This window comes from Flavobacterium sp., assembly GCF_043760115.1.
In the GTDB taxonomy this organism is placed as follows: domain Bacteria; phylum Bacteroidota; class Bacteroidia; order Flavobacteriales; family Flavobacteriaceae; genus Flavobacterium.
Genome location: NZ_JAYUPK010000113.1, coordinates 1 through 43,508 on the forward strand (window position 1 = coordinate 1; position 43,508 = coordinate 43,508).

45 protein-coding genes and 2 pseudogenes are annotated in these 43,508 nt (G+C 30.2%); 29 read left to right on the forward strand and 18 right to left on the reverse strand.

The genetic code is table 11. The annotated features are described in order from the left end of the window. A partial coding sequence (gene dnaE, locus ACH2BC_RS09520; RefSeq protein ID WP_395053762.1) for a DNA polymerase III subunit alpha occupies positions 1-4,208 on the reverse strand: 4,208 nt, incomplete at its 3' end. Positions 4,209-4,579: 371 nt separating this feature from the next. Here dnaE and tyrS point away from each other — a divergent pair. Further along, the gene (gene tyrS, locus ACH2BC_RS09525) at positions 4,580-5,875 is read left to right on the forward strand and encodes a tyrosine--tRNA ligase (RefSeq protein ID WP_395053763.1); all 1,296 of its coding nucleotides are present in this window, start codon (positions 4,580-4,582) and stop codon (positions 5,873-5,875) included. 57 nt (positions 5,876-5,932) lie between these two features. Here tyrS and ACH2BC_RS09530 read toward each other — a convergent pair whose 3' ends face one another. From ACH2BC_RS09530 to ACH2BC_RS09560, 7 genes are all read right to left on the reverse strand, one after another. After that, positions 5,933-6,667, reverse strand: a complete 735-nt coding sequence (locus tag ACH2BC_RS09530; protein ID WP_395053764.1) for a hypothetical protein — start codon at positions 6,665-6,667, stop codon at positions 5,933-5,935. Between the two features lie 23 nt (positions 6,668-6,690). Further along, the gene (locus tag ACH2BC_RS09535; protein ID WP_395053765.1) at positions 6,691-7,668 is read right to left on the reverse strand and encodes an acyl transferase; all 978 of its coding nucleotides are present in this window, start codon (positions 7,666-7,668) and stop codon (positions 6,691-6,693) included. 120 nt (positions 7,669-7,788) lie between these two features. Beyond that, entirely contained in the window at positions 7,789-7,926 is a 138-nt protein-coding gene (locus ACH2BC_RS09540; RefSeq protein ID WP_395053766.1) for a hypothetical protein, read from the reverse strand. 214 nt (positions 7,927-8,140) lie between these two features. Beyond that, on the reverse strand, positions 8,141-10,042 hold the full coding sequence (locus ACH2BC_RS09545; RefSeq protein ID WP_395053767.1) for a T9SS type A sorting domain-containing protein: 1,902 nt from the start codon (positions 10,040-10,042) through the stop codon (positions 8,141-8,143). A 95-nt stretch (positions 10,043-10,137) separates the two neighbouring features. After that, positions 10,138-10,473, reverse strand: a complete 336-nt coding sequence (locus ACH2BC_RS09550; RefSeq protein WP_395053768.1) for a T9SS type A sorting domain-containing protein — start codon at positions 10,471-10,473, stop codon at positions 10,138-10,140. A 106-nt stretch (positions 10,474-10,579) separates the two neighbouring features. Beyond that, positions 10,580-11,776 (reverse strand): hypothetical protein, encoded by a 1,197-nt coding sequence (locus ACH2BC_RS09555; protein ID WP_395053769.1) that lies wholly within the window; start codon positions 11,774-11,776, stop codon positions 10,580-10,582. A gap of 140 nt (positions 11,777-11,916) precedes the next feature. Beyond that, positions 11,917-14,697, reverse strand: coding sequence for a TonB-dependent receptor domain-containing protein (locus ACH2BC_RS09560; protein ID WP_395053770.1), 2,781 nt, complete (start codon positions 14,695-14,697; stop codon positions 11,917-11,919). A 191-nt stretch (positions 14,698-14,888) separates the two neighbouring features. Between ACH2BC_RS09560 and ACH2BC_RS09565 the strand changes: the two genes are divergently transcribed. Further along, positions 14,889-15,572 (forward strand): response regulator transcription factor, encoded by a 684-nt coding sequence (locus ACH2BC_RS09565; protein ID WP_395053771.1) that lies wholly within the window; start codon positions 14,889-14,891, stop codon positions 15,570-15,572. Positions 15,573-15,657: 85 nt separating this feature from the next. Continuing rightward, complete coding sequence (locus ACH2BC_RS09570; protein WP_395053772.1) at positions 15,658-16,722, forward strand: sensor histidine kinase; 1,065 nt, start codon at positions 15,658-15,660, stop codon at positions 16,720-16,722. Here the strand turns inward: ACH2BC_RS09570 and ACH2BC_RS09575 are convergent. Further along, positions 16,682-17,728, reverse strand: coding sequence for a glycosyltransferase (locus ACH2BC_RS09575; RefSeq protein ID WP_395053773.1), 1,047 nt, complete (start codon positions 17,726-17,728; stop codon positions 16,682-16,684). The two genes, ACH2BC_RS09570 and ACH2BC_RS09575, sit on opposite strands and share 41 nt — an antisense overlap. A 220-nt stretch (positions 17,729-17,948) precedes the next feature. Here ACH2BC_RS09575 and trmB point away from each other — a divergent pair, with 220 nt between their 5' ends. From trmB to ACH2BC_RS09590, 3 genes are all read left to right on the forward strand, one after another. Continuing rightward, a complete protein-coding gene (gene trmB / locus ACH2BC_RS09580) occupies positions 17,949-18,623 on the forward strand; it encodes a tRNA (guanosine(46)-N7)-methyltransferase TrmB (protein ID WP_395053774.1) in 675 nt (224 codons plus the stop codon). A 94-nt stretch (positions 18,624-18,717) separates the two neighbouring features. Beyond that, complete coding sequence (locus ACH2BC_RS09585; RefSeq protein ID WP_395053775.1) at positions 18,718-19,356, forward strand: LysE family transporter; 639 nt, start codon at positions 18,718-18,720, stop codon at positions 19,354-19,356. Between the two features lie 18 nt (positions 19,357-19,374). Next, positions 19,375-19,710 (forward strand): MGMT family protein, encoded by a 336-nt coding sequence (locus ACH2BC_RS09590; protein WP_395053776.1) that lies wholly within the window; start codon positions 19,375-19,377, stop codon positions 19,708-19,710. Between the two features lie 14 nt (positions 19,711-19,724). Here ACH2BC_RS09590 and ACH2BC_RS09595 read toward each other — a convergent pair whose 3' ends face one another. Both ACH2BC_RS09595 and ACH2BC_RS09600 read right to left on the reverse strand, forming a co-directional pair. Then, positions 19,725-20,525: a hypothetical protein gene (locus tag ACH2BC_RS09595; protein ID WP_395053777.1), complete on the reverse strand. Its 801-nt coding sequence runs from the start codon at positions 20,523-20,525 to the stop codon at positions 19,725-19,727. After that, positions 20,518-21,108 (reverse strand): hypothetical protein, encoded by a 591-nt coding sequence (locus ACH2BC_RS09600; protein WP_395053778.1) that lies wholly within the window; start codon positions 21,106-21,108, stop codon positions 20,518-20,520. Before ACH2BC_RS09600 ends, ACH2BC_RS09595 begins: the two co-directional genes overlap by 8 nt. A gap of 185 nt (positions 21,109-21,293) precedes the next feature. On the opposite strand from ACH2BC_RS09600, the gene ACH2BC_RS09605 reads away from it, so the two are divergent. The 6 genes from ACH2BC_RS09605 (at position 21,294) to ACH2BC_RS09630 (ending at position 25,011) form a co-directional block, all read left to right on the forward strand. Continuing rightward, complete coding sequence (locus ACH2BC_RS09605; protein WP_395053806.1) at positions 21,294-22,427, forward strand: P-loop NTPase; 1,134 nt, start codon at positions 21,294-21,296, stop codon at positions 22,425-22,427. A 56-nt stretch (positions 22,428-22,483) separates the two neighbouring features. Then, positions 22,484-22,723 (forward strand): NifU family protein, encoded by a 240-nt coding sequence (locus tag ACH2BC_RS09610; RefSeq protein ID WP_395053779.1) that lies wholly within the window; start codon positions 22,484-22,486, stop codon positions 22,721-22,723. Positions 22,724-22,953: 230 nt separating this feature from the next. Then, complete coding sequence (locus tag ACH2BC_RS09615; RefSeq protein ID WP_395053780.1) at positions 22,954-24,006, forward strand: NAD(P)/FAD-dependent oxidoreductase; 1,053 nt, start codon at positions 22,954-22,956, stop codon at positions 24,004-24,006. A 29-nt stretch (positions 24,007-24,035) separates the two neighbouring features. After that, positions 24,036-24,242, forward strand: coding sequence for a hypothetical protein (locus ACH2BC_RS09620; RefSeq protein WP_395053781.1), 207 nt, complete (start codon positions 24,036-24,038; stop codon positions 24,240-24,242). Continuing rightward, entirely contained in the window at positions 24,226-24,681 is a 456-nt protein-coding gene (locus tag ACH2BC_RS09625) for a DUF6036 family nucleotidyltransferase (RefSeq protein ID WP_395053782.1), read from the forward strand. Before ACH2BC_RS09620 ends, ACH2BC_RS09625 begins: the two co-directional genes overlap by 17 nt. Further along, positions 24,682-25,011, forward strand: coding sequence for a ferredoxin (locus tag ACH2BC_RS09630; protein WP_395053783.1), 330 nt, complete (start codon positions 24,682-24,684; stop codon positions 25,009-25,011). It abuts the gene before it with no gap. Position 25,012: 1 nt separating this feature from the next. Here ACH2BC_RS09630 and ACH2BC_RS09635 read toward each other — a convergent pair whose 3' ends face one another. Further along, the gene (locus ACH2BC_RS09635; protein ID WP_395053784.1) at positions 25,013-25,912 is read right to left on the reverse strand and encodes a metallophosphoesterase; all 900 of its coding nucleotides are present in this window, start codon (positions 25,910-25,912) and stop codon (positions 25,013-25,015) included. 170 nt (positions 25,913-26,082) lie between these two features. Here ACH2BC_RS09635 and ACH2BC_RS09640 point away from each other — a divergent pair, with 170 nt between their 5' ends. The 5 genes from ACH2BC_RS09640 to ACH2BC_RS09660 are packed head-to-tail and all read left to right on the forward strand — an operon-like array spanning position 26,083 to position 30,913. After that, a complete protein-coding gene (locus tag ACH2BC_RS09640) occupies positions 26,083-28,413 on the forward strand; it encodes a CotH kinase family protein (RefSeq protein WP_395053785.1) in 2,331 nt (776 codons plus the stop codon). A 7-nt stretch (positions 28,414-28,420) separates the two neighbouring features. Continuing rightward, positions 28,421-28,801, forward strand: coding sequence for a hypothetical protein (locus tag ACH2BC_RS09645; RefSeq protein WP_395053786.1), 381 nt, complete (start codon positions 28,421-28,423; stop codon positions 28,799-28,801). A gap of 3 nt (positions 28,802-28,804) precedes the next feature. Next, positions 28,805-29,551: a polyphosphate polymerase domain-containing protein gene (locus tag ACH2BC_RS09650; RefSeq protein WP_395053787.1), complete on the forward strand. Its 747-nt coding sequence runs from the start codon at positions 28,805-28,807 to the stop codon at positions 29,549-29,551. A gap of 2 nt (positions 29,552-29,553) precedes the next feature. After that, on the forward strand, positions 29,554-30,192 hold the full coding sequence (locus ACH2BC_RS09655; RefSeq protein WP_395053788.1) for a DUF4956 domain-containing protein: 639 nt from the start codon (positions 29,554-29,556) through the stop codon (positions 30,190-30,192). Between the two features lies 1 nt (position 30,193). Further along, complete coding sequence (locus tag ACH2BC_RS09660; protein WP_395053789.1) at positions 30,194-30,913, forward strand: DUF2490 domain-containing protein; 720 nt, start codon at positions 30,194-30,196, stop codon at positions 30,911-30,913. A gap of 95 nt (positions 30,914-31,008) precedes the next feature. On the opposite strand, the gene ACH2BC_RS09665 is transcribed toward ACH2BC_RS09660, so the two are convergent. From ACH2BC_RS09665 to ACH2BC_RS09685, 5 genes and pseudogenes are all read right to left on the reverse strand, one after another. Next, on the reverse strand, positions 31,009-32,187 hold the full coding sequence (locus ACH2BC_RS09665) for an acyl-CoA dehydrogenase family protein (protein ID WP_395053790.1): 1,179 nt from the start codon (positions 32,185-32,187) through the stop codon (positions 31,009-31,011). Between the two features lie 248 nt (positions 32,188-32,435). Beyond that, positions 32,436-33,143 (reverse strand): tRNA1(Val) (adenine(37)-N6)-methyltransferase, encoded by a 708-nt coding sequence (locus tag ACH2BC_RS09670; protein ID WP_395053791.1) that lies wholly within the window; start codon positions 33,141-33,143, stop codon positions 32,436-32,438. A gap of 69 nt (positions 33,144-33,212) precedes the next feature. After that, positions 33,213-33,563 (reverse strand): four helix bundle protein, encoded by a 351-nt coding sequence (locus ACH2BC_RS09675; protein WP_395053792.1) that lies wholly within the window; start codon positions 33,561-33,563, stop codon positions 33,213-33,215. 139 nt (positions 33,564-33,702) lie between these two features. Continuing rightward, a complete protein-coding gene (rimM, locus tag ACH2BC_RS09680; protein ID WP_395053793.1) occupies positions 33,703-34,227 on the reverse strand; it encodes a ribosome maturation factor RimM in 525 nt (174 codons plus the stop codon). Positions 34,228-34,381: 154 nt separating this feature from the next. After that, positions 34,382-34,933 (reverse strand): annotated as a pseudogene (locus tag ACH2BC_RS09685) (30S ribosomal protein S16); the annotation flags it as partial. 176 nt (positions 34,934-35,109) lie between these two features. Here ACH2BC_RS09685 and ACH2BC_RS09690 point away from each other — a divergent pair. The 10 genes from ACH2BC_RS09690 to ACH2BC_RS09735 all read left to right on the forward strand — a co-directional run bounded on the left by ACH2BC_RS09690 (position 35,110) and on the right by ACH2BC_RS09735 (position 41,292). Further along, a complete protein-coding gene (locus ACH2BC_RS09690; protein ID WP_395053794.1) occupies positions 35,110-35,826 on the forward strand; it encodes a DUF6252 family protein in 717 nt (238 codons plus the stop codon). 106 nt (positions 35,827-35,932) lie between these two features. Beyond that, positions 35,933-36,325 carry an RNA recognition motif domain-containing protein gene (locus tag ACH2BC_RS09695; protein WP_395053795.1) on the forward strand — a complete coding sequence of 131 codons (393 nt, stop codon included), beginning with the start codon at positions 35,933-35,935 and terminating at the stop codon, positions 36,323-36,325. A 116-nt stretch (positions 36,326-36,441) separates the two neighbouring features. After that, positions 36,442-37,452: an NAD-dependent epimerase/dehydratase family protein gene (locus ACH2BC_RS09700; protein ID WP_395053796.1), complete on the forward strand. Its 1,011-nt coding sequence runs from the start codon at positions 36,442-36,444 to the stop codon at positions 37,450-37,452. A 93-nt stretch (positions 37,453-37,545) separates the two neighbouring features. Further along, complete coding sequence (locus ACH2BC_RS09705; RefSeq protein WP_395053797.1) at positions 37,546-38,421, forward strand: cell division protein FtsX; 876 nt, start codon at positions 37,546-37,548, stop codon at positions 38,419-38,421. A gap of 49 nt (positions 38,422-38,470) precedes the next feature. Then, the gene (locus ACH2BC_RS09710; RefSeq protein WP_395053798.1) at positions 38,471-38,710 is read left to right on the forward strand and encodes a DUF3098 domain-containing protein; all 240 of its coding nucleotides are present in this window, start codon (positions 38,471-38,473) and stop codon (positions 38,708-38,710) included. Between the two features lie 3 nt (positions 38,711-38,713). After that, positions 38,714-39,511: an undecaprenyl-diphosphate phosphatase gene (locus tag ACH2BC_RS09715; protein WP_395053799.1), complete on the forward strand. Its 798-nt coding sequence runs from the start codon at positions 38,714-38,716 to the stop codon at positions 39,509-39,511. Continuing rightward, positions 39,511-40,209, forward strand: a complete 699-nt coding sequence (truB, locus tag ACH2BC_RS09720) for a tRNA pseudouridine(55) synthase TruB (RefSeq protein WP_395053800.1) — start codon at positions 39,511-39,513, stop codon at positions 40,207-40,209. Before ACH2BC_RS09715 ends, truB begins: the two co-directional genes overlap by 1 nt. Further along, positions 40,206-40,766: a hypothetical protein gene (locus tag ACH2BC_RS09725; RefSeq protein WP_395053801.1), complete on the forward strand. Its 561-nt coding sequence runs from the start codon at positions 40,206-40,208 to the stop codon at positions 40,764-40,766. The genes truB and ACH2BC_RS09725 overlap by 4 nt, the downstream gene beginning before the upstream one ends. Positions 40,767-40,819: 53 nt before the next feature. Next, a complete protein-coding gene (locus ACH2BC_RS09730) occupies positions 40,820-40,984 on the forward strand; it encodes a hypothetical protein (protein ID WP_395053802.1) in 165 nt (54 codons plus the stop codon). Further along, positions 40,960-41,292 (forward strand): type II toxin-antitoxin system RelE/ParE family toxin, encoded by a 333-nt coding sequence (locus ACH2BC_RS09735; protein WP_395053803.1) that lies wholly within the window; start codon positions 40,960-40,962, stop codon positions 41,290-41,292. The genes ACH2BC_RS09730 and ACH2BC_RS09735 overlap by 25 nt, the downstream gene beginning before the upstream one ends. 1 nt (position 41,293) lies before the next feature. Here the strand turns inward: ACH2BC_RS09735 and ACH2BC_RS09740 are convergent, their stop codons facing one another. Further along, positions 41,294-41,887, reverse strand: coding sequence for a thioredoxin family protein (locus ACH2BC_RS09740; protein ID WP_395053804.1), 594 nt, complete (start codon positions 41,885-41,887; stop codon positions 41,294-41,296). 99 nt (positions 41,888-41,986) lie between these two features. On the opposite strand from ACH2BC_RS09740, the gene ACH2BC_RS09745 reads away from it, so the two are divergent. Beyond that, positions 41,987-42,766, forward strand: a complete 780-nt coding sequence (locus ACH2BC_RS09745; RefSeq protein ID WP_395053805.1) for a patatin-like phospholipase family protein — start codon at positions 41,987-41,989, stop codon at positions 42,764-42,766. Between the two features lie 238 nt (positions 42,767-43,004). Next, positions 43,005-43,508, forward strand: a pseudogene (locus tag ACH2BC_RS09750) (uridine monophosphate kinase); the annotation flags it as partial.

The window sequence follows — 43,508 nt, forward strand, 5'->3', positions numbered from 1 at the left end:
TGAATTAAATTCTGTTTTAAATCGTAAATATTCAACTGTATAGATAATTTTTTTGCAAATGTTGGTAACACATCAGCCAGTAATTTAGCATCTTGAAATGAAATTTGTGGTTCCGATTTTTTACCTGTTTCTCTATTTACCCAACCGTCTTTTACTCCAATTTTGAAATAAATAAATTGATTGTTAACCAAGAAATGTCTAAATTTTAAGTATTCTTCGTTAAAAATTCTAAAATCGTGGCTTTCATCGTAACCTTCTAAGGTGAACATTGCCCAATCTTTTCCGTTTTTTCCAGTTCTGTATTGCACATTGGTTACAATTCCGCCAAAGGTTAAACTCTTACCAATTAAATTTTCTAAACTTTTGAGCTGTATCAATTTTACATTACAAAACTGACTCATTTCATATTTATAATCGTCAAGCGGATGACCAGAAATATAAATTCCAACTACTTCTTTTTCTTTTGCTAATTTTTCCATTGTACTCCAATCGTCGCATGGTGGCACAACTGGTTCGGCAATTTGAACATCACTTGCTTCGCCAAATAAACTCACTTGCGATGAATTTTCATTTTCTTGAAATTTAGAACCATAACGAATAGCTTTCTCTAAAAATGTAATTCCTTCGCCTTCAATGTGAAAATATTGTGCTCTGTGTGTGTTTTCAAAACAGTCAAAACCACCAGCAAAAGCAAGACTCTCAAATGCTTTTTTATTGGCTGCACGTAAATCAATTTTTTTGGCTAAATCAAATATTGATTTGTATGGTGCGTCTTTTCTATTCTGAACAATTGTATCAACTGCATTTGCACCAACTCCTTTTACAGCGCCAATTCCAAAACGAACTGCGTTGTCATTGTTTACAGTGAATTTATAAAAAGATTCGTTTACATCTGGACCAAGAACTTTCAATCCCATTCGCTTGCATTCTTCCATAAAGAACGAAACTTGCTTAATGTCACTCATATTATTACTCAAAACCGCAGCCATATATTCTGCAGGATAATTCGCTTTTAAATACGCGGTTTGATAAGCAATCCAAGCGTAACATGTTGAATGCGATTTATTAAATGCATATTCTGCAAATGCTTCCCAATCTTTCCAAATTTTTTCTAGTTTATCTGCGCTGTGTCCTTTAGCTTCGGCTTGCGCGATGAATTTGGGTTTCATTTTATCCAAAACATCTTTTTGTTTTTTTCCCATTGCTTTACGCAAAACGTCAGCATCACCTTTAGAAAAATCGGCCAATTTTTGAGACAAAAGCATTACTTGCTCTTGGTAAACTGTAATTCCGTAAGTTTCTTTTAGCAATTCTTCACACGCATCTAAATCATAAGTAATGTCTTCTTCGCCATTTTTTCGTTTGATAAAACTTGGAATATAAGCAATTGGTCCAGGACGATAAAGTGCGTTCATGGCAATTAAATCTCCAAAAACTGTTGGTTTTAATTCCTTCATATACTTTTGCATTCCAGCACTTTCATACTGAAAAATTCCAACCGTTTCGCCACGTTGAAAAAGTTCATACGTTTTTACATCATCGATAGGAAATGCATCTGGATCAATATCTTTTCCAGTTCTATATTTTACAAGTTTAACTGTATCTTTAATTAAAGTTAGGGTTTTTAATCCCAAGAAATCCATTTTTAATAAGCCAGCACTTTCTACAACCGAGTTATCAAATTGGGTAACATACAAATCAGAATCTTTGGCAGTTGCCACCGGAACAAAATTAGTAATATCGCTTGGTGTAATTATAACTCCGCAAGCGTGAATTCCTGTATTTCTTAGATTACCTTCTAATATTTGTGCTTGCTGAATGGTTTCTCCACCCAAATCTTCACCTTTACCAAGTGCAATTAATTCTTTAACTTTAATAAAATCTTCTGGACGTAATGCTGCTTTTAATTTGGCATCGTCCATTGAAAATATTTTGGCAAGATTCAAGTTTAGCGGAATTAATTTGGCAATTTTATCGGCTTCAAATAAAGGTAAATCTAAAACTCTGGCTGTATCACGAACAGATGATTTTGCAGCCATTGTACCATAAGTAATAATTTGTGCCACTTGCTTGGAACCATATTTATTAATTACATAATCCATAACTTTGCTTCGTCCTTCATCGTCAAAATCGATATCAATATCTGGAAGGGAAACTCTATCTGGATTAAGAAATCTCTCAAAAAGTAAATTGTATAAAAGTGGATCAATATTAGTAATTCCGAGACAATAAGCCACAACAGAACCAGCAGCAGAACCACGACCTGGACCAACAGAAACTCCCATTTTTCTAGCTTCGGCAATGAAATCTTGCACAATTAAAAAATATCCTGGATAACCTGAATTTTGAATTGTTAGTAATTCAAAATCTATACGTTCTTGAATTTCTGGCGTAATTTCTGCATATCGTCTTTTTGCGCCTACGTACGTTAAATGATGTAAAAATTTATTTTCTCCTCGTTTTCCTCCATCAGATGCGTCTTCATGAACTATAAATTCAGTTGGTATTTCGAATATTGGAAGCAAAACTTCGCGAGCCAAATTAAAAATTTCTATTTTATCAACCACTTCTTGAATAGTGGCAATTGCTTCGGGCAAATCGTTGAAGAGTTGCTTCATTTCATCACTCGACTTGAAATAATATTCTTTATTGTCTAATCCAAATCGGTAACCTCGACCACGACCAATTGGTGTAGCTTGCTTTTCTCCATCGCGAACGCAAAGTAAAATATCATGTGCGTTTGCATCTTCTTTATTGATGTAAAAGATATTATTGGTGGCAACCAGTTTTACATTATGCTTTCTGGCCAAATCAATTAAAGTGGAATTTACACGATTTTCGTCTTCTTGATTGTGACGCATTAATTCGATGTATAAATCTTTACCAAATTGTTCTTTCCACCAAAGTAATGCTTCTTCGGCTTGATTTTCGCCCAGATTTAGAACCTTGTTTGGAATTTCGCCATACAAACTTCCAGAAAGTACAATGATGTCATCTTTATATTTTTGGATAATTTCTTTGTCGATTCTTGGAACATAATAAAAACCTTCAGTGTAAGCAATAGAAGACATTTTGGCTAAATTGTGATAGCCATTTTTGTTTTTGGCAAGTAAGACAATTTGATAACCATTGTCTTTTCTAGTTTTATCTTTATGATTATCGCAAACAAAAAATTCGCAACCAACAATTGGTTTTATTATAGTTTCTTCTGGGATTTCTCCTGCTTCAATGGCAATTTTATTTTTGGCTTCTGCCGATTTATTATGGTATAAAATATCTCTAACAAAATGAAAAACGCCCATCATATTGCCAATATCGGTCATTGCAACTGCTGGCATTTTATTTTTGATAGCAGCTTTTACCAAATCTTGAACAGAAATGGTAGATTGTAATACAGAAAACTGGGTGTGATTATGAAGATGAACAAACTGAGTATCAACAAGAATTTGCTTATTAGTAGATAATGTTTCTTTAGAAATAGATACATTTTCTTTATCGCCAAATTGCTGACGAATTTTGTCTGTTGCTTCTTTAAGATTGATGTGTTGCAATCCAATTAATTGAATTGACCTAGGATTTTTTAGCTGAAAATCTTCAAAGTATTCTTGTTCTACTTCAAGCTCTTGTTTGGTAAAAACTTCGGTACGAAGTAGTTCAAAAAAGCATCTTGTTGTTGCTTCTACATCGGCAGTTGCGTTGTGTGCTTCTGCAAATGGTTGATTGAAAAGATGTTGATGAAGTTCAGTTAATGTTGGTAATTTAAACCTTCCTCCTTTTCCGCCAGGTAATTTTAAAAGTGATGCTGTAACTTCGGTACACGTATCTAGAATTGGCATTGACGACATTGATGATTGAATTCCCATTCGGTAGAATTCGCAACCCATAATATTTACATCGAAACCTAAATTTTGACCAACAATAAATTTGGATTTAGACAATGCAAGATTGAATTTCTCTAAAACTTCTTGCAAAGGAATTCCATCTTTTTGGGCTAATTCGGTAGAAATTCCGTGAATTCTTTCGGCATCATACGGAATATTAAAACCTTGTGGTTGCACCAAATAGTCTTGATGTTCTATAAGATTTCCCATTTTGTCGTGCAGTTGCCAAGCTATTTGAATGCATCTTGGCCAATTGTCAGTATCTGAAATTGGTGCTGCCCATTTTTTGGGTAATCCTGTGGTTTCGGTATCGAATATTAAATACATAATGTAAAAGTTCCAAATTAAAAATTCCAAATTCCAAATGAAACCGCTAAAATATTGGGTTTTAAATTTGATTTTGAGATTTATCAAAAGTACAATTTACGAAATAATTTATGAATTTTAGTTATTAACAAAAGGAAAAAAGATAGGTTTTTTTAGCCCTGATGGGAATGGAAATCCTTTTATTAATTGCCTTGGGTTTAAACCAAGGCAATTAATAAAAGATTGGAATGGACAGCAGGAAAATGGTGGATTGATAAAGCCCAAGCCATTCGCTTCAACATTTTGACAAGCTCAATGTTATAGCTAAATAGTAGTCTTGAATTGGCATTGCGATTGACTTTCATTATATTTGCGCAAAATATAGTTTTACAATGAAGAATTTGGTAACAGAATTACAATGGCGCGGTTTGGTTCACGATATGATGCCTGGCACAGAAGAGCAACTTTTAAAGGAAATGACTACCACTTATATTGGGTTTGATCCTACTAGCGATTCGTTGCATATTGGTAGTTTGGTTCCTATAATTCTTTTGGTGCATTTGGGCAATCATGGTCATAAACCTATTGCATTAATTGGTGGTGCGACTGGAATGATTGGAGATCCATCTGGAAAAAGTGACGAACGAAACTTGCTAGATGAAGCAACTTTGGAGAAAAATGTTGCCGGAATTAAAGCTGTTTTATCACGATTTTTAGATTTTAATTCGGATGAAAATAATGCTGCAATATTGGTTAATAACTATGATTGGATGAAGGATTTTTCGTTTATAAATTTTGCAAGAGATGTTGGAAAACGTATTACTGTAAATTATATGATGGCAAAAGATTCTGTTAAAAAACGCTTGAGTGCTGATGGTGAAGGAATGAGTTTTACTGAGTTTACTTATCAATTAATTCAAGGTTACGATTTTCATCATTTGTATAAAACTTATAATTGCTTGTTGCAAATGGGTGGAAGCGACCAATGGGGAAACATTACAACAGGAACAGAATTAGTGAGAAGAATGAATGGCGAAGGTGCAAAAGCATTTGCTATGACTTGTCCGTTAATTACTAAAGCTGATGGTTCTAAATTTGGAAAAAGTGAAGGTGGAAATATATGGTTGACTGCCAATAAAACATCTGTTTACAAATTTTACCAATTTTGGCTGAATACTACTGATGTTGATGCTGAAAAATATATTAAAATTTTTACTTTTTTAAATAAAGATAGTGTAGAAAATTTAATTGCCGAACATAATGAAGTTGCACATTTAAGAATTTTACAAAAACGATTGGCAGAAGAAGTTACCACATTTGTTCACGGAAATGAAGAGCTTGAAAAAGCAATTGAAGCTTCGAAAATATTGTTTGGAAATCCTACAGTTGAGGATCTAAAACAACTGGATGAAGCTACTTTTCTTGAAGTTTTTGAAGGTGTTCCGCAGGCAGAAATTGCAATTGCTGCTGTTGAAATTGGAATTAATATTGTGGATGTTTTAAACGAAAAATCTGGATTTTTTAAATCTAATGGTGAAGCTAGAAGAGCGTTGACAGCCAATTCTATTTCGATAAATAAAACTAAAGTTACTGATGAATTTGTGTTGTCTTTGAAAGACTTAATAAATAATGAATTTGTATTACTGCAAAGCGGCAAGAAAAATTATTTTGTTTTGCGAGTGGTTTAATTTACCTTTAAAACTGGCGTTAAGATTTAATCTCAATTTTTATAAATTGGGATTTTTTTATTCCTTAAAACTAATTTCAATTTTATTAGATACAAAAGTTCCTTCGATAAAATTGGTGTCGTTTTCTATTTTGGCAAAATATTCTGGAGCTAATTTTTGTTTAAATTGTTGTTTTTTTAAGTCTAAAATTAATTCAAATTCTATTGTTTTAGTATCGTCTAAATAAAATTCTAAATCGTCATTTTTAATGTATTTGTCTTTGTTCCAAAGTGTTTTTATTGTAAATTTTTGAGATTCATTAGGTGTTAATTTTACAATATTATCCAATAATCTTTGGTTTTCATAAATCCATTGTTTGTCAAGACTTAATCCGCCTTCGTCTTTATAGTTTTTTAAGTATTCTGCAAATTGAGTTTTTCTGTTTTGTTTTACAGTATTAGAAAGTCCTTTAAATTCTATTGAATTTATGTCGTCAATTTGAGCCAAACGTAATTCTTCTAACGATTCATATTCAAAAAATGGTCCATCCATATTTTCATAAATTCCGTTTTGATAAATTTTATAAACTGTATATAATGTTGATGAACTAGCTGTTTCTGCAATCAATGCATTTGGAATTAAAAAAAACGAAATGTCATTATCTGTAGTATTTGTAACTTGATAATTTATGTAATATTCTCTGTTTTTATAATTGGTATCTACGTAATAAATAGAGTCTACTTTTACTTGAATTTTAGCATTTTGAGAATACGAAGCAATTGAAATTAGTAAAAACAATAAAATCTTTTTCATAGTATTATAATATTTTAAACAAGTTACACCATTAAATTACAACCTCTAATATCAGAATTATCAAATCGTCCTAAAACTTCGAACGAATTATTATTGTATTTCTTGCCTAAATCTTGGGTTGCAATAAACGAACACGAATTAATATTGGCTAAATCTATAACATTTATTCCACCTGTTTTTGTGTTTTCTAAATAATTTAACGCATCTTCTGTATCGCGAATGTGAACTTGCATCCAATTGGGACATTCAAAGATTCCATTGCCCAATGAATATGCTTGCGATAATAATTCGGTCATACCATACTCAGAATGTATGCTAGAAACTCCGAATCCATTACAAAGAATATCATGCAATTCTTCTCTAATAATTTCTTTTCGCTTACCTTTCATTCCGCCAGTTTCCATAATAATTGTGTTTTTTAAATCAAACTTTTGTAGTTCTATTAAATCTAACAATGCATAAGTAACTCCAATTAAAAGTACATTTTGACCAGAATAATCTAGTTGTTTTAGTTTAGAAATTAATTCAGTGTAATTGTTTAAATAAAAATTGCTATTTTCATTTTTAGAACTACTAATTAAATCGTTTACCATATATATTAATGACGAACCTTCTCTGTCTAAATAAGATGGTAACAGTGCCAAAACTGCATAATCTTCAATGTTTCCATAGAACTGAGAAAAAGCTTTTCTATAACTTTCTTCGTATAACGTTCTGTCTGTAACCAAATGCTTACTAGTAATCATTCCAGTTGTTCCACTACTTGTAAAGGTTTCTTGAATTGCGTCATTAGTAGAAACAACCTTGTGTGTTTTAAAAAACTGAATGGGTAAAAAAGGAATTTCCGAAATTGATTTTACATTTCCTTTTTCTACTTTTAACAACTCGCAAAATTCTTTATAAACACTATTATTTTCATATTGAAAACGAAATACTTTCAAAGCAATTTTTTCAAATTGTTTGTTATTTTGAATTGTGAATATGTCTTGGTGGGAAATCAATTTTTGAATTTTAATTTATCTTAAAATCTACATTTCATTTAACAATAGATTTAATGCAAAAGTACTAAAAATAAAAAAGCTCCAACATAAATTGGAGCTTTGAAATATGATTATTTTTATTTAGTTATTGTCCCATTCTTTTCTCATTGTTTGAGTATATTTATCAAATTCTATAGCGTCAGTTTTAGAAAAAACACCTTTATATTTATCGGATAATTTTATTTTATTTTCTATACTATTATCTTTCTCAATTTTCAAGACGTTTAGTTCTTCTAACTCTTTTAAAAGTGCAAAAGCTTTTGGGTTATTTATTTATATTATTAAAGTTTGCATATACTATTAATTTAATCAAAGATAAGATGAAAATCTTTAAATATTGCAAATTTTAATTAAAAAAAGGTTTACTATAAAAGTACCAAAAATAAAAAAGCTCCAACATAAATTGGAGCTTTGAAATATAAATAGAAAATACTTATTGAATAACTAATTTTCTTGTTGCAGTTTTACCTTCTTCTGTAACTTTTACAATGTAAACACCTGCATTTAAAGAAGAAACATTTACTTCGCTTGAAGCAGTTGTTACATTTACAACTTGTTTTCCCAAAATGTCATAAACCGTTATACTTTTTTCTGCGTTTGCAGTTGTATTTATGAACAATTTACCATCTTTTACTGGGTTTGGATAAATAGATAATCCAGAAATTGAGTTAGAAGCTGTTTTTAATAATTCAGCAGTTGTTAATCCTACTCTTAACTCATCAATAGTAATTGAAGGTGTTGAAGTTGCACCATCTTGTCTTAAAATAAATCCTCCAATATTTGCAATTGGTGTAATTGGTGTTAAAGAAAAAGATGCTGGTGTTGCTGCTGTAAATGTTGCTAATGTTGGATTAATCCAAGCGTTTAAACTATTTGCACCAAAATCATATCCTATTACCACAAGAACTACATCGCCAACATTTCTTAAAGTTGCATCATAATTAATTGTTGTAGATGCAGTATCAAAACCTAATTGGTATTGAGTTCCTAAACTTTTAATAAACAATCTTGCTCTGTAATCTCCAGAAACTGTTCCTGTTATTCCAGAAAAATATGTTTCGGTTGGATTAGTAGTAACATTTGCTAAATCTGTAACATTCATTAAATAAGATGTGTAAATAGTTCCAGTATTTGTGGTTGTAAAAGGTGTAAAAGCTTCTGCACCAGATCCAGAAAAAGAAGCAGAATTACCAGAAGATGTTAAACCTGTATAGTTTAAATTACCTGTAGCAATCAATACATTATCACCAGTATTTAATGAAGCCCATCTTTGTGAAGTTCCTAGTGAAGAACCCACAGTGTAATTAAAGCTTTCTGAATAAGGTATAGTATTTACTGGTTTACAATCTGGAGCAGAAATTATTTTATTAAATCCACAACTTCCAGTAACTGTAAGTGTAACTGTTATTCCTTCTTGAATATTAGTGATTAAAATATTACCTGCAACTGTTGTTGATGGATTATCGCCTCCAATTGTTCCTGATGATGCAGATAAGTTATAAGTTCCTGAATTACCACCAGTAAATGGTATTGTAGCTGTGTAAGTATCAATTGCCGATGTAACCGCATCGCAAACTGCTGTTTCTCCTGAAATAGTCAATGCACAAGGAATTGTGTTAAACCAAGTTGGATAAACTCTTATTCCATCAACTGTAATATTTTGTGTTGCAGCATATTGTCTCAAATATACACCTCCAACACTTGCAGAACCAGAACCAGATGCAGAAGCTTCAGGCGAACCAGCAGAAGCTTCAGTTGCAGGAACACCACTTGCTTTAACCCATAATGAAACTGCTCCAGTAGTAGAAACATCATATTTAACTATAATCAAATAAGTTGTATTAACATCATAATCCGTAGGAGTTGCACTAAAAGTTCCTGTACCTGAGTTTGAAATACCAAAATTTATTTTACCCGCCACAGATCCTGCTTTAATAAAAACTCTAGCAGCAAATGGAGAAGTTGGAATTCCACCTGGACCAAAATGAGTGAAATAACCAGCATCAGCTGTTGCTGCATTAACTAAAAAACTATAATAAAGAGAACCTGTTGTAACAGGTGTTGTAAAAGCCTTATTAAGATCTTCACCTGTATTATCTAAACGTGCAGCATTTCCGATGGCAGCAGCTGTGAAACCAGTAGTTCCAGAATAACCAGTATAAGTAAGTCCATTAGACACTCCAACATCGACAGAATTTGTGCCTGCTCCACTATTTGCAACCCATCCATTTGCTGTCAATAATGAACTGTCAGCATTGTTAAAATCTTCGGAAACAACTTGACCAAAAGATAAGGTTGTTAAAACTAATAAAATTAAAGAGTAAATTTTTTTCATTGTTTTTTATATAAAATTAGACCACAAATATAAAGACTATTTTATTACAATAAAATAATCAAGGTTAAAAAAAGATTAATTGTAATTAATATTAACTATTTGACAATCAATTTTCTAGTTGCTGTTGCATCACCTTCTTTAATTTTAATGATGTAAACGCCTGGAGAAAGATTGCCAATGTTTAACTCTTTAGAAGTTAAAACAGCTTGAAGTACTTTTTTACCTAGTACATCATAAATGGTAACTTCTTTATCATCAGACGATTTAGAAGTAATATAAATTTTACCATTACTAACTGGATTAGGATAAAAAGACAAACCATCTATTGTACTATCTTGTACTTTAGATTGTGATTTTCCTTCTTGTGCCATTGCAGTAGAACCTGAAAGACAAAGGAAAAAAAGTAGGATATAAAGGTAATTTTTTGTCATGAGTTCAATTTGGTTATTACAAATGTATAAAATGTATTTCAAATAACATACCAAAAATAAAAAAATCCCTCAAATTGAGGGATTTTTATGAAAATTATATGATTTTTTATTGCAATAAGTTAACACCATCAACTGTAGCCCAAGCTCCAGGAGTTAATGCTGCTCCAGTTGCAGTTGTGTTAATAACATAATTAGCAGCAGGAAATGCCACTGTAATTCCAGTTGCTCCAGCAGAAGCGGTTGTTGCAGCATCAAGAATTTTAACTCCTAATAATTTAATTTTATTTCCGTTAACTTGATCTGTATTAGTTGCAAGATCTTGAATTCTTACCGCAGTTGCACCAGTTGTTAAATATCCAGAAATTAAAACATTAGTATATTCTCCATTTCCTTGTTTTTTAAATTGAATTGCATCATACTCTGCAGCAGATGATCCACCTTCGGTAATTGTTCCTACAGCTCTTTTTAAAGTAATGTTTGAAACTTTTGGTCCAAATGCATTGTTTATACCTTTAGCTTCAATTTCCATTCCAAAGTTGGCAACTCCAACTTGGTAAGCATACCAGTTGCTGTTTAATTCTCCTCTCCATCCATCTTGCCAATCAAAAGAATCATCGGCATTTCCGTAAGAAATTAAATTTGTAGCACTTACTGTTCCGCCATAAAATTCAAATCCGTCATCGTTTCCTTTATATGAAACTAGGTTTTCTAATACAGTTCCTGAACCTACAGCATAAAAAGAAAATCCATTTAATTCAGCAGTTCCATCTGTAATTTTTTTACCTGCATATTCTACACGTACATATTTTAAAGAACCTCCATTGTGAGTTTGATTAGTTCCACCATAAGAATATGGAATTGAAACACCGCCAACAACGGTTGTAATTCCGTCCTCAGAGTTTGCTGTTGCAACAGAAGCTGCGCCAACTATTGGAGCATCGCCATACATAATAATTCCACCCCAAGAACCAGAAACTTTTGTAATGTGTGTACATACAATTGGTTCTGCAGCAGTTCCATTCATAATTAATTTACCTCCATTTTCTACTAAAATTGCGTCAAATCCGTTACTTACATCTGCAGTTATTGTTGATCCTGCGTCAAATGTTAAAGTTGTACCTGATTTTATTTTTACAACTCCAACAAGAGTGTAATTTCCTTTAATGTAGGATTTACTAACTGTAGCATCTCCAGATAATTCTCCACTACCAAGTGTAGGTGCAGTTGTACCTTCGTCATCGCTAGATGTACAGCTTGACAGAATTAAACTAAATAATGTTAAACTTAAAACTAATTTTTTCATAGTGTGTTTGTTTTTATATTGTACTCTACAAAAATAGTTTTATACTTTTTTTTGAGAGTTACTTAATTATTACGAATAGATTACTAAAAATTAAAGTGATTGTAAATTGTGTGTTAGCTGTTTTACAATTAATTTCCTTTTTAAAACGTGTAGTTAATGTTTAAAGAAAACCCAGTTCCTCTTTTAAAATCTTTTATTGTTAAATCTGTTTCGGTAATGTTAACTTGACTGTTGTCTCCTAATTCTCTTTTAAATTTTGGATTTAAAATATTATCTACTGCAAACTTTGCTTCAATATTTTTAGATAGTTTACTTGTCCAGATAAAATCTAGTTTACTAAAAGGTCTTTCGTAAATATTATCTAATCCTGCTGTTCCAACTGCGTAAATTCTATCTCCAGAAACTCCATATACTAATGAAATTGAATTTTTCATATCTTCATTAAACTGAAAATCATATTTTAAATCAGAATTGATTACCCAATTCGCTGCGCCTTGTAAGTCTCTTGATGGGCTATTTTCTATAGGATTATTAATTTTATCTATATTTACTTTAGTTTGCATTAATGAAGTATTAAATCCGAAAGAAAAATTATCTAACATTGGTGAAACTCTTTTTAATTGTAACAACATTTCAATTTCTGCACCAAATAAAGTTGCATCTTTAGAATTTTGATACGTTGTAATTTGTCCACCACTACTAGCATTAGCAATAAAAACTCTTTCAATAGGATTTTTAATTTGTTTTCCAAAAACACCAACAGCAATTAACTCTTTAGCATTAGGAAAAATTTCATATTTTAAATCTAAATTAATATTGTCACTATTATTAATATTTGGGTTTCCTTGTTGAACAGTTCCATCTGGATTAATATATCTAAGTGTAGAAGATTCAATTGAAACTGGTCTTGTTAAAGTTTTAGATGCTGCAAAACGAATGTTATTATTTTCATTAACGGTATATTTTACATTTACAGAAGGCAAAATGTCTAGATTTTCTTTAGTAAGTTTTCTATATTTAGCATTAAATGCATCGCCAATTTCTCTAAATTTAACTTCTCTAATAGAACTTTCTACACGAACACCACCATTAATTTCCCATTTTTCGCCAAAATTGAAAAATCCATTTGCATAACCAGAATTCACATTTTGATATAGTTTTGCCTTATAATCTCCAGTAGATTCTTCTGTGAAATTTAAAAGTCCTGCATTTACATCGTTAGAAATTGGTTCGCTAATATTATTGATGTTAGTTGTATAAGAATTTGAAATTAACGGTTTTCCAAATATAAAACGATATGTATAAACATCCTCTTGGTTAAAACCATTATAACCAACTGATACTCTATTTGATTTTCCACTTTCAGTTTTATTCAATTTTAAATTATATTCTAACATTCCAGAAAAATATCTATCGTCAGATACATCTAAAAATTGACGAATAAGATTATTTCCTCCATAAGTGACTTTTATATCTGTTTCATTTATTTTTTCTCCAGTAATGAATTTTCTATCTGGTTGACCAAACTCTGTTTTTACATAAGAAAATCCTCCTTTTAAAGATTGATTATCATTAATAGTATAATTAGCTAAAATTTGATTGTTCCAATATTTAGATTCTTCAAATTGATTGCCACGAATAATTATATTTGGATTAGTTGATAAACTATTAGTATATCCTAACTGATCTTCAATTATGCTTGATGTAGATTTAAGTAAAAAAGAATTTATTGCAATTCCAAAACGCTTAGATTTAAATCTTACTCCTACTAAACCTGAAAAAGTTGTTGTATAAGTATATCTAGTTGTATTTAAATTGTTATCGTAATTTCCTTGACCTTGATTAAATGTTCTATCAACACCATTTCTAATTTGATAACTATTTTCAGCATTGGTAGAGAAAATATAATTTATAGTATTGTTGTTTTTTAAATTAAATTTTTCAGTGTGTAAAAATCCAACACTACTATTTATCGGACTAGTAGATTTATCAACATTCCAATTATTTTGTTTACTAGATTCGTTATATTGACTTGGCGTTAAAATTACTCCTGATGGTCGTGTTCCAAATGCTTCTGGTAAAACTCTATCTTTTCCTATTAATCCTAGAAATCCTTGAGTGGTTTTTGCATCCTCAGAAATTAAAAAATCTTCACCATTATTTCCTGTTGTGTAGCCAACACCAGTACTAATTTTAGTTATGCTTGTTCTAGGTTGCGCAGTTTCAATATTTATTGTTGCTCCGGCAAAATCTCCAGAAATATTAGGATTAAACGTTTTGTAAACATTTAAAACACCAACAATATCTGTAGGAAATAAATCTAAAGGAATAATTTTTTTAAACGGACTGTTAGATGGCGCTTGTAAATCATTAATCAATAAATTATTATATCTATCTTCCAATCCTCTAACAAATAATCCTCTTCCGTCAACTTTAGTAATTCCTGTAATTTTTGTTAATCCTTCTTCTACATCGCTAACGCCTTTTCTTGACATTTCTTGCGCACCAATACTTTGCTTAATTTCTACTGCCTTTTTTTGATCAATTAGTAACGCAGTTTCTTTTTCTCTGTTAGACGATGCACCTTGAATTTTTACATCTTCAAGTTTATAACCACCAGAACCAAGTGCTTTATTTACAGTTACTGTTTGTCCTGCAACTACTGTAACTGGAACTTCTACAGATTCATATCCAATAAAACTTAATTGTAATGTGTAATTTCCTGGTTCAATAGCTATAGAAAATTTTCCTGCTTCATCAGTTGTAACACCAATATTTGTATCTTTTACTAACGCATTTGCAAAAGCTAAAGGTGTATTATTGGAATCTTTGTCGGTAATTGTTCCGTTTATTGTACCTTTAGTTTGAGCTAAAGAAGAAAGTCCGATAAATAGTAAAAAAATTAAAGTTTTTAATTTCATTATAATGTGTGTTTATTTTTGTGCAAAGGAACTTCAACAACTTAAAGCCAATGTTACTTAAAATTTAACATTAGGTTTGGTAATTATTATCTTAATGTTAAGAGATTAAATTTCAGTTAACAGCAGTTTAAGAAAAATTTCGTGTTAATAATGTGTTATATTTACAATCGCAAACAAAACTATTTTGCTTTATGAAAAAAAAGGAAATTAAAATTTTATTGGTAGACGACGAACAAGATATTCTAGAAATTGTAGGATATAATTTATCGCAAGAAGGATATAAAATTGTAACGGCTAGTAATGGCAAAGAAGCTATTGCTGTGGCTAAAAAAGAACATCCTCAGTTAATAATTATGGATGTAATGATGCCAGAAATGGACGGAATGGAAGCTTGCGAAAACATTAGAAAAATTCCAGAATTAAGTAATGTAATTATTGCTTTTTTAACAGCACGAAGCGAAGATTATTCTCAAGTTGCAGGTTTTGATGCTGGCGCAGATGATTATATTGCAAAACCAATAAAACCAAAATTATTAGTAAGTAAAGTAAAGGCATTGTTAAGACGATTGAAAGATGATGCTCCAGCTTCTGAAAACCTAAATGTAGGCGACATTATAATAAATAGAGAAGAATATAAAATTATAATGAGCGACAAAGAAATTGTGTTGCCAAGAAAAGAATTTGAATTGTTTTATTTATTGGCTTCTAAACCAGGAAAAGTATTTAAACGAGAAGAAATTCTTGATAAAGTTTGGGGTAATGAAGTAATTGTTGGCGGACGAACTATTGATGTTCACATAAGAAAACTTCGTGAAAAAATTGGCGAAGAATTATTTAAAACCATTAAAGGCGTTGGATACAAATTTGAAGTTTAAAAATTCTTAACTAACTAATACTAAATTTTATACAAATACCTTTACTTTTGTACCAACGAAACCTATTTTTCTTTGTACTTAAAAAATGACGTCACTCAATTTTAAAAAAACCTATAAATTTGCAGTTAAATCTGCCTTGTACATTACACTTTTTTCTACAGGTTTAGTTGGTGGATTGTTGCTTTTATTTTTTACATTTTCACTGCAATTTTGTTTACTATTTGCCTTAATTATTGGAATATTTTCTTTTTTTGTAATTCAATATCGTGTAGAACATTTTATTTATAGAGGTGTAAAAAAAATATATGATGATGTTTCGTTGCTAGATTCTACAACCTTTAGAAGTCAACCAATTACAACAGATATGGCAACGTTAACTAGAGAAGTTAAAAAGTTTGCTACAGATAAAAAACTAGAAATTGAAACTCTAAAAGTTAGAGAAGAATATAGACGTGAATTTCTTGGTAACGTTTCGCACGAATTAAAAACACCTTTATTTACTGTTCAAGGATATCTTTCTACATTGCTTGGTGGTGGAATGAAAGACAAAGATTTACGTAAAAAATATTTAGAAAGAGCAGAAAAAGGTGTAGAACGATTGATTTATATTGTAAACGATTTAGATATGATTTCTAAATTTGAAATGGGCGATTTAAACTTAGAATATTCGCAATTTAATATTATTGAATTGGTTCAAAACGTGTTTGATTTACTAGAAATGAATGCCGATAAAAAAAATATTATTTTAATGTATGATAGACGTTATAGCAAACCAATTAATGTATATGCAGACAAAGAAAAAATAGAACAAGTTGTTACAAACCTAGTGGAAAACTCAATAAAATATGGTAAAGAAAACGGTACAACCGAAGTTACTATTGAAGATTTAATAAAGAATAAAATTATAATTAGAATTAGAGACAACGGCGAAGGAATAGAAAAAAATAATATTTCTAGATTGTTTGAACGTTTTTTTAGGGTAGATAAAAGTGGCGCAAGAAGTGAAGGTGGAAGTGGTCTTGGCCTTTCTATTGTGAAACACATTATTGAAGGTCACGATGAAAAAATTTATATAGAAAGTGAATTTGGTAAAGGATCGGAATTTTCTTTTACGCTTGAAAAAGTGAAAACAGTTCAGCCCAATTATTAGTAATTTCTAAATTATTTAACCCTTTGTAAAATGGAATTTCATTTAAGTTTTCTAGTTTAAATTTATCCTGCTTGGCTGTTGGTACTAATCCTTGTTTTTTTAATCTTTTAGCTAAATATTCTTGTTCAAATTGTCCTGGTGTTGGAATAAAAAACGCTTTTTTTTCTAGTTTTGCCAAGTCCATTATTGTTGTGTAACCAGATCGACACAATACAATTTCACTTTCGTTTATGGTTTTTTCTAGTTCTTTAGTTTGCATGTAATTGTAAAAAGTTATATTTTTTTCAACATTTACTATTTGTTGTGCTTCTATTTTTCCTTTTATAAAAACTACTTTTTGGTTGTAATTTTCTAGTTCTATAATTAATTTTTCTTCTAGTAATGTGCGTTGCGGTTCTGGTCCAGAAAGTAAAATCATTAAATCATAAACTAATGGAAGTTGTTGTTTTTCTAATCTGCTAAGAATGCCAATGTATTTTAAGTTTAAATTTGAATCTTTTAAATGCCCAAGTTTTCCTGTAAGATTTGGAACATCTTTATAATCTGGAACCCAACACTCGTTGAATTTTTTTATAAAAAACTGATGCACTTTACTAGAAATATATGTTGTTCTTCCTGATAAAACTGTAAGTTGATGTGTTATAAAAACTGATGGAACTTTTTTAGAATGCACGCCAAGACGATTGTCTGAAATGATGCCAAGAAGGTTGTATTCTTTTATCCAGCTTTTAATAATTTTCTTTTCCTGTAGAATTGCATTTATAGTTTTTGGACTGTTTTTTATGATTTTCCATTTAAAATTAGACGCTTTTTTGGCATATTCTACATTGTATGATGGTAATTCTAATGTTAATAAATTGGGAAATTCTTTTTTTAATAATGTTAATGCTGTACCATCTGATGCTAGAATTGGGTTAAAACCATTATCTAATAATGCATTTATTATTGGTATGCATCTTGTGGCGTGACCTAAACCCCAATTTAATGGTGCAACGAGTATGTTCATAGTTAATAAATATTCAATAAAGTTAGTCTTTTAACCCTGACAGCAACGGAAATCTTTTCTATTCTTGTTGATAAACAAGAATGGAAAAATTGGAGTGTATGGCAGGAATTACAAAAATAGATAAGAAAACGACCATTTGTTTCTAAAAAAATAAAGTAAAGATAAGTTAATAGATGGTAGTTTATATTTCCTTAATTTTGCCAAAATATTAAATTTAGTCGTGGGAAGTAAAAATAAGTTAAAACGGTTTAAGGAAAATGAAACATTTAACAATGTTTTTCAACCTACAAGAGAAGAAGTTGTTGGCAATTTATTCGAATTAAAAGGCAAATGGAATAGCGGTTTTTTTAAAAATGATAATCCAATTGTTATAGAATTGGGTTGCGGAAAAGGCGAATATTCGGTTGGATTGGCAGCACAATTTCCTGATAAAAACTTTGTTGGAATTGACTTGAAAGGTGCAAGATTTTGGCGTGGTGCAAAAACTGCTGTTGATGATGAATTGCACAATGTTGCATTTGTGAGAACTCAAATTGAGCTTATAAATCATATTTTTAGTGAGAATGAAGTGGATGAAATTTGGATAACTTTTCCTGATCCACAAATAAAATATAAGCGTACAAAACACAGAATGACCAACTCGGAATTTTTACAATTGTACAAAAAAATATTAAAACCAAATGGTGTTGTAAACTTGAAAACCGACTCTGAATTTATGCACGGTTACACTCTTGGATTGCTTCATGGCGAAGGTCACGAGGTGTTGTATGCCAACCATAATGTGTATGTAAATGAAGGTTCGCCAAAGGAAGTTACTGATTTTCAAACATTTTATGAGAAACAATATTTGGAAATTAACAAAGCAATTACGTACATTCGTTTTAAAATTAAATAGTTTTTGAATTGTATAATGTAGTATAGTATAATGTATTACAGTTTTTACATTATACAGTTTTACAGTTTTTACATTATACATTTTTACAATTTAAATGAACATAATTTTACCGTTTTTATTTGGTTTTCTTGCTGCTGCAATTGGGGTTTTTCCGCCAGGATTAATTAATATGACGGCAACTAAAGTGAGCTTAACTGATGGAAAAAAACAGGCAATGATGTTTGTTCTTGGCGCATTGATTGTAATTTTTTTTCAAACTTATATTTCTGTAATTTTTGCAGAGTATATTGATAAACATGATGAAGTTGTAGTATTGTTTAGAGAAATAGGATTGGCAGTTTTTATAATTTTAACTTTTTATTTTTTAGTGTTTGCTAAAAAACCAAATATTAAAGATCAAGAAAATTTAAAAGTTAAAAGCAAACGAAGTAGGTTTTTTATGGGAATGGTACTATCTGCAATTAATTTTTTTCCAATTCCTTATTATGTATTAATTAGTATTACGCTGGCATCTTTTAATGTTTTTTCGTTTGAAGTTTTGCCTATTTGTAGTTTTGTTTTTGGTGTTGTAACTGGTTCGTTTCTAATATTTTATTGGTATGTTGTTTTCTTTAACAAATTAAAATCTAAGACCGATTTTTTTGTAAATAATATGAATAGAATTATAGGAAGCATAACTGGTTTAGTTTCAATAATAACTTTAATTAATGTGATTCAGTATTATTGGAAATAATTTTCACTCAATAACTAAATGTCAAAATCCAATCCAGATAACGATAATTTTTTTCAAAAAGTCTACAACGTAGCTCGACAAATTCCTTACGGAAAAGTAACTTCTTATGGCGCAATTGCAAAACATCTTGGCGCAACACGATCGGCAAGAATGGTAGGTTGGGCAATGAATGCAAGCCATACTCTAGAAGATGTTCCTGCACACAGAGTAGTAAATAGAAAAGGATTGCTAACTGGCAAAATGCATTTTGACGGAACTAATTTAATGCAACAACTCTTGGAAAATGAAGGTATTGTTGTGGTTGATAGTCAAATTATGGATTTTGAGAAGGTATTTTGGACTCCAGAGAATTAATTTGTAATTGCTAATTAGTCCATTACTGGCAAATTTAAATTTTGAATATACCAATACCCATCTTTTCTTTTAAAAGAAATTGATCCATCTCCAGAATATAAAATCTTTGCATCAGTTCCTTTTATTTTTGCAGAAAAATCTATACTAAATTTTGCAGTAGCATCATCATTATTTATTATTGCCGAATCATAATTGTAATATTTAATTTTAAATTTAGAAAACAAATATCTAAAATTATTTAATGCTTCATGATTTAGTGCGTCTTTATAATGATATTCTTCATATAAATTAGATTTTGTGTTTAAGTACATTTTGATAAAATTTATACTTTCATTTTCTACATCATATTCATCGTTAGGATAAAATTCTTCATAAATAAAATGAGTTACCATTCCTTCTAAATTCATATCATCCATTTCATGTTTAAAAAGTTCTTCAACAATAAACGAGTAAATTAATTTATTTTGATTTTCATAACTACATAATATATCTAAATAAATATTTTTTTGTGATAATAATTCTAAAATAGTATCAAGTTCATTTTCAAAATCTTCTTCAGATTTTAATGATTCAATTGTTTTGTAATTTGGTTTGCCTAACTTTTCATAAACTGTAATTTGCTTAACGTTTTTATAAGCATTTTCAAAATTAGATACATAATCTAAAAATTGAGATTCAATTTCAGGTGAAATATTTTTTGAGCTACCTCCAAAAACAGCATCATTTTCTAGAGACAACTTCATTTTTTTATACTCTATTTCTTGTTCTAAACTTAGTTTTGGTAATTCTTCTTCGTTGTTTTCTTTATCAATCATTTTTCAAATTTTTATTAGTTATTTCAGCAATTTTAAGTAAATAATCTTCCAATATTTCACCTTCATTCATAGGAATCATTTCTACAGAACTTGTAAAACTTTCAATTAAACTTGTATATCTATTAAAAGTTTTTATTAGTAATTCTTCGTCGCGAGTTTCCCAATAATATCCTTCATCAATACAAGTAAAATTAGTTAAATATTTTTTACTAATATAATCAGTTAATAAAATTAATTTTTTATGATTTTCATATCCAGAATATTGCGTTTTGGTTGCAACAAAATATAATAAATCTTCATTAATTACTTTGTCAATTTGCATTACATTAAAATTAATCAATCCAGACATTCTTCCATTAGATAAAAATGAAAAACAAAAAGGTTCAGATTCTGGTGGCGAAATCATAACTCCAAATAAATTTTCTGTATCAACAATTTCTGAAAAAGAATTATTTTCAAATTCATTTTCGAATACAAAATAATTCCAATTATTAGCTTTTGCTACATCAACAACTTCTTCAATTAATGATTTTAAATCGTTTGCATTTTTTAAACTTCCTTTGTAATGAATTGATAATCCCATATAATAATTTATAATTTTTCCAAACTTTTAAGTAATTCATAAATAATTACAAATCTACTAACAAAACTTTATAATTTGTCCATCTAAACTTTAAACTCTTAAACTTTTAAACCTTTAAACTTCTTACTATCTTTGCAATCTAAAATTAGTCTTAATAAAGATTGATGAATAAATTACAAACAGCAATGAAATTAGATAGAAAAGAAATCCTCAAAGCATTAGAAACCATTACTATTGCTGGCGAAGGAAAAAATATGGTAGAAAGTGGCGCAGTACAAAATGTGCTTATTTTTGGCGATGAAGTTACAGTAGATTTACTCATTTCCACACCAGCAATGCATATAAAAAAACGTGCCGAAGACGATATTCGTAAACTTATACACGAACAATTTTCTGCAACAGCAATCGTAAAAGTGAATATTAAGGTCGAAGCCAAAGAAAATCCAAACGAAATAAAAGGAAAAGCAATTCCTGGAATAAAAAATATTATTGCCGTTGCATCCGGAAAAGGTGGCGTTGGAAAATCAACCGTTACAGCAAATTTGGCAGTAACGCTTGCCAAAATGGGGTTTTCAGTTGGCGTTCTCGATGCCGATATTTATGGTCCAAGTATGCCAATAATGTTCGATGTAGAAACCGAAAAACCAATTTCAATTGTCGTTGACGGAAAATCTAAAATGAAACCTATCGAAAGTTACGAGGTAAAAATACTTTCTATCGGATTTTTTACAGCACCAAGTCAAGCCGTAATTTGGCGTGGACCAATGGCTAGCAAAGCATTAAACCAAATGATTTTTGATGCCGATTGGGGAAATCTAGACTTTATGTTAATCGATTTACCACCAGGAACAGGCGATATTCATCTTTCAATTATGCAATCATTGCCAATAACTGGCGCAGTTGTAGTAAGCACGCCACAAGCCGTTGCACTTGCAGATGCAAAAAAAGGCGTTTCAATGTTTTTATCTGATGCGATAAATGTTCCAGTTCTCGGAATTATCGAAAATATGGCGTACTTCACACCAGAGGAATTGCCAGAAAATAAATATTATATCTTTGGAAAAGAAGGCGCAAAAAATTTGGCTTTAGACTTGCAAGTTCCATTTCTTGGCGAAGTTCCACTAGTTCAAAGTATTCGTGAAGCTGGTGATTATGGTCGTCCAGCAGCATTGCAAACAGGTTCAATTATAGAAAGCGTTTTTGAAGAAATTACACGAAATGTAGTGCAAGAAACCATTAATAGAAATCAAAATCTAGAACCAACCGAAGCCATAAAAATTACAACAATGGCAGGTTGTTCGGCTGTAAATAAAAAGTAAATCAGCTTTTCTCCTTCTTCTTTGGAGAAGGCTGGGATGAGGAAAAATCTAAAACTATGACACACGAAGAATTAACATTAAATATTGAAAAAGCATTAGAAGAAATTCGTCCTTTTTTAAATTCCGATGGTGGCGATATTTCGCTAGTTTCAATAGACGACGAAAAGCACGTTAAAGTTCGATTTGAAGGAGCATGCACAGGTTGTAGCGTCAATCAAATGACGTTAAAAGCTGGCGTAGAAACCACAATTAAACGCTATGCACCACAAATAGAAACTGTGGTAAATGTAGCATAGTGTTTTCCTGAGCGCAGTCGAAGGATTGGGCGTGACCCGAAAAGGGTCAGGCTGTACGCTATATCTTTTTTGGGCCGAAAAAAAATCGGCACAAAAAAGAATACCGCTTCCATCCTTCACGCAAATTGTAGTGAGAACAAAATAAATTTAAAATTAAAAAACGTAGTGACTTTGCGTCTTAGTGGCAAAAAACCAAAAACTCGCAACTCAAAACTCGCAACTTTATAACAATGATTAAAACAGACATATTAATAATAGGCGCAGGACCAACAGGACTTTTCGCAGTCTTCGAAGCAGGATTGTTAAAATTAAAATGCCACATAATTGATGCTTTGCCACAAGTTGGCGGACAATTATCAGAACTATATCCCAAAAAACCAATTTATGATATTCCTGGTTTTCCAGAAGTATTGGCAGGCGATTTGGTTTCCAATTTAATGGAACAAAGTAAGCAATTTCAACCCGGATTTACTTTAAATGAAAATGCCGAAACCATCGAAAAACAAGAAGACGGAACCTTTATAGTAACCACCAATAAAGGAACACAACACCAAGCCAATGCAGTTGCAATTGCTGGCGGATTAGGAAGTTTTGAACCCAGAAAACCATTACTAGACGACATTTCTTTTTACGAAGACAAAGGAGTAGAATATTTTGTAAAAGATCCTGAACTTTTCAGAAATAAAAAAATTGTAATCGCTGGTGGCGGAGATTCTGCATTGGATTGGAGTATTTTCCTTGCCGATGTAGCTTCATCAGTAACTTTAATTCATAGACGAAACGAATTTCGTGGCGCATTAGATTCAGTAGAGAAAGTTCAAGAATATAAAAAATTAGGCAAAATACACTTAATAACTCCAGCAGAAGTTACCGCATTAAATGGATCAGAAAAACTAGAATCTATTGATATTGAAGAAAATGGCGCACACAGAAATCTAGAAGCCGATTATTTTATTCCGCTTTTTGGACTAACGCCAAAATTGGGCACAATAGCCAATTGGGGTTTAGAAATAGAAAAAAACGCCATAAAAGTCAACAATTCATTAGATTATCAAACCAACATCGAAGGAATTTATGCCATTGGCGACGTAAATACGTATCCTGGAAAATTAAAATTAATTCTCTGCGGCTTTCACGAAGCTACATTAATGGTTCAAAGTGTTTATCAGCGAATGAATCCAGGAAAAAAATACGTGCTAAAATACACAACAGTTTCAGGCGTTGATGGTTTTGACGGAACACGAAAAGAAGCAGAAAAAGCAGTTGTAAAATCTATAGAATAAATTTTTACATTTGTAATAAAATTTAAATTATGGACGACTTTAAAATGGATAGAAGTATTGTATCAAAAGCTACTTTTGAAGAAGCTAATGATCACGTAACTTTTTATAAAGATAAAACAACTTTAGAAAGATTGAATGCTGCTTGTGATATTATAAATCATATTTTTCAATCGAGTCCAGATGATAAGGTTGATAGAACAATTTTTTCAAGTAGAGCTTATGCCAAATCTCTTTAACATTGATTTTCAGGATTTTCTAAGATTACTAGAAAAACATACTGTTGATTTTCTTTTAGTTGGTGGCTATACAGTAATTCTTCACGGATTCATCAGAAGCACAGGAGATTTAGATGTATGGATAGAAAGAAGTTCAAATAATTATCATAAATTAAAAAAAGTTTATTCTGATTTTGGCGCACCCATTTTTTCAGAAGAAGATTTTATGAGTGAAAAATTAGATGTTTGGAGTATTGGTGTTGAGCCAAGAAAAATTGAAATACTTACAAATGTTGATGGTCTTATTTTTGAGGAAAGCAAACAAAACTGTAAATGGTATAAATTTGAAGAGGTAAATGTTCCATACATTAATTTTGATGATCTAATCAAAAATAAAATTGCTACAGGGAGATATAAAGATTTAGCAGATGTTGAGCAATTAAAGAATAAAAAAAAATAAATGCAAGACATTACAATAAATATCACCGATAGAAATGGCCAAATTCACACTATTGATGCACCAACAGATATGAATTTAAATCTGATGGAAGTTATTAGAATGTACGAACTTGCCGAAGAAGGAACAATTGGGGTTTGTGGCGGAATGGCAATGTGTGCATCTTGTCAATGTTACATTTTGAACGATGTTTTAAAATCAGAACGAAATGATGATGAAGAAGCAATGTTAAGCGAAGCATATCATGTAAAACCCAACAGTAGACTGGGTTGTCAAATTAATATAACTTCTAACATTGAAGGTTTATCAATAGAAATTGCTCCAGAGCAATAATTTATTTAACATAATCACTCAAGTTTTTTGGAGTTTCAATATATTCTTTTACAATTTGCAAAACGCCATCTTCATTGGTGTCGATGAGCCATTTTATCAAAGCTATTTTTCCGTTTTCTATTTCTATTCCTGTTATGTTTCTTGGATGAACGCAACTTCCATCATTGAAAAAATTCAATAAATTTTCTTGAGGTTTAGGAAAGTGTGGTCTATGAGTATGTCCTACAATTGTTATAATATTTCCATTATCAGCAATCCATTTTTTTATTTTTCGCTCTACTTTTATACGTTCAAGATAATTTTTTGCTGGACTTGTTGGATCTTTTATTCCCCAAACTTGCAATGGTTTCCACAAAATTCTAACAAAAAATCGATTGAATTTCCAACCTACATAATTCATAAAATCGGCTTGATGACCGTGTGTTAAAAATAATTCTTGCCCAGTTTCTGTATTTTGCAAAACCAATGCCTCGTTAAAAGTTAGATTTGGCATTAATGGCATATTTTTACCTTCGGTAGTATCAAAATATTCAGACAAATTCTTTTTTACAATATTAGGATTTCTGTAAACCATATCGTGATTGCCATAAATCATATGTAATTTGTCTTTTAAATAGAACTTTTTGAGCAACAAAAAAACATTTTTATTGGCTTCGAGAACATCTTTAAAAAATAAGTTTTCCCACAATTCATCGCCATCACCAAGTTCTATATATTGAAAATCATTTTTGTAGTATTGATTTAAAGCATGCACATAAATATTACGATTATTCGCAAAATCATCGGCAAAACTTCCGTCGCCACGATGACAATCACTAAACAAAATAAACTTTGAAGTGTTGTTGAATGGAATTCGTTTTGCCTCGTTAAACGCTTTGGTTAATCTAGTTTGTGATGACATTCAATATTTTCTTACAGCACCAAAAATACATTTTTATTTTGACTAATATTGACAATACTGGGATATTAAAAACTTAAAAAAAAAAATTCAAAATCTTTGGTAGGGTTTTTTTTAACATATTTGTTATATTAACGAATTGTTATATTTTTGTTAATTAAATAAAAAATGAGATGAATAAAAAAATTACACTTTTGTTATTTTTTGTAGGTTTTGTAGGATACTGTCAATCTTTGCCTCAAGAAATGTATTATTCTGCGGATGGAAAAATTTTATTCACAGGTGGTCAACCTCAATTAGGGTTATACGATCCTGGATTTGTAAAAAATGTGTATTTAAATTTTGCTCAACCTGATTATTGGACTCAACTCACAAATAATTATGCTTCTGAAACTAATATTCCTGCAACAATGATTTACGAAGGGATAACTTATCCTGATGTTGGCATTCGATTTAGAGGAAATACTTCTTATACACAAATAGGAACTTCTCAAAAAAAATCTTTTGGAGTTGATATGGACTTCATAACAACTACACAAAATTTATTGGGATATTCAAGTTTAAAATTTAATAACGGACATCAAGATCCTTCCTTTATGAGAGAAGTCCTTTATAATAAAATGGCTCGTCGTTACACTCCTATAGCTAAAGGAAATTTTATTCATTTGTTTTTAAATAATCAAGATTGGGGATTATATCCTAATGTTCAAGCAATGGACAAAGGGTTTTTATCGCAATGGTTTTTAACCAATGATGGTGCGTTATTTAGAGCAACTCCACCTATTCCAACCGCTGGTCTACCAACTTGGGGCGATGGAACCGCTGGAATGAATTATCTTGGTGAAACTTTAGCACCTTATCAAGGATATTATACACTTAAATCTAATGATGTTGTAATTGATCCTTGGCAAAAATTAGTTGATGCTTGTCTGTCATTAAGCACAGCATCTGTGGCTACTATTGATGCTGTGAAGACAAAAATTGATGTTGATAAAATACTTTGGCATTTAGCTTGCGAAAATATTTTCACAGATGATGATAGTTATGTGATGAAAGGCAAAATGGATTATCTGGCCTATTATGAAGCAGAGACAGCTAGAATGACTTCATTAGAAATTGATGGAAATTCTTCTTTTCAAGCTCCTTTAGCAACCAATTGGACTCCTTTTAAGAATACAACAAATGTGAACTATCCTTTGTTAAATAAATTATTAAATGTTCCTGAATGGAGACAGCGTTATTTAGCACATTATAGAACTATATTATCAGAAACTTTTACTATCACTAATGCCAATGCAATTATAGATGGAATGAATGCACAAATTGGAGCTCTTGCTGCATCTGATCCAAAAAAACTATATACAACAGCAGAATACACAACAGAATTTAATGCGCTGAAAACATTTGTAACTAACAGAAGAGCATTTATTTCAGCAAATGCTGAGGTTCTTGAAGTTGCGCCTATTATTGCTTCAGCTAAATTTTATAATGGAAATTTACAAGAATACATTGAGCCAATAGCTAATGAAGTAGTTAATATTAAAGCTGTTGTAACTTCAGCATCTGGAATAAACAGAATAAATTTATATTATGCAACTGGAATTGTTGGAAATTTTACAAAAATTCAAATGTTTGATGATGCAGCCCATAATGATGGATTGGCAGGTGACGGAACGTTTGGTGCACAAATTCCTGGCTATATAGCTGGAACTTTTGTACGTTACTATGTTGAAGCTATTGCAAATAATGCTTCACTTTCAGCTTCTTATTTACCAACTGGAGCAGAACACGACATTTTTATTTACAGAGTACAACAAGTTCTTGGTCCAAACGGTGTTGTCATTAATGAAGTTATGGCGCAAAACACATCAACAATTACTGATGAAGTTGGCGATTTTGAGGACTGGATTGAACTTTATAATAACAATAATTTTTCAGTAAATTTAAGTGGATTTTATATCTCAGATACGTCAGCGATATTAACAAAATGGCAAATTCCTGCTGGAACAATAATTCCTGCAAATGGTTATTTAATTGTTTGGGCAGATAATGAACCACTAGATGGACCATTACATGCTAACTTTAGATTGTCATTATTGGGAGAATCATTAGTGTTATCTGACCCAAATTTACTGTTGGTTAATCAAGTCAATTTTAGTACACAAACCGCTAATCTAGGATTTGCTAGAGTACCTAATGGCACAGGAGGTTTTGTTATTCAATCACCAACTTATAACGCAAACAATTCACCGCTAAGTAATGCTAATTTTAATGAATTAAACCAAGAAATTAAAGTTTATCCTAATCCAACATCTTCTATAATAAATGTTGTAATTCCGAATTTAGAAGATAATCAAAAAATAAAAATTTACAACCAATTAGGACAATTAGTTACCGAAAACGAAGCATCAAATTTAACTAATATTGATATTAGCAGTTTAACTTCAGGAACTTATTTGCTGAGTTATGCTAACACAACAAAAAAAATTATAGTAATTAAATAAACCCAAAATGAAAAAATATTTTATAATAGCCCTAGTTTTATTTACACTCTTATCGTGCTCCAAAGAAGAAGGTTATGGTGGTTTAGCATCCATAAGTGGAAAAATTTTCGGTAAAGATTTCAATTCTAATGGAGTGTTGGTCAACGACGATTACATTGGAGGTATCAAAGTTTACATTAGCAAACATGGAGAGTCAGCATATTTCGATAGTATGGATTCTGCTTATAATGGCTCATTTAAATTCAAAAACTTATATGCTGGCAAATATGATTTATGGGTTTTTGGTGATTGTGATTCATGTGCTTGGGATCAAGTTTATAAATTGATAACTGTTGAAATTTCAAAAAAAGAGGATAAAGTTGTTAACGATATTGAAATCTCTTTCTAAATAATGATTCAAAATTTCATTCAATCCATTAAACCATTAAAATCTATTTCTTTACAGGAACTCGACAGTGTTTCACTACAAGACAGAATTGATAAAAAATTTGTATTGAGTAGCGAACAACTGAGACTAATTTTGCCTTGTTTAAAGGAAAATTATTCGGTTTTAGATATAGATGGAAACAGAGTCTTTTCATATGAAAACAATTATTTTGATACTAAAGACTTTCAGTTTTATAAAGACCATCACAATAGTTATTTGCACCGAATTAAAGTAAGAAGCAGAAAATATGTTGAATCTGATTTGAGTTTTTTTGAAATTAAAAAGAAAGAAAAGGTAGATAGAACTAATAAGTTTAGAGAGAAAGTAACCCATTTAATGTCAGAAATTGACAATGCTCAAAAAGAGGTAATACAAAGTTATACTCGAAAAAATATAGATGGAATTACCTTAATTTTAAAAAATAATTTTAAAAGAATCACTTTAGTTAATCATCAACATACAGAAAGAGTAACTATTGATTTAGAGTTGCAATTTATCCAAGACAATAAAACAATTCCACTTGAAAAAGTGGTAATTATCGAAATTAAACAATCAAAAATGACACAAACATCTCCACTTGCAAACTTTTTTAAGTCAAATAATATCAGAAAAAATAGTTTTAGCAAATATATTTATGGAGTACTTATTTTTAATACAGAAATTAAGAATAATAATTTTTTATCACTAATAAAAAAAATAAAAAGTATTTAACCATGGAAACAGAAGTAGTCTTAAATAGCGTATTTGAAATCAAGGATTTTATTACTAGATCACTAATAGATTTAGCAGCTATAATAATTTTAGTTGGATTTATTTATTATCCAAAACATAAAAATAAAGATTTTATTTTCACCTTTATTTTATTTAATGTTATCAATTTTATGATTTGTTATCTTTTAGGATCTACAAAAATTAAAATGGGATTTGCCTTTGGGTTATTTGCTATTTTTTCTATAATTCGCTACCGAACTATTGTTGTTTCTATAAAAGACATGGGTTATTTCTTTATGTGTGTAGCGTTGGGAATGTTAAATTCTTTAGCGTCCATTAAAGATAGTTTTTTGATGCTTTTAATTTGTAATTTAATAATTGTACTACTAACTTTTTTATTGGAAAACTTAAACTTTCTAAAAAACGAAAATTATAAAGAAATAATTTATGATAGAGTTGAGCTAGTAAGACCTGAAAATAGAGAAGAATTGATTCAAGATTTAACCTCAAGAACAGGTTTGTCTATTCATAAAGTTGATATTATCTCACTGAATTACTTAAAAGATACCGCTTTAGTAAAGGCCTATTATTATGCTAAAGAAAGCGAAAACATTTTACCAACATCAATGGATAACGACTAATATGCAAACAAAAAAAACATTATTTATTCTACTGTTTCTAGCAATTGTTCTTTATTCATCTGCTCAAACCAATACCGACTTTCAATTTAGATTTGCTCCTTCTATTGATTATAAAATTAATAAAAAATGGAAAGTTGGCTTTAACTATCGTTATGGTTTAGAAAAAGATATTTCTACATTTCAATCAAGTGTTTTTCAGTTTTCTGGAGAGTACAAAATCAATAAAAAAATTAGCATAGAAGCAGGTTATCGTTTTTCAACTTCCTATGAAGCTAATAATCAACGATTGTTTACGTCATTTCTTTTTGACTTTAAAATAAAGAAATTCACATTAAGTTCAAGAACACGTTATCAATTTAGTACATCCTATTTTAATACCGATTTTTGGAACGAATTCAAAGAACCAAATCAATACATTCGTCAAAAATTTACATTAGATTATAATATTCCTAAAAGCAAAGCTTCTGTTTATTTCTCACCTGAATTTTTTGTAAAATGGGATGATTCGAGATTTAAATACAATAGAACACGTTACCAACTTGGGAGTAATTACAATCTAAAATATGGAAGTACAATTGGATTGTCATTAGTTTATGAAGATAAATGGAATTCTACAAAAACAGATCGATTTATTATAACTACAAAATACAATTTATCTATTGATGAGTTGATGAAAAAAAAGAAGAAGAAGAATAAAAAATCTAAAAAAGAGAAAGACTAAGATTGTCAATCATAAAAAATGCTTTTCAATATTGAAAAGCATTTTCTTTATAAATTATTTCCAAATTATATCTTTTAGAATAATAAATTTAATTTTTATTTAAAAGCTGGAATTCCAGTAATGTCTGCGCCAGTTATCAACAAATGAATGTCGTGCGTACCTTCGTAAGTCAACACCGATTCTAAATTCATCATATGTCGCATAATTGAATATTCACCTGTAATTCCCATTCCACCAAGCATTTGACGTGCTTCACGAGCAATTTCTACAGCCATCATAACATTGTTACGTTTTGCCATAGATATTTGAGCCGTTGTTGCTTTTCCTTCATTTCTCAAAACACCTAAACGCCACGTAAGTAATTGTGCTTTAGTGATTTCAGTTATCATTTCTGCCAGTTTCTTTTGTTGCAATTGTGTTCCAGCAATAGGTTTGTCAAATTGAATTCTTTCTTTTGCATAACGCAAAGCGGTATCATAACAATCCATTGCGGCACCAATTGCACCCCAAGCTATTCCATATCTTGCAGAGTCTAAACATTGCATTGGCGCACCAAGTCCAGATTTTCCTGGCATTAAATTTTCTTTTGGAACTTTCACATTATTAAAAACCAGTTCTCCAGTTGCACTTGCACGAAGTGACCACTTGTTGTGCGTTTCTGGCGTTGTAAAACCTTCCATTCCGCGTTCTACAATTAATCCGTGAATTCTTCCTGCTTCATCTTTTGCCCAAACTACAGCAATATCTGCAAATGGCGCATTCGAAATCCACATTTTGGCGCCATTTAAAAGATAATGATCGCCCATATCTTTAAAATTTGAAGTCATTCCGCTTGGATTAGAACCGTGATCTGGTTCAGTCAATCCAAAACAGCCCATCATTTCGCCAGTAGCTAATTTTGGTAAATATTTTCTGCGTTGTTCTTCGGTTCCAAATTTCCAAATTGGATACATAACTAAAGAAGATTGTACTGATGATGTGGAACGAACACCAGAATCACCGCGCTCAATTTCTTGCATAATCAATCCGTACGAAATTTGATCCAATCCTGCACCACCATATTCTTCTGGAATATAAGGTCCAAAACCACCTATTTCGCCCAAACCTTTTATAATTTGTTTAGGAAATTCGGCACGTTGCGCATAGTCTTCTATAATTGGTGAAACTTCACGTTTTACCCACGCACGAGCAGAATCGCGCACTAATTTATGTTCTTCTGTTAGCAATTCGTCTAACAAATAATAATCTGGAGATTGAAATAAATCTGGTTTCATATAGTATAAATAATAATATAACTGAGTTTTATGTTTACTAAAACGTATGCAAAGTTACTAAAACATTATTGAGAAAGTGTTCAACGTTTGTTATTTTTTTCTGAAGCAATTTCCAGCAATACATTACAAGATTTTAGCAAAAAAAGAACTTTTTCTAGATAAAAAAAGAGCTTCTTTGGTCGCTTTTTTTCATCAAGAAAAACTAATCTTTTTTTGCTAAAATGCTTTCCATTTCTTTCTGGGCTGGGCTACATCTTTAAATAAAAATCTTTTGTAAGATTGATATATTCGTTAGTATATTCGTGTCTATTAATTTCAACTACCAACTCATCTGCAACTAAAACAGGTAATTCAAAACGTTTAAAAGCCAATAAACTTCTAACAATTGGTGAAGTATGAGAACCTTTTACACGAGTTACTTTTATAGGAAAAAGTTCCACTTCGGCACACAAATCTATAAAACGCTCTTCTTCTTTAAAAGGAATAACAACAGCAAAAATTCCATTTTCTGACAATAATAAATCAGCAGCTTCAACCAAATCTTCAAATGGCAATGCGTCTTGAAATCTAGCCAAATCGCGTTGCGAATTATCTGTTTTAAAATCTTCAGAATAAAATGGTGGATTAGAAATAATTAAATCATATTCATCTTCTGGATCGTCTACAAATTCATCCAAACCAGCGTGAAAACAAAACAATCTATCACTCCAAGGTGCGTTTTCAAAGTTAAAAACACACTCTTCATAAGCGTTTTCTTCAATTTCAATAGCATCAATTTGTTCAGCATTACTTCTTTGCGCTATCATCAAAGACAAAATTCCAGTTCCAGCACCAACATCTAAAACAGAAATAGGATTATTATCAATTGGACACCAAGCACCAAGTAATACAGCATCTGTGCCAATTTTCATTGCACTTTGGTCTTGTTTTACAGAAAATTGTTTGAATGAAAACATAATAAAATTCCAATATTTTAAATTCCAAATTTCAAATAGATCTAAATAAAAATTGAAATTTTTTATTTCTTATTTAGTTGTTTTTGTTATAATTTTAGATAGAATTTTTCTTAATTCTTCACATTCAATAATTAATTCTTTTGAAATTACATCAAAATCTGAATTTAATTCCTGTAGTAACCTAAGCCAATATTTAGATTCCTTCGCTTCTTTTCTTGCAATTTTTAATCGAAATAACAAATCTTTATCACCAAGTTTTTCATTAGCTTCTATATAATTTGCTCCAACAGAACCAGATGATCTTACTAATTGTTTTCCATCTTCAATATTAGAAGTTGTTTTTGGCAATTTTCGAATGTATAATCTGCAATCTCTAGCAAATAAATAAGTTCTTTCTTCTAAATCAAATGGTTTATTCATAAAATTTGGAATTTGGAATTTTTTTTTGGAATTTTTTAAGTTTGGGATTTGAAATTTTTTTTTTGGAATTTGGAATTTTATTTATGGAATTTTTTTAAAGTTGGAATTTGGAATTTGGAATTTTAAATATTGGAATTTATTAAAGATACATTTCTACCAAACCTTCTGGTAAATTCATAATAACTATTTTATTCTTTCTATCAATTTTTACTAAAAAGTGATCAATCATCGGAATAAGAATTTCTACATCACCATTCAAAACCTCAAAAAGTGGTTGTGCAGTAGAATCATTTATAGATTGAATTTTTCCAAAAACTCCAATTCGTTGGTCTTCAATTTCAAATCCTATTACTTCATGAAAATAAAATTTATTGCCTTCAAGTTTTGGCAATAGTGAAAGTGGTAAATAAACTGCTGCACCCAAAAGTTTGTCAGCTTCTTCTTCGTTATCTACGTCTTCAAATTGTACTCTTAAGAAATCATTTTTATGAATAGAAGAGTTTTCAATAAAAAATGGAACCAGATTTTTGTTAAATTCAACAAAAACTGATTCCATATTCTCATATAATTCTGGTTCATCCGTATCTAAATAGATAAGAACTTCACCTTTAAAGCTAAATTTCTTTGCGATTTTGCCTAGATAGAAACAATCTTCTTTACGCATTATCGCTTTTTTATTATGCTTCTTTTTCTTCACTAGCTTCGTCTGTAGCAGGAGTTTCCTCAACAGTTACATCTGCAACTTGTTCTGCACCAGCTTCAACAACTGGAGTTTCTTCAACTACAACCTCTTCTGCAGCAACTTCTACAACTGGAGTTTCTTCTATTGCAACTTCTTCTGCAGCAGCTTCAACAACTGGAGATTCTTCAGCTACAACTTCTTCTACTTCAACAACTTCTGGAGCTTCTGCGGCTTTTGCAGCTTCAGCAGCAGCATTTGCACGTTTGTCATTAGCAACCTTTTCAGCTTTTAAAGCTTTAGCTTTAGCTTCTTGTTGAACTTTAGATAAACCATCTTTTTTAGCATCAACTTTACCAACTTTTTCTTCTAACCAAGCAGCTAATTTTGCATCAGCTTGTTCTTGAGTTAAAGCACCTTTACGAATTCCACCATCAAGATGATGTTTCAATAAAGCACCTTTGTAAGATAAAATTGCTTTAGCAGTATCTGTTGGTTGTGCACCATTGTGTAACCATTGAACCGCTTTGTCAATATCTAAATCAACTGTTGCTGGGTTTGTGTTTGGATTATAAGTACCTAATTTTTCAAGGTATCTACCATCTCTTTTTGAGCGAGCATCTGCTGCTACGATCCAGTAAAAAGGTCTTTGTTTTTTACCGTGTCTTTGTAATCTAATTTTTACTGACATAATCTTTTGATTAAATTTTGAGGTTCTCGACCTCGATTAATTAAGGGTGCAAAGATATAAAACTTTTTCATTCAAACTAATAGAATAATAAAAATAGATTTTTTTGTTTTTTTAAGTTAAATTTCGTTGACAATTCATAAAAAAAACTATTTTTGTTTTTATATAAAAAATGCTTTATGAAAAAAATAGCTTCATTAATTATAGTGTTAATACTGCTTTCTTCATGTCAGGAAGATGTGCAATTTAATAATCCAGGTTTTCAAGCTTATAGAGACGGAGTACTTTTTAGAGGAATTGATGTTAAAGCATTCAAATCGGCTAATGGTAAAATTACGTTACAAGCACTTGCTCAAGATGAAGAGTTGAGTTTAGATGTTTCTAATTCAACAGTTGGAACTTATTTTTTAGGAACTACCAATACTAATAATTTAGCAACTTATTCTTCCAGTTTTAATGATGTAATTCTAGAATATGCAACTGTTGTTGTTTCTGGACCAGTTGCTAAAATTGCTACTCCATTAATTTCTGGTGGTTCTACTTATGTTACTGGAACTGGTATTGCAACAACTGGTGGTTCTGGTTCTGGTTTAACAGTAAAAACTACAGTTAATGCTAGTGGAACTATAACCGAAGTTAAAATTTCTTCTCCAGGAATAAATTATCTTTCTGGCGATATTATTACAATTACTGGCGGAAATAATACTGCAAAATTTAGAGTTTTAAATGTAGAAGGTAGTAATGGTGAAATAACTATTACCGAAAATGATGGTGCAACAATTTCTGGTGTTTTCAAGTTTAATGCAATTATCAATAATGGAAATTCTGAAGCTAATGAACTTGTTAATTTTCAATATGGTGAGTTTTACAAAGTGCCTATTTTTCCTGCACCTTAATTATATATAATTGTGTTTTAACATATTGATACGTTAAATATTCACAATTTAAATTGAGAATCAGTTTATTTACTTTACCTTTGTAATCAAATTTTAAAATAATATTATGAATATTTTTGTTGGAAGCCTTCCGTTTAGCATAGACGAAGCAGATTTAAGAGAGTCTTTTGAAGTATACGGTACAGTTGCTTCTGTTAAAATAATTACTGATAAATTTACTGGAAGAAGTAAAGGTTTCGGTTTTATAGAAATGGAAAATGACGAAGAGGCAGAAAAAGCAATTACGGAATTAAATGGTGCTACTGTTGACGGTAGAACTATTGTAGTAAATAAATCAGAGCCAAAACCAGAAGGAGAAAGAAGATCATTCTCTAACAACCGTCCAAGTGGTGGTGGTGGATACAATGGTGGTGGAAATTCTCGTGGTGGCGGTAGCGGTGGTTACGGCGGTGGCGGAAACAGAGACAGTAATGGTGGTGGAAACAGAGGAAGATACTAAATAAACCATTCAATACATATATTAAAACCATTCGTAAAACGGATGGTTTTTTTTTACAATTATTTTGAAAAAAATAGTAACTTTAAATTTATTTATAAATTATTTATTTTAATAAAATGGTATTAGTCACTGGAGGAACAGGTTTAGTAGGATCTTATTTATTACTTCATCTGTTGGAAAACGAAAAAAATGTTAAAGCTATTTTTAAAAATATAAAAAATATCGAAAAAACTAAAGCTCTTTTTAAAATACTAGAAAAAGAATTTTTATTTGATAAAATTAATTGGATTGAATCAGACATTTTAGACGTTCCATCATTAGAAATTGCGTTTCAAAATGTGGATTATGTTTATCATTGCGCTGCTTTAATATCTTTTGATCCAAGTGACGAAAACAAACTTAGAAAAACCAATATAGAAGGAACTGCTAACATTGTAAATTTTTGTTTAGCCAAAAATATAAAAAAACTTTGCTTTGTTTCAAGTATTGCCGCACTTGGAGATTTACTATCAAATGAAAATATAAAAACAGAAGAAACAGAATGGAATCCAGAGAAATTTCATAGTGATTATGCTATATCAAAATATGGCGCAGAAATGGAAGTATGGCGAGCGCAACAAGAAGGATTAAATGTTGTAATTGTTAATCCAGGTATAATTTTTGGTGCAGGTTTTTGGAATGATGGTAGTGGCGCTTTTTTTTCGTCAATTAAAAAAGGGTTTCCTTTTTACACTAATGGAAAATCTGGGTATGTGGCAGCAACAGATGTTGTTAAAATAATGTACCAATTAATGAATAGTAAACATACTGGCGAACGCTATATTTTAATATCAGAAAATATAACTTACAAAGATATTATTTATTCAATTGCAGAAAAAATTAATGCCAAAAAACCAACTATTGAAGCTACATCTTGGTTATTAAATCTTGCTTGGAGATTGGATTGGATTTCAACTAAAATTTTTAAAACCAAAAGAAAAATATCTAAATATGCTGCACAATCATTAGTAAACGAAGAGGAAATTTCTAATAAAAAAATTAAAGATGCTTTAAACTTTACTTTTCAAAGTGTAAATGATTGTATAAATGAAGTTGGAGGTTTATTTAATAAAAATTACAGCAAATAAAAATATTTAATTTGTACTAAATCTAAAACTTTAAACGTTATAAACTAGGTATAAACAAATTGTTTATTATTTTTACCACTTAATTTATTATTTATGGCTTCATCGTTTGACAAATTTCAAAAACGTAGGTTAATTTCATCTTATTTTTCAGTAGTTCTAAGTGTATTTTTAGTATTGTTTTTACTAGGAATGCTTGGACTATTTATTATAAATTCTAAAAGATTATCAGATAATTTTAAAGAAGATATTGTTATGACCGTTTTCTTTAAAAACGAAGCTACAGATACAGTTTTTAAAGCATTCGATGCAGAAATGAAAGTTGGAAAATTTGCTAAAGATTTTAAATATATTTCTAAAGATGATGCTGCAAAGCAACATAAAGACATAATTGGCGAAGATTTTATGAAATTTCTAGGTACAAATCCGTTATATAATTCTTATGATATTCATTTAAAATCAGAATTTGTTACCAATCCAGGATTTGCAAATATGGAAACTCAAATAAGAAAAAATCCAATGGTTGCAGATGTTGTATACGACAAACAATTGATAACGCTTGTAAACGACAACATAAAAAAAATAACTTTATGGGTTTTAGTTATTAGTGGCGTTTTTGCAATAATCTCTGTTTTGTTAATTAACAGTTCGTTACGTCTTTCTATTTATGCCAACAGATTTATTATAAAAACTATGCAATTAGTTGGAGCAACCAAAGAATTTATTAGAAAACCATTTGTTAGAAGAAGCGTAATTCTTGGAATTATTGGTTCAGTTTTAGCGATTTTTGCTATTGTTGGAGTTTTATTTTACATTAATTTTAATTATCCAACAATAGATATTTTTAAAGATTTAAATTTAACAATTGCTGTTTTAGTTGGCGTTTTGGTAATGGGAATTTTAATTACTTGGATAAGTACACACTTTGCCACACAGCGATTCTTAAATTTAAGAACAGACGATTTATATTAGACAATAAAAATATAGAGGACAAGATTGCTTCGTTCCTCACAATGACATTATGAAAAATAACGAACAAAAACCTGAGTTTCTTTTTGACAAAGTAAATTATAAATCTTTACTTATCGGAATTGTAGTAATTGCAGTTGGATTTATATTAATGAGTGGTGGCGGAAGCGAAGATCCAAAAGTTTTTAATGAAGCCGAATTGTTTAGTTTTAGAAGAATAAGATTAGCTCCAACCCTAGTTTTAATAGGATTTGGAATTACAATTTATTCTATATTTAAAAAATCTAAATAATAAATGGATTATTTACAAGCCATTATTCTTGCAATTATTGAAGGAATTACAGAATTTTTACCAATTTCTTCAACTGGTCATATGATTATTGCAAGTTCTTTTTTTGGAATTGCTCAAGACGATTTTACCAAACTTTTTACAATTGTTATTCAACTTGGAACTATATTATCGGTTTTAGTTTTATACTTTAAACGTTTTTTTCAAAGTTTAGATTTTTATTTTAAATTAGTAGTTGCTTTTATTCCAGCAGTTGTTTTTGGATTACTTTTAGGAAAGAAAATTGATGCTTTATTAGAAAATCCAGTAACTGTTGCCATTTCTTTACTTATTGGCGGAATTATTTTACTAAAAGTGGACGATTGGTTTACTAAAGATACAGAAGTTACAGAAAGTCAAGAAGTATCTTATTTAACAGCTTTTAAAATAGGAATGTTTCAATGTCTAGCAATGATTCCTGGAGTTTCAAGAAGTGGCGCAAGTATAGTTGGCGGAATGTCACAAAAATTATCTAGAACAACCGCAGCCGAATTTTCATTCTTTTTAGCAGTTCCAACAATGCTTGGCGCAACAATAAAAAAATGTTATGATTATTATAAAGATGGATTTGTTTTAAATCAAGATCAAATAAATTTTTTAATTATTGGTAATATTGTTGGATTTATAGTAGCACTTATTGCAATTAAAAGTTTTATTGGATTTCTAAGTAAAAACGGATTTAAAATTTTTGGATATTATAGAATTGTAGTTGGAATTGCTTTGCTTATTATTCATTTTTTTATTCAAAAACTAGACGTAATTTAATGACAGCCGAAGATTTTTTAAACGGTCAAATACTATTGATAGACAAGCCATTAACTTGGAGTTCGTTTCAGGCAGTTAACAAATTGAAATATATTTTAAAACGAAAGTTTGATTTACCCAAAAAATTTAAAATTGGTCACGCAGGAACTTTAGATCCATTGGCAACAGGATTATTAATTATTTGTACAGGAAAATTCACAAAATCTATTACCGAAATTCAAGCGCAATCTAAAGAATATACTGGAACAATAACTGTTGGTGCTACTACGCCTAGTTACGATTTAGAAACCGAAATTGATTTTACCTTTCCAACTTCACATATAAATGAAGCATTAATTTTAGAAACTACAAGACAATTTATCGGTGAAATAGATCAAAAACCACCCATTTTTTCTGCAATAAAAAAAGATGGAAAGCGATTGTATGAACACGCACGTGCAGGCGAAGAAGTTGAAATTGCTTTTAGAAAAACTATTATTTACGAATTTGAAATTACTAGAATTGAACTTCCAGAAATAGATTTTAGAGTAACTTGCAGTAAAGGAACTTACATTAGATCATTAGCTTTTGACTTTGGAAAAGCACTTCAATCTGGTGGCTATTTATCTAAATTGAGACGTACAAAAATTGGAGAATATTGGGTTGAAAATGGATGTTCTCCAGAAGAATTTGAAAATAAAATCAATGGTGTTGTATGAAGAAACTTTTACTAATTTTTTTCTTATTTTTAATAAATTCATTGGCTTTTTCTCAAGAATTTGAAGAAGAATTAAAACCAAAAATCAGTCATTTTTTTACCCAATTTGATGTTACAATTCCTATAGTTGGAAATCCCGATGCAAATAAAGAATATATAAATGGAATTAAAAATACCAATAGAAATTGGTTTGTGCCAGACGGAATTAATGCCAAAATTGGTTACGGAATTCAACAAAGTCGTTGGGTAGGATTAAGTTTACACACAGGAATTGATTGGAAAGCAACTGAAAAATTGGTTGCAGTTCCAGTTTATGCCAACTTTAGATTTAGTCCATCATTAGGTTATGGCTCAAGAGTTACAATGCAATTTGGGTATGGAAAAGCATTCGCATTGGGAAGAGGAAATTTATCTGGAACTTATAAAAAAATAAGTTTAGGAGTTGAAACAGATGAAGATTTAATTATTTTTATTGAAGTTGCCGATTATCAAATGAAAGTTGGTCAATTTAAATCTGTTGGAAGTGTGAGTTTAGGAATTGCATTGCGAACTTTTTAAAATTGAATTATATTTTTTCTTATCTTTACATTATAATGATTAAATTGTAGATTATGAAAACTGCTAAAGAAAAATCTAAAAATCTTGCTACTCCAGGCAAACCAATGACTCAAGATCAATTTTCTGCTTTAATTAAAGAAGCCGAAAATGGAGAGTTTATGACAGAAAAGGAATTTAATGCAAAATTTGACAAATGGTTGATGGAAAGAAAGAAGTAGTTCGTTCACAATTTCTTTTCAATGATTTACAAGACATATATGAATATGGTGAAGTGACATTTGGAGTAAAAGCAGCATTAGTTTTTCTAGAAGACTTAAAAATTAGAGTTAAAAATTTAGAAACTCAATACCTTCTTCACCCAGAATGTCGACATCTAGAAACCAAAACTAAAATTTACAGAAACATAATTTTAGGTTCTTACTTAATAATTTACAGAATAACTTCTAAAAGAATTGAAGTTTTAAGAGCTTTTCACGGAAGTCGTTCTCCAAGAATCATTAAAAAAGTTAGAAAAGTAAAAATTTAAATTACTTTATTAAACCAATAATTTCTTGCTGAGTTGAAACACCTTTATCTTGCAAATACCATTTTTGTAAATCTGTTTTTATAGTTTCGTCTATTATTCCAAATTTTTCCTTGTAGTTTTTTACCAAATCTATTGCTGGCTTTGGTCGTGGTCCAAAATGATTAATTACTTTTAAAGTGTCTTTTTCTAATAAAATTAAAATCGGAATTGACTTACTTCCATTAGTTAAAAAATTATTCATCAACGCCTCATTATCATCTCGAAGTACAATTCTAAAATCAATTTTATTAGAAGTTAAAGCCATTTTGTTTGTAATTGGCAAGATTTGAGCAGCATCGCCACACCAACCTTCGCTGATAACTAGCCAAATATAATCAGCTTTTAAATTTTCTAAAAAAGATTTTACATCATCTGTAACTTTCATAGTTTTATCCAATCTGTGCATTCTTGCTTCGTTCAATTCAGTATAATGTACCAAACTTTCCGATTGTTCGTTGCCAGTAACTTTTCCGTTTTTGAATAAATTGGTTACAAGATATCTGTATTCTTGATAAGAAAAACTATTTGAAAGACTATTTTCTAAAATCGATTTCATTAAATTTAAATTTATTAAACAAAAATACTGCTAATTCTTTATTGAAAAATTGAAATTAAGTTAAATTAAATTTGCTATTTTTAAACTCAAATTAAATTTATGGATTTTAGCACAACATCTAATGGTTATGTATTGTCTGGTGGTGGATCTAAAGGTTTGGCTCATGCTGGCGCGCTAAAATTTTTTGAAGAAAAAAATATTTTTCCATCACATATTGCAGGTTCAAGCGCAGGAGCAATTGTTGCTGGTTTATATTCAATTGGAAAATCGCCCGAAGAAATTTTGAGTTTTTTTAAATCTATATATTTTTTTCATTGGAAACATTTTACTTTCAAAAAAGCTGGTTTTATTGATTCAGAATCGTTTAAAAGTTATTTTAAAGATGTTTTTAAAGATAATTTAATTGGCGATTTAAAAATTCCTGTTTACATAACTGCAACCGATATGGTAAAAGGAAAATTAAAAGTTTTTACCGAAGAAACTAAAATTGTAGATGCTATTTTGGCTTCGTCGGCATTTCCTGGAATTATTTCTCCTTATGAAATTGAAGGAAATTTATATAGCGATGGCGGCATTTTAAATCATTTTCCAACAGATATTTTACAAGGCAGATGCGACAAAATTATTGGTATTTATGTAAGTCCTATTCAAAAAATTGAAGCATCAGATTTGCAATCTATAAAATCTGTTACAACTCGTGCTTTCGATTTATTGTCTGCAAATTCAAATAGTTCTAAATTTAATTCTTGCGATTGGATTATAGAACCAGAAGAATTATCTAAATACAGCACATTTGAAACCAGTAAAACTAAAATGGATAAAATATTTGACATTGGATATCAAGCAGCAAAAAAATCATTTGAAACATTAGAAACATAATTTTTTACTACACTATTTCACAAAAATATTTAATAACTATATTTGCACAACAAAATTGAATCTTGATTAAAAAAAGATTCTGAACTAAATTCAGAATAAATGACTTGAGCGTAAGCGACAGCAATACACAAATAAAAAATAAAACGGAATCTTGATTAAAAAGATTCTGAACTAAATTCAGAATAAATGACTTGAGCGTAAGCGACAGCATTACACAAATAAAAAATAAAAAAGAGTAATGAAATACAAAAGAATTCTTCTAAAATTAAGTGGCGAAGCATTGATGGGCGAAAGACAATATGGAATTGACCCAAAAACACTTTCAGAATATGCTGATGAAATTAAGCAAATTCATGATAAAGGTGTACAAATTGCAATAGTTATTGGTGGAGGAAACATTTTTAGAGGAGTTGCTGGCGCAAGTAATGGAATGGACAGAGTTCAAGGCGATTATATGGGAATGCTTGCCACAGTTATAAACGGAATGGCTTTGCAAGGCGCACTTGAAGACAAAGGAATGCTAACAAGATTGCAAACTGCCTTAAAAATTGAAGCAATTGCCGAACCTTATATTAAAAGAAGAGCAGTTCGTCATCTTGAAAAAGGAAGAATTGTAATTTTTGGCGCAGGAACAGGAAATCCATATTTACAACAGATACAGCAGCAGTTTTACGTGGTGTAGAAGTTCACGCAGATGTAATTTTAAAAGGTACAAGAGTTGATGGCGTTTATTCTGCCGATC

What these genes read in the sequence shown, in the direction of transcription:
- tyrS (WP_395053763.1), top strand. Translation starts at nt 4,580, where the DNA reads ATGAAGAATTTGGTAACAGAATTACAATGGCGCGGTTTGGTTCACGAT.
- ACH2BC_RS09530 (WP_395053764.1), bottom strand. Translation starts at nt 6,667, where the DNA reads ATGAAAAAGATTTTATTGTTTTTACTAATTTCAATTGCTTCGTATTCT.
- ACH2BC_RS09545 (WP_395053767.1), bottom strand. Translation starts at nt 10,042, where the DNA reads ATGAAAAAAATTTACTCTTTAATTTTATTAGTTTTAACAACCTTATCT.
- ACH2BC_RS09550 (WP_395053768.1), bottom strand. Translation starts at nt 10,473, where the DNA reads ATGACAAAAAATTACCTTTATATCCTACTTTTTTTCCTTTGTCTTTCA.
- ACH2BC_RS09555 (WP_395053769.1), bottom strand. Translation starts at nt 11,776, where the DNA reads ATGAAAAAATTAGTTTTAAGTTTAACATTATTTAGTTTAATTCTGTCA.
- ACH2BC_RS09560 (WP_395053770.1), bottom strand. Translation starts at nt 14,697, where the DNA reads ATGAAATTAAAAACTTTAATTTTTTTACTATTTATCGGACTTTCTTCT.
- ACH2BC_RS09565 (WP_395053771.1), top strand. Translation starts at nt 14,889, where the DNA reads ATGAAAAAAAAGGAAATTAAAATTTTATTGGTAGACGACGAACAAGAT.
- ACH2BC_RS09570 (WP_395053772.1), top strand. Translation starts at nt 15,658, where the DNA reads ATGACGTCACTCAATTTTAAAAAAACCTATAAATTTGCAGTTAAATCT.
- ACH2BC_RS09575 (WP_395053773.1), bottom strand. Translation starts at nt 17,728, where the DNA reads ATGAACATACTCGTTGCACCATTAAATTGGGGTTTAGGTCACGCCACA.
- ACH2BC_RS09585 (WP_395053775.1), top strand. Translation starts at nt 18,718, where the DNA reads ATGAACATAATTTTACCGTTTTTATTTGGTTTTCTTGCTGCTGCAATT.
- ACH2BC_RS09590 (WP_395053776.1), top strand. Translation starts at nt 19,375, where the DNA reads ATGTCAAAATCCAATCCAGATAACGATAATTTTTTTCAAAAAGTCTAC.
- ACH2BC_RS09595 (WP_395053777.1), bottom strand. Translation starts at nt 20,525, where the DNA reads ATGATTGATAAAGAAAACAACGAAGAAGAATTACCAAAACTAAGTTTA.
- ACH2BC_RS09600 (WP_395053778.1), bottom strand. Translation starts at nt 21,108, where the DNA reads ATGGGATTATCAATTCATTACAAAGGAAGTTTAAAAAATGCAAACGAT.
- ACH2BC_RS09605 (WP_395053806.1), top strand. Translation starts at nt 21,294, where the DNA reads ATGAAATTAGATAGAAAAGAAATCCTCAAAGCATTAGAAACCATTACT.
- ACH2BC_RS09610 (WP_395053779.1), top strand. Translation starts at nt 22,484, where the DNA reads ATGACACACGAAGAATTAACATTAAATATTGAAAAAGCATTAGAAGAA.
- ACH2BC_RS09615 (WP_395053780.1), top strand. Translation starts at nt 22,954, where the DNA reads ATGATTAAAACAGACATATTAATAATAGGCGCAGGACCAACAGGACTT.
- ACH2BC_RS09620 (WP_395053781.1), top strand. Translation starts at nt 24,036, where the DNA reads ATGGACGACTTTAAAATGGATAGAAGTATTGTATCAAAAGCTACTTTT.
- ACH2BC_RS09625 (WP_395053782.1), top strand. Translation starts at nt 24,226, where the DNA reads ATGCCAAATCTCTTTAACATTGATTTTCAGGATTTTCTAAGATTACTA.
- ACH2BC_RS09630 (WP_395053783.1), top strand. Translation starts at nt 24,682, where the DNA reads ATGCAAGACATTACAATAAATATCACCGATAGAAATGGCCAAATTCAC.
- ACH2BC_RS09635 (WP_395053784.1), bottom strand. Translation starts at nt 25,912, where the DNA reads ATGTCATCACAAACTAGATTAACCAAAGCGTTTAACGAGGCAAAACGA.
- ACH2BC_RS09640 (WP_395053785.1), top strand. Translation starts at nt 26,083, where the DNA reads ATGAATAAAAAAATTACACTTTTGTTATTTTTTGTAGGTTTTGTAGGA.
- ACH2BC_RS09645 (WP_395053786.1), top strand. Translation starts at nt 28,421, where the DNA reads ATGAAAAAATATTTTATAATAGCCCTAGTTTTATTTACACTCTTATCG.
- ACH2BC_RS09650 (WP_395053787.1), top strand. Translation starts at nt 28,805, where the DNA reads ATGATTCAAAATTTCATTCAATCCATTAAACCATTAAAATCTATTTCT.
- ACH2BC_RS09655 (WP_395053788.1), top strand. Translation starts at nt 29,554, where the DNA reads ATGGAAACAGAAGTAGTCTTAAATAGCGTATTTGAAATCAAGGATTTT.
- ACH2BC_RS09660 (WP_395053789.1), top strand. Translation starts at nt 30,194, where the DNA reads ATGCAAACAAAAAAAACATTATTTATTCTACTGTTTCTAGCAATTGTT.
- ACH2BC_RS09665 (WP_395053790.1), bottom strand. Translation starts at nt 32,187, where the DNA reads ATGAAACCAGATTTATTTCAATCTCCAGATTATTATTTGTTAGACGAA.
- ACH2BC_RS09670 (WP_395053791.1), bottom strand. Translation starts at nt 33,143, where the DNA reads ATGTTTTCATTCAAACAATTTTCTGTAAAACAAGACCAAAGTGCAATG.
- ACH2BC_RS09675 (WP_395053792.1), bottom strand. Translation starts at nt 33,563, where the DNA reads ATGAATAAACCATTTGATTTAGAAGAAAGAACTTATTTATTTGCTAGA.
- rimM (WP_395053793.1), bottom strand. Translation starts at nt 34,227, where the DNA reads ATGCGTAAAGAAGATTGTTTCTATCTAGGCAAAATCGCAAAGAAATTT.
- ACH2BC_RS09690 (WP_395053794.1), top strand. Translation starts at nt 35,110, where the DNA reads ATGAAAAAAATAGCTTCATTAATTATAGTGTTAATACTGCTTTCTTCA.
- ACH2BC_RS09695 (WP_395053795.1), top strand. Translation starts at nt 35,933, where the DNA reads ATGAATATTTTTGTTGGAAGCCTTCCGTTTAGCATAGACGAAGCAGAT.
- ACH2BC_RS09700 (WP_395053796.1), top strand. Translation starts at nt 36,442, where the DNA reads ATGGTATTAGTCACTGGAGGAACAGGTTTAGTAGGATCTTATTTATTA.
- ACH2BC_RS09705 (WP_395053797.1), top strand. Translation starts at nt 37,546, where the DNA reads ATGGCTTCATCGTTTGACAAATTTCAAAAACGTAGGTTAATTTCATCT.
- ACH2BC_RS09710 (WP_395053798.1), top strand. Translation starts at nt 38,471, where the DNA reads ATGAAAAATAACGAACAAAAACCTGAGTTTCTTTTTGACAAAGTAAAT.
- ACH2BC_RS09715 (WP_395053799.1), top strand. Translation starts at nt 38,714, where the DNA reads ATGGATTATTTACAAGCCATTATTCTTGCAATTATTGAAGGAATTACA.
- truB (WP_395053800.1), top strand. Translation starts at nt 39,511, where the DNA reads ATGACAGCCGAAGATTTTTTAAACGGTCAAATACTATTGATAGACAAG.
- ACH2BC_RS09725 (WP_395053801.1), top strand. Translation starts at nt 40,206, where the DNA reads ATGAAGAAACTTTTACTAATTTTTTTCTTATTTTTAATAAATTCATTG.
- ACH2BC_RS09730 (WP_395053802.1), top strand. Translation starts at nt 40,820, where the DNA reads ATGAAAACTGCTAAAGAAAAATCTAAAAATCTTGCTACTCCAGGCAAA.
- ACH2BC_RS09735 (WP_395053803.1), top strand. Translation starts at nt 40,960, where the DNA reads ATGGTTGATGGAAAGAAAGAAGTAGTTCGTTCACAATTTCTTTTCAAT.
- ACH2BC_RS09740 (WP_395053804.1), bottom strand. Translation starts at nt 41,887, where the DNA reads ATGAAATCGATTTTAGAAAATAGTCTTTCAAATAGTTTTTCTTATCAA.
- ACH2BC_RS09745 (WP_395053805.1), top strand. Translation starts at nt 41,987, where the DNA reads ATGGATTTTAGCACAACATCTAATGGTTATGTATTGTCTGGTGGTGGA.